This window comes from Levilactobacillus zymae DSM 19395 (assembly GCF_001434115.1).
Taxonomy (GTDB): Bacteria; Bacillota; Bacilli; order Lactobacillales; family Lactobacillaceae; genus Levilactobacillus; species Levilactobacillus zymae.
Window position 1 is genome coordinate 1 of sequence record NZ_AZDW01000016.1, and the last position, 57,671, is coordinate 57,671.

Annotated in this window: 52 protein-coding genes and 1 riboswitch (1 of these 53 running past the window's edge); of the genes, 8 read left to right on the plus strand and 44 right to left on the minus strand. The window is 55.4% G+C overall.

Annotation, left to right across the window (positions count from 1 at the left end; genetic code table 11):
* Positions 1–292 precede the first annotated feature (292 nt).
* From dusB to pth, 11 genes are all read right to left on the minus strand, one after another.
* Positions 293–1,312 (minus strand): tRNA dihydrouridine synthase DusB, encoded by a 1,020-nt coding sequence (gene dusB, locus FD38_RS03520; RefSeq protein WP_057731179.1) that lies wholly within the window; start codon positions 1,310–1,312, stop codon positions 293–295.
* Positions 1,312–2,199 (minus strand): Hsp33 family molecular chaperone HslO, encoded by an 888-nt coding sequence (hslO, locus tag FD38_RS03525; RefSeq protein ID WP_057731181.1) that lies wholly within the window; start codon positions 2,197–2,199, stop codon positions 1,312–1,314. The genes dusB and hslO overlap by 1 nt, the downstream gene beginning before the upstream one ends.
* 116 nt (positions 2,200–2,315) lie before the next feature.
* Positions 2,316–4,451, minus strand: a complete 2,136-nt coding sequence (ftsH, locus tag FD38_RS03530) for an ATP-dependent zinc metalloprotease FtsH (protein ID WP_057731183.1) — start codon at positions 4,449–4,451, stop codon at positions 2,316–2,318.
* Positions 4,452–4,562: 111 nt separating this feature from the next.
* Positions 4,563–5,105, minus strand: coding sequence for a hypoxanthine phosphoribosyltransferase (gene hpt / locus FD38_RS03535; RefSeq protein WP_057731184.1), 543 nt, complete (start codon positions 5,103–5,105; stop codon positions 4,563–4,565).
* The gene (tilS, locus tag FD38_RS03540; RefSeq protein ID WP_057731186.1) at positions 5,098–6,483 is read right to left on the minus strand and encodes a tRNA lysidine(34) synthetase TilS; all 1,386 of its coding nucleotides are present in this window, start codon (positions 6,481–6,483) and stop codon (positions 5,098–5,100) included. The genes hpt and tilS overlap by 8 nt, the downstream gene beginning before the upstream one ends.
* A gap of 86 nt (positions 6,484–6,569) precedes the next feature.
* On the minus strand, positions 6,570–7,130 hold the full coding sequence (locus tag FD38_RS03545; protein ID WP_057731187.1) for a S1 domain-containing RNA-binding protein: 561 nt from the start codon (positions 7,128–7,130) through the stop codon (positions 6,570–6,572).
* 339 nt (positions 7,131–7,469) lie between these two features.
* Positions 7,470–7,886, minus strand: coding sequence for an FtsB family cell division protein (locus FD38_RS03550; RefSeq protein ID WP_057731189.1), 417 nt, complete (start codon positions 7,884–7,886; stop codon positions 7,470–7,472).
* Between the two features lie 458 nt (positions 7,887–8,344).
* The gene (locus FD38_RS03555) at positions 8,345–8,617 is read right to left on the minus strand and encodes an RNA-binding S4 domain-containing protein (RefSeq protein WP_057731190.1); all 273 of its coding nucleotides are present in this window, start codon (positions 8,615–8,617) and stop codon (positions 8,345–8,347) included.
* Position 8,618: 1 nt separating this feature from the next.
* Entirely contained in the window at positions 8,619–10,199 is a 1,581-nt protein-coding gene (locus tag FD38_RS03560) for a polysaccharide biosynthesis protein (protein WP_057731191.1), read from the minus strand.
* A 126-nt stretch (positions 10,200–10,325) separates the two neighbouring features.
* The gene (gene mfd, locus FD38_RS03565; RefSeq protein ID WP_057731192.1) at positions 10,326–13,883 is read right to left on the minus strand and encodes a transcription-repair coupling factor; all 3,558 of its coding nucleotides are present in this window, start codon (positions 13,881–13,883) and stop codon (positions 10,326–10,328) included.
* A 17-nt stretch (positions 13,884–13,900) separates the two neighbouring features.
* Complete coding sequence (gene pth, locus FD38_RS03570) at positions 13,901–14,458, minus strand: aminoacyl-tRNA hydrolase (RefSeq protein ID WP_057731194.1); 558 nt, start codon at positions 14,456–14,458, stop codon at positions 13,901–13,903.
* Positions 14,459–14,756: 298 nt separating this feature from the next.
* On the opposite strand from pth, the gene FD38_RS03575 reads away from it, so the two are divergent.
* From FD38_RS03575 to cbpA, 3 genes are all read left to right on the plus strand, one after another.
* Complete coding sequence (locus FD38_RS03575) at positions 14,757–15,722, plus strand: L-lactate dehydrogenase (RefSeq protein WP_057731196.1); 966 nt, start codon at positions 14,757–14,759, stop codon at positions 15,720–15,722.
* Positions 15,723–16,245: 523 nt separating this feature from the next.
* Positions 16,246–17,634 (plus strand): L,D-transpeptidase family protein, encoded by a 1,389-nt coding sequence (locus FD38_RS03580; RefSeq protein WP_057731197.1) that lies wholly within the window; start codon positions 16,246–16,248, stop codon positions 17,632–17,634.
* Between the two features lie 223 nt (positions 17,635–17,857).
* Positions 17,858–18,499, plus strand: coding sequence for a cyclic di-AMP binding protein CbpA (gene cbpA, locus FD38_RS03585; protein ID WP_057731199.1), 642 nt, complete (start codon positions 17,858–17,860; stop codon positions 18,497–18,499).
* 80 nt (positions 18,500–18,579) lie between these two features.
* On the opposite strand, the gene FD38_RS03590 is transcribed toward cbpA, so the two are convergent.
* The 4 genes from FD38_RS03590 to acpS all read right to left on the minus strand — a co-directional run bounded on the left by FD38_RS03590 (position 18,580) and on the right by acpS (position 20,822).
* Positions 18,580–18,996, minus strand: coding sequence for a type II toxin-antitoxin system PemK/MazF family toxin (locus FD38_RS03590; RefSeq protein WP_057731200.1), 417 nt, complete (start codon positions 18,994–18,996; stop codon positions 18,580–18,582).
* A gap of 26 nt (positions 18,997–19,022) precedes the next feature.
* Positions 19,023–19,250, minus strand: coding sequence for a hypothetical protein (locus FD38_RS03595; RefSeq protein WP_057731202.1), 228 nt, complete (start codon positions 19,248–19,250; stop codon positions 19,023–19,025).
* 82 nt (positions 19,251–19,332) lie between these two features.
* Entirely contained in the window at positions 19,333–20,460 is a 1,128-nt protein-coding gene (alr, locus tag FD38_RS03600) for an alanine racemase (protein ID WP_057731204.1), read from the minus strand.
* Complete coding sequence (gene acpS / locus FD38_RS03605) at positions 20,460–20,822, minus strand: holo-ACP synthase (protein WP_057731205.1); 363 nt, start codon at positions 20,820–20,822, stop codon at positions 20,460–20,462. The genes alr and acpS overlap by 1 nt, the downstream gene beginning before the upstream one ends.
* A gap of 286 nt (positions 20,823–21,108) precedes the next feature.
* Between acpS and FD38_RS03610 the strand changes: the two genes are divergently transcribed.
* On the plus strand, positions 21,109–21,825 hold the full coding sequence (locus tag FD38_RS03610; RefSeq protein WP_057731207.1) for a gamma-glutamyl-gamma-aminobutyrate hydrolase family protein: 717 nt from the start codon (positions 21,109–21,111) through the stop codon (positions 21,823–21,825).
* A gap of 207 nt (positions 21,826–22,032) precedes the next feature.
* Here FD38_RS03610 and FD38_RS03615 read toward each other — a convergent pair whose 3' ends face one another.
* The 7 genes from FD38_RS03615 to lysA form a co-directional block, all read right to left on the minus strand.
* Positions 22,033–23,085 carry an aspartate-semialdehyde dehydrogenase gene (locus FD38_RS03615; protein WP_057731208.1) on the minus strand — a complete coding sequence of 351 codons (1,053 nt, stop codon included), beginning with the start codon at positions 23,083–23,085 and terminating at the stop codon, positions 22,033–22,035.
* A gap of 39 nt (positions 23,086–23,124) precedes the next feature.
* The gene (locus FD38_RS03620; protein ID WP_057731211.1) at positions 23,125–24,321 is read right to left on the minus strand and encodes an aminotransferase class I/II-fold pyridoxal phosphate-dependent enzyme; all 1,197 of its coding nucleotides are present in this window, start codon (positions 24,319–24,321) and stop codon (positions 23,125–23,127) included.
* A 182-nt stretch (positions 24,322–24,503) separates the two neighbouring features.
* On the minus strand, positions 24,504–25,280 hold the full coding sequence (dapB, locus tag FD38_RS03625; protein ID WP_057731215.1) for a 4-hydroxy-tetrahydrodipicolinate reductase: 777 nt from the start codon (positions 25,278–25,280) through the stop codon (positions 24,504–24,506).
* On the minus strand, positions 25,277–26,167 hold the full coding sequence (dapA, locus tag FD38_RS03630; RefSeq protein WP_057731218.1) for a 4-hydroxy-tetrahydrodipicolinate synthase: 891 nt from the start codon (positions 26,165–26,167) through the stop codon (positions 25,277–25,279). The genes dapB and dapA overlap by 4 nt, the downstream gene beginning before the upstream one ends.
* A 12-nt stretch (positions 26,168–26,179) precedes the next feature.
* Complete coding sequence (locus FD38_RS03635; RefSeq protein WP_057731221.1) at positions 26,180–27,328, minus strand: N-acetyldiaminopimelate deacetylase; 1,149 nt, start codon at positions 27,326–27,328, stop codon at positions 26,180–26,182.
* Positions 27,325–28,029: a 2,3,4,5-tetrahydropyridine-2,6-dicarboxylate N-acetyltransferase gene (gene dapD / locus FD38_RS03640; protein ID WP_057731223.1), complete on the minus strand. Its 705-nt coding sequence runs from the start codon at positions 28,027–28,029 to the stop codon at positions 27,325–27,327. Before dapD ends, FD38_RS03635 begins: the two co-directional genes overlap by 4 nt.
* Before the next feature lie 15 nt (positions 28,030–28,044).
* Positions 28,045–29,346, minus strand: a complete 1,302-nt coding sequence (lysA, locus tag FD38_RS03645; RefSeq protein ID WP_057731225.1) for a diaminopimelate decarboxylase — start codon at positions 29,344–29,346, stop codon at positions 28,045–28,047.
* 105 nt (positions 29,347–29,451) lie between these two features.
* Positions 29,452–29,636: riboswitch (Lysine riboswitch) on the minus strand.
* Between the two features lie 175 nt (positions 29,637–29,811).
* Between lysA and FD38_RS03650 the strand changes: the two genes are divergently transcribed.
* Both FD38_RS03650 and dapF read left to right on the plus strand, forming a co-directional pair.
* Positions 29,812–31,188, plus strand: coding sequence for an aspartate kinase (locus FD38_RS03650; protein WP_057731228.1), 1,377 nt, complete (start codon positions 29,812–29,814; stop codon positions 31,186–31,188).
* A complete protein-coding gene (gene dapF / locus FD38_RS03655; RefSeq protein ID WP_057731231.1) occupies positions 31,185–32,186 on the plus strand; it encodes a diaminopimelate epimerase in 1,002 nt (333 codons plus the stop codon). Before FD38_RS03650 ends, dapF begins: the two co-directional genes overlap by 4 nt.
* Positions 32,187–32,315: 129 nt before the next feature.
* On the opposite strand, the gene FD38_RS03660 is transcribed toward dapF, so the two are convergent.
* The 6 genes from FD38_RS03660 to FD38_RS03685 all read right to left on the minus strand — a co-directional run bounded on the left by FD38_RS03660 (position 32,316) and on the right by FD38_RS03685 (position 38,937).
* The gene (locus FD38_RS03660) at positions 32,316–32,912 is read right to left on the minus strand and encodes a hypothetical protein (RefSeq protein WP_057731234.1); all 597 of its coding nucleotides are present in this window, start codon (positions 32,910–32,912) and stop codon (positions 32,316–32,318) included.
* 264 nt (positions 32,913–33,176) lie between these two features.
* On the minus strand, positions 33,177–34,742 hold the full coding sequence (gene cshA, locus FD38_RS03665) for a degradosome RNA helicase CshA (RefSeq protein ID WP_057731236.1): 1,566 nt from the start codon (positions 34,740–34,742) through the stop codon (positions 33,177–33,179).
* A 202-nt stretch (positions 34,743–34,944) separates the two neighbouring features.
* Positions 34,945–36,330, minus strand: a complete 1,386-nt coding sequence (locus FD38_RS03670; protein WP_057731239.1) for a UDP-N-acetylmuramoyl-tripeptide--D-alanyl-D-alanine ligase — start codon at positions 36,328–36,330, stop codon at positions 34,945–34,947.
* A 265-nt stretch (positions 36,331–36,595) separates the two neighbouring features.
* Entirely contained in the window at positions 36,596–37,381 is a 786-nt protein-coding gene (locus FD38_RS03675; RefSeq protein ID WP_057731243.1) for a hypothetical protein, read from the minus strand.
* A gap of 75 nt (positions 37,382–37,456) precedes the next feature.
* Positions 37,457–38,350, minus strand: a complete 894-nt coding sequence (gene htpX, locus FD38_RS03680; protein WP_057731246.1) for a zinc metalloprotease HtpX — start codon at positions 38,348–38,350, stop codon at positions 37,457–37,459.
* 8 nt (positions 38,351–38,358) lie between these two features.
* Complete coding sequence (locus FD38_RS03685) at positions 38,359–38,937, minus strand: LemA family protein (protein WP_057731248.1); 579 nt, start codon at positions 38,935–38,937, stop codon at positions 38,359–38,361.
* Between the two features lie 107 nt (positions 38,938–39,044).
* On the opposite strand from FD38_RS03685, the gene FD38_RS03690 reads away from it, so the two are divergent.
* Entirely contained in the window at positions 39,045–39,503 is a 459-nt protein-coding gene (locus tag FD38_RS03690; RefSeq protein WP_057731251.1) for a low molecular weight protein-tyrosine-phosphatase, read from the plus strand.
* Between the two features lie 400 nt (positions 39,504–39,903).
* Entirely contained in the window at positions 39,904–40,515 is a 612-nt protein-coding gene (locus tag FD38_RS03695) for a LysE/ArgO family amino acid transporter (protein WP_057731253.1), read from the plus strand.
* Positions 40,516–40,603: 88 nt separating this feature from the next.
* Here the strand turns inward: FD38_RS03695 and FD38_RS03700 are convergent, their stop codons facing one another.
* The 16 genes from FD38_RS03700 to FD38_RS03775 all read right to left on the minus strand — a co-directional run.
* On the minus strand, positions 40,604–41,635 hold the full coding sequence (locus tag FD38_RS03700; RefSeq protein ID WP_057731255.1) for a WxLIP family cell surface protein: 1,032 nt from the start codon (positions 41,633–41,635) through the stop codon (positions 40,604–40,606).
* 137 nt (positions 41,636–41,772) lie between these two features.
* Entirely contained in the window at positions 41,773–42,489 is a 717-nt protein-coding gene (locus tag FD38_RS03705) for a WxL domain-containing protein (protein ID WP_057731257.1), read from the minus strand.
* Between the two features lie 67 nt (positions 42,490–42,556).
* The gene (locus FD38_RS03710) at positions 42,557–43,279 is read right to left on the minus strand and encodes a WxL domain-containing protein (RefSeq protein ID WP_057731260.1); all 723 of its coding nucleotides are present in this window, start codon (positions 43,277–43,279) and stop codon (positions 42,557–42,559) included.
* 17 nt (positions 43,280–43,296) lie between these two features.
* Positions 43,297–43,722, minus strand: a complete 426-nt coding sequence (locus tag FD38_RS03715; RefSeq protein WP_147007828.1) for a hypothetical protein — start codon at positions 43,720–43,722, stop codon at positions 43,297–43,299.
* A 478-nt stretch (positions 43,723–44,200) separates the two neighbouring features.
* Positions 44,201–44,908 carry a class A sortase gene (locus FD38_RS03720; RefSeq protein ID WP_057731265.1) on the minus strand — a complete coding sequence of 236 codons (708 nt, stop codon included), beginning with the start codon at positions 44,906–44,908 and terminating at the stop codon, positions 44,201–44,203.
* A 129-nt stretch (positions 44,909–45,037) separates the two neighbouring features.
* A complete protein-coding gene (locus FD38_RS03725; RefSeq protein ID WP_057731267.1) occupies positions 45,038–45,955 on the minus strand; it encodes a dihydroorotate dehydrogenase in 918 nt (305 codons plus the stop codon).
* Positions 45,956–46,350: 395 nt separating this feature from the next.
* Positions 46,351–49,527, minus strand: a complete 3,177-nt coding sequence (gene carB, locus FD38_RS03730) for a carbamoyl-phosphate synthase large subunit (protein WP_057731271.1) — start codon at positions 49,525–49,527, stop codon at positions 46,351–46,353.
* Complete coding sequence (locus FD38_RS03735) at positions 49,527–50,612, minus strand: carbamoyl phosphate synthase small subunit (protein WP_057731274.1); 1,086 nt, start codon at positions 50,610–50,612, stop codon at positions 49,527–49,529. The genes carB and FD38_RS03735 overlap by 1 nt, the downstream gene beginning before the upstream one ends.
* A 1-nt stretch (position 50,613) precedes the next feature.
* Positions 50,614–51,891, minus strand: coding sequence for a dihydroorotase (locus FD38_RS03740; protein WP_057731277.1), 1,278 nt, complete (start codon positions 51,889–51,891; stop codon positions 50,614–50,616).
* Positions 51,888–52,829, minus strand: a complete 942-nt coding sequence (locus FD38_RS03745; RefSeq protein ID WP_147007827.1) for an aspartate carbamoyltransferase catalytic subunit — start codon at positions 52,827–52,829, stop codon at positions 51,888–51,890. The genes FD38_RS03740 and FD38_RS03745 overlap by 4 nt, the downstream gene beginning before the upstream one ends.
* A 163-nt stretch (positions 52,830–52,992) precedes the next feature.
* Complete coding sequence (gene pyrR, locus FD38_RS03750) at positions 52,993–53,535, minus strand: bifunctional pyr operon transcriptional regulator/uracil phosphoribosyltransferase PyrR (RefSeq protein WP_057731281.1); 543 nt, start codon at positions 53,533–53,535, stop codon at positions 52,993–52,995.
* Positions 53,536–53,762: 227 nt separating this feature from the next.
* On the minus strand, positions 53,763–54,578 hold the full coding sequence (locus FD38_RS03755; protein ID WP_057731283.1) for a transporter substrate-binding domain-containing protein: 816 nt from the start codon (positions 54,576–54,578) through the stop codon (positions 53,763–53,765).
* A 25-nt stretch (positions 54,579–54,603) separates the two neighbouring features.
* Entirely contained in the window at positions 54,604–55,356 is a 753-nt protein-coding gene (locus tag FD38_RS03760; RefSeq protein WP_057731286.1) for an amino acid ABC transporter ATP-binding protein, read from the minus strand.
* A gap of 15 nt (positions 55,357–55,371) precedes the next feature.
* Positions 55,372–56,067: an amino acid ABC transporter permease gene (locus FD38_RS03765; RefSeq protein WP_057731290.1), complete on the minus strand. Its 696-nt coding sequence runs from the start codon at positions 56,065–56,067 to the stop codon at positions 55,372–55,374.
* A gap of 13 nt (positions 56,068–56,080) precedes the next feature.
* Positions 56,081–57,232 (minus strand): trans-sulfuration enzyme family protein, encoded by a 1,152-nt coding sequence (locus FD38_RS03770; protein WP_057731293.1) that lies wholly within the window; start codon positions 57,230–57,232, stop codon positions 56,081–56,083.
* Between the two features lie 234 nt (positions 57,233–57,466).
* A protein-coding gene (locus FD38_RS03775; protein WP_057731296.1) for a 5-methyltetrahydropteroyltriglutamate--homocysteine S-methyltransferase crosses the window boundary here: on the minus strand, positions 57,467–57,671 show its final stretch. Its footprint extends 920 nt past the window's final position; the window shows 205 of its 1,125 coding nt (coding positions 921–1,125); its start codon lies beyond the right edge, outside the window; it ends in the stop codon at positions 57,467–57,469.

Below are 57,671 nucleotides of genomic sequence, written 5' to 3' on the forward strand. Positions count from 1 at the left end.
TCTTGTCAACAACTTTTTTCAATCAATTTTGAATATATATTCAAAATTTAAATTCAATTGAGAAACGCTGTTGCTCTCGTTGACAACATAAATCATTGTATCAGTTGGCCTAGCTAACGTCAAGCATAAATTTCAATTTGTATGTCTATCCATAAACTTGATTTTTATGCACTCGGTTGCTTTGCGACAACAGATAATATCATATCAAGCATTCCCCATCCGGTCAAGCACTTTTCCCAAAAAAATTAAAATAAAACGGCGCCCTCCCCTAAATGGAGAAAGCACCGTCCAATCAACGATAACGGGGAACCGGCCGTTGCCGATTCCGCGCAGTCAATTTCGTTAAAAAGTCTTCAAGTAGTGTCTGCATCGTTGCTTCATCAGTCGCGTCCGTCAACGCCACCTTAGTCCGTGCTGCGTGGGGAATCCCCTTCAGATAGTAGGCCACCTGATTTCGAAAATCCCGCGGACCATCTTGGGGCCCCCTAGCGACGCACAGCGCGTGCAAGTGTTCCTGGGCCCACGCAATTTTCTGCTCCGGGGTCGCTTCCGGTAAGAGTTCTCCGGTCTGCAGGTACTGATTTACCCGTTTCAACAACCACGGGTTCCCCATCACGGCCCGGCCAATCATCACGGCATCCGCCCCAACCTCGGTCAACATGCGCTTCGCGTCTTCCGGGGTCCGGACATCCCCATTCCCCATAAACGGAATGGTCAACCGATCGGCCACCTGCGCTAAGAGGTGCCAATCAGCTTGGCCCTGGTACATCTGTTTCCGAGTTCGCCCGTGCATCGCCAGCGCACTGGCCCCCGCTCGTTCGGCAGCCAAGGCATTCTCCACCGCATACAGGTGGCGGTCATCCCAACCCGTGCGCATCTTGACCGTTACCGGCTTATGCACGGCCGCGACCACGGCACTGACCATCTGATAAACCTTGTCGGGGTCCAGGAGCCATTTCGCTCCCGCTTCCGTATTCACGACCTTATTCACGGGACAGCCCATATTGATATCAATAATGTCGGCTGCCGTGTGTTGATCCACAAATTGCGCCGCCTGCACCAACGTTTCCTGGGTGCCGCCAAAAATCTGGATACTCATCGGGTGTTCATGTGGGGCTACGGCCATCATCGCTAACGTCCGTTGGTTATGGTAATGAATCCCCTGCCCCGAGATCATCTCACATTCGACCAGTCCGGCACCAAATTCCTTACAGATCACCCGAAAGGCTACGTTGGTCACGCCTGCCATCGGGGCGACCACGACCCGGTTGGGAATGGTCACGTCCCCAATTTGCCAAGGTGTGTTTAACATTACTTAGCCTGCGCTTTCGCGAGAATATCCCGAAGCTCATCCTCGGAGAATTCGTACTTGTTGCCACAGAAATGGCAAACCGCTTCCGCCCCGTGGTCTTCGTCGATCATTTCTTGGATGGCTTCTGCCGAAACGGAAGCCAAAGCCGCTGCAAACCGGTCCTTCGAGCAATCACACTTAAATTCAACCGGTAACTTCTGCAGGATCTGAATCTCTTCATCCTTAAAGAGCAGGTTCAAGATGTCTTTCGGCTTCTGCCCGTCCAAGAGCAATTCCGAAACCATCGGCATTTCCTTTAACCGTTTTTCCAACCGGGCGATGGCCTCGTCCGTGGCGCCTGGCATGACCTGAATCATGAAGCCACCGGCCACCTTGACCGAATTATCGGGTTCCACGAAGACCGACACCCCCACGGAACTCGGGATTTGTTCGGACTTCGCCAGATAATAGGTAAAGTCTTCGCCTAATTCTCCCGAGATAATGGGGACTTGTCCCGTATACGGTTGGCTCAGGCCTTGGTCTTTGGTGACCGTCAGCATGCCCTGCGTGCCGACCGCCTTCTTCACGTCGATCTTATGCTTGGCGTTCAAGGGTAAACTGGTGTGGGGGTACTGTAAATACCCCTTCACCGTGCCGTTAGCGTTCCCGTCGACCACGATAGCGCCCACGGGCCCGTGCCCGTTGACCTTGACCGTCAGCTTCTCGTCCCCCTTTAAGAGCGACGTGGACAGTAACATGGTCCCAATCAACGTCCGCCCCAACGCGGCCGTGGCGGCACTCCAGGTGTCGTGGCGCCGTTGGGCTTCCGCCACCGTGTCGGTCGCATCGACCGCGTAGGCGCGAAACATCCCGTTGGCCACTAAGCTTTTAACTAAATAATCTGCCATTCTCTGCTTCATTCCTTTCAGCGACTGTTTTCATCATGCCCTACCATACCAAAAAAACCGTTATTTGCAAACAAGAAAGGGACCGGAAATAGCTTCCAGTCCCCTTCAGTGGGCGATTATTCAGGATCATTCGACTGATGGTCGTCCTTCGACGCGTCATCAGTAGCTGAGCTAGCCGCAGAATCCGCTGCAGAAGATGGCTGTGCGTCTTCCTGAGCGTCACTGGCCGCAGACGAGGCTAACTTAGCCTCGGTATTGGCATGACGAGCAGCTTCTCGGCGTTCCAGTTCGCGCTTAGATTCTTCGAACGTGGCCGCCTTTTCGCTAGGAAATTCGTCATTGCTGTCCTTTTCCGGCATCTTCCCGGTGTTAAACAAACTGAGAATTTGCTTTTCGTCCAGCGTTTCGTATTTCAGCAAGGCTTCCGCGATAATCTTGTGTTCAGCTTTATGCTCTTCCAGAATCTTCCGGGCAGTGTCGTGGGCTTCGTTGATGATCCGCCGCACTTCGCTGTCAATCAGATTGGACGTGTGTTCGGAGTAAGCTGGTTGGTTGTAGTAGCCGGCCCCAGCAAATGGTTGGCCGCTGCCACTTTCCAACGCCACCGTTCCGACGGCGTCACTCATCCCGTACTGGGTGACCATGGCCCGCGCAATCTGCGTGGCTTGCTCGAAGTCATTGGAAGCCCCGGACGATTCGGAATGGAAAATCAATTCTTCGGCCGTCCGACCACCCATTAACCCGGCAATCTGTTCCATGGCATCCTTCTTGGACATCAGCATCTGATCTTCCCGTGGCAACATGATGGCGTACCCGCCAGCACGGCCCCGCGGTACAATCGTGACCTTGTGGACCACCCGGGCATCGTTGAGGACTAACCCCACGATGGTGTGCCCGGCTTCGTGGTAAGCCACCGTCTTGCGTTCTTGGGGACTGACCACGCGGTCCTTCTTGGCTGGCCCGGCGATGACCCGGTCTTCGGCTTCATCTAAGTCAGAAGCGTCCACTTGGGTCTTGTTACGCCGTGCCGCCAACAAGGCAGCTTCGTTCAAGAGGTTTTCCAAGTCGGCCCCGACAAAGCCGGGCGTCTGCTTGGCAATTTCCTTTAAATCAACATCGTTGGCTAACGGCTTGTTCTTGGCGTGAACCTTCAGGATGGCTTCCCGACCCTTAACGTCTGGGCGACCAACCAGAATCTTCCGGTCAAACCGACCTGGCCGTAACAGTGCGGGGTCCAACACATCGGACCGGTTCGTAGCGGCCATCACGATGACCCCTTCACTCCCGGTAAACCCGTCCATTTCAACCAGCAATTGGTTCAACGTTTGTTCACGTTCATCGTGGCCACCGCCCATGCCGGCACCCCGTTGACGACCAACCGCATCAATTTCATCGATAAAGATGATCGAAGGTGCGGCCTTTTTGGCCTGTTCAAACAGATCCCGGACACGGCTGGCCCCGACCCCAACGAACATTTCCACGAAATCCGAACCGGAAATCGAGAAGAATGGAACGCCGGCTTCACCAGCCACGGCCTTCGCCAGCAACGTTTTACCAGTTCCTGGCGGGCCCTCTAGTAAGACCCCGGATGGGATCCGGGCGCCTAACGATACAAACTTACGCGGATTCTTCAAGAACTCGACCACTTCGACCAGTTCTTGCTTTTCCTCCTCCTCACCAGCGACATCGGAGAACCGTACTTTGTTCTCTTTACTGTCCGCCGGCTTGGCCTTGGACTTCCCAAAGTTCATGACTCGGCCATTGCCGCCGCCTTGGCCGGCTTGACCCATCATCATGTAGAAGAAGAAGAAGAAAATTACCAATGGTGCTGCATACACTAAGAGGTTGAGCCAGAAACCACTGGATTCTTCCGCTTTGGTATTCATCTTGACATTGTGCTGCTTGGCGGTCTTGTCAATCTCAGAAACCGTCGAGTTATTGGTCAAGACTTGGGTGCTAAAGCCAGTCACAGCGGTGCTTTGTGACCCGCCAAGACTGAAACCGGTATTCGTGGTCCGCTTTTGCGCGTTCCGGTACTCCCCGGTAATCTTGTAGACGCCCCCAGAAGGCTGAATAGAGAAGCTCTTAATCTTATTCGCATTCAGGTCTTTGACGAACTGACTCGATTGGATTTCTTGGGATTGTGAGTTGGTGTTATTACCATTAAACAGATAAACCACACCAATGATCAACAAGAAGATCACAATGTAAAACAGGCTGTTACGGAACAGTCCATTTCGTCGATTATTCATGTCGTGCCTCCTTACTCACAGTTCCCAGTCTAACCACAGACAGGAACGAAATTTAGAGCTTATGCCCTTTAACTAAATAAGATGTTATCACAATTGACTATCGTTGACTAATTATTTATCTGCGTAAACTTCCGGCTTCAAAACACCGACGTATGGGAGGTTGCGATATTTTTCTTCGTAGTCCAAGCCATAGCCGACCACAAACTCACTCGGCACGTTAAAACCAACGTAGTCCGCCTTGGCTTCAACCACTCGGCCACTGGGTTTGTCCATCAACGTGCAGACCTTGATCGACTTGGCGTTGCGGTCCTTCAACAGGTCCTCTAAGTACTTCAACGTCCGGCCCGTATCGATAATGTCTTCAACTAACAAAATGTCGCGCCCACTGACGTCCGTATCCAAATCCTTCAACAGGGTAATGGTTCCGGTTGACGCCGTCCCACCGTGGTAACTCGACACATCAATAAAATCAATTTCAGCGTAAATGTCCATGTCCCGAATGACGTCCGTCATAAACAGGATGGCCCCTTTTAACACACAGATGATCAGTGGGGTCTTCCCCTGGTAATCTTCTGCCAGCTGGGTACCGAGTCGTTTGCAGGCTGCGGCAATGTCTTCCTCACTATATAGGACCTTTTCAATATCGTTATTCATGCTGTTCCCCTTTCGCCAATACAGGCTGTATGCCAATATAATAGTTTGTGGTGTGTTGCCGTGGTGGTAAGACCGACCACTTGACGCCCAGAGCCGCCAACACGGTTCCCTGGGCGGTGACTAAAACGGCCACTTGCGACCGTTGTTGCTGCGGGACTTTTGCGTTGATCAACGCCCGCCGCACCGACTGGTGGTGGTTCCCGGCTAACCGCAGTTGGTCACCGGAGCGCCAGGAGCGAACGGTCAACGGCCAGTCATGCACCGTTAACCCCACCGGATGTAACTGCGGCGCCGAGTTAGGAGTTGAAAAAACGCCCAACAACCAGTTGTCCCCAACCGGTTGCCATTGGTTCAAGTCTACCATAAAACTAAAATCACTCACGGATTTTTTTCCGAATTTTTCGGCTTTTTTCACGTAAAATGTCCGGTACTCTTTGCTGACCTGCCACCCGCCCCCTAAGGATACGGCCCCGGTCGCCCGTTGCCGGTTGGCCAACAGGTGTAACGCCTGGGTCAGATGGGCCGGCCGGGCACTGACCGCGGGGGCCACCCGCTTAATCAGTCGGGTCAACAAGAGTCGTTGTTCCGCGGCTGGTCGCGCCAAGAGCGGGGCAATCTGACCGGTCACCGGTTGCCAACTAGTGACCAGCATTGCCAGCGTCGCATCCAGGGCGCGGTCCGCCACCGTTAGCACCGCCGCCAATTGTTGGCCGTAATCGCCAAGATGGTCGACGACCTGGGGATTTTCGCGCGCCAGGGCGGGCAAAATCTGGTGACGGACCCGGTTGCGACTGGCGACTAATTCTTGATTAGTCGCGTCCTCGTACCAGGGGAGCTGGTGCTGTTGGGCGTACTGCCGCAGTTGGGCCTTGGTGAAGGGCAATAACGGGTGAATCACTTGGCCCGGCGGTAAGGGGCGACTAGCCGCCATCCCCGTGAGTTGGTCGAGTTGCCCGCCCCGAATCAACTTCAGGAGAATGGTCTCGGCCTGCTCGTCGGCCTGATGGGCCGTGGCCACCCAGTCCGCGCCTTGGACCCGCAACTGTTCGGCAAAAAAGGCGTAACGAAATTGCCGGGCCGCGGCTTCCGTCCCGTGAACGGGATGGTCGGCGACTGGCCAATGCTTGACCACCAGGGGTAACCCGTGTTGGGCACACCACCGGGTCAAAAAGGCCTCTTCCTCACGACTCTGCGCCCGTAATTCGTGATTGACGTGCACCACCGTCAATTGGGGACGTTCGGCCGCCGGCAAGTGACTCAGCAGAGCCAACAGGACCATCGAGTCGACCCCCGTTGACACGGCGACTAAGCCGTGCTGCTGGGGACCGCCCCACGCCCGGTCGTGCCACTGCTGTCGAAAGTCCGCTGCCAACGTCATGTTCGTCGTTCCCCCTTAAATCTGGATAAACAAAAGGGCCGCAACGCGTGCGGTCCTTTCTTCATTACTAAACGTTAAAATCGACGTTAGCTCCGCCGACCGCCACGACCGCCGCGCTTCCCTTCGGTATTGCGCTTGATCGTTGCTAACCGGTCCTCACTTTGTTTCAAGAACCCGGACATCATGTCGTCAAAATTCTCTTTATGGTTCGAGTGATGGCCGGCAAAGCGACCGTTAGCTGAGCCATGGTGTGACCGCGACCCGTTATTCTCAAATCGCCGACCGCCATGGCCATGATCACCGTGGTCGCCCCCATTATTATGGAAGTTTCCCCGGTGTTCATTCCCACCACGATGATCGTGTTCGCGGTGGTCGTTATTGTGTGGTCGATGCGCGTGTTCGGATGCGGGGTGATCCTGTGCTTTACGGATCGACAACCCAATCTTCCCATCATTGCCCACGGTTAACACCTTAACCGTGACCTCATCACCTACGGATAACACGTCGTGGATGTCCTTCACGTATCCGTCAGAAATTTCACTAATGTGGACTAACCCGGTCTTGTGGTCACCCAAATCAACAAATGCGCCAAAGTTCGTAATTCCAGAGACCTTTCCGGAAACCTTAGCTCCAACCTCGATTGCCATAAACAAGAAGTTCCTCCTTAAAATAAGTGCTTTCAGTATACCACAACTCAAGCCAATCCCAAACTGCCAAAATCTTGAATTTAACGCGAATTTAGCGGGGTTACGCCCACGTCGCTTTTTCAGAAAACTCGGGACTGTTTCCCCCTTACCAGTTCGTGATTCACGATTATTTTCACCTGGAAATCACTTGACCTGACCACTATCTAGTCTACCATGTTTCGTCAACATTCCTCTATAGAGAATCGACTTCGCCGCAGTTATCCCGGCGGCGCAACTAATCTCAAATGGCTAAAAAATCCGCAAGTCCCAGCCACTAGCTGCCGACTTACGGATTCTGAATCACTTGGCCGTCACATCACTCGCGTGGTCACCGGGCAGACTGTAGATGGTCTCCCCCGTTTTCGAGTAATAGTACTTTGACCGAATTAACTGGCCCAAGTAATCTTTGTTATTTAACTGTTTGACTTCTAATTTCAGCTTGGCATTGGTCTGCTTGGTCTGGGCCAGCTTCTGTTTACTGGTCGTGACCTGCTGATTCACGTGGTGCAAACTGGCGTTGGTCCGCACGAGTTGAATACCGAGGATCAACGCAAACACCGCAAAAACGGCTAAGATTCGGGCCATCCGCCGCACCCGGCGCCGTTTAAGCCCGTGATGCGTGTGCTTGGTCGCGACCTGTTGCCGAGCCAATCGTCGTGTGTACTCGTTTTCTAAGCGTTGCACTTTCGCCGTTTGCGGTTGTTTGCTATCCGCCATATCGTTCACCCCACTGAACTTGACCAAATTAGTTAACTTGAGTATAGCAACTTTCAAATTAACCGTCTAGCGGGTTAAGCATAATGTAAAACATTCGTCATATTCAATCGTCGAGCCACCCGACCATGCGCCGCTGAATCCTCTTCCCGAAGATTTAACGGGTGGGGCGAGATTCTTGTGACTAGTCTGGCTCAAAACTCAATCACCGATCAAATAACTACTTAGTTATCGTCTAACTCGGAAAAACACATTCAAGTTACCGTCATAACGAGTGTAAGCTGGAGGGCCAGTCAGAAATGGGCTCAGGGGTGTCGTTTGTCTTAGCCGGCGTTTTTTTGCCGGGTTAGACAAAGGTCGGTCTTCAAGACCTGGTTTACGGGCTTGAAGCCGTACCCACCCCGTTCCAGCCCGTTTCTGACTGGCCTGGAAGCGTTGAAATTCACTAGGTTGGCCTTTGACTAGTCTTTGCGAAAGTCTTGGGCGTAGTCTTCCTTGACGATGGTGTACATCCGTTCGGCGTCTTCCTTCTTGGTGGTTTCCAGTAAGGCATCGACCTTGACCGTCAACGTTTTGTTCCCGAACTTGATGACTAATTCGTCGTTGGTCGCCACGTTACTCGACGACTTAGCGACCTTACCGTTCACTAAGATTCGGCCCTTGTCCGCGATTTCCTTAGCGACCGAGCGCCGCTTGATGATGCGAGATACCTTTAAGAATTTATCTAAACGCATATTATTTTCCTCCATGTTGGCTAATTTTTTGCCAGAACCGTAATAGTGTCGCCGCGTGGGGCAGCGTCAGCCATTCCCGAACGGTCAGCAACCGACAACTCAACGCGGTCACTAAAAAGAGACCTACGCCGACCCCAATCACCACAATCAGGGCGGCTCCTACGGCTAAACGACTGGTGTACACCGCCGGCCAGGCCCACTGAAATAACCGGACCAGGCCCCGGACGCCGAGGGTCATCACGACCAGACAGGCCAGTAGTTTTCCCAGAAACGACCAGGTCCAAATTCCCGACCGTAACGTGGCCGCCGACCCAAACCAGATAACTAACGCCGTCACGCCCAGACTCAGGACGGTCAACGCGCTGGCTCCCAGTCCCCCGAAGGTTGCGACCGCCCAGTGGTTAGCGACCGCCTTAACGGCCAGCCCACTCAGCAGGGCCACCACGGTCAACCGGTACTGGTCCCGACTCTGAAGCACACTATTATAAGTTTGAATCAATGTCGCGAGGATGATACTCAGCATGTAGACCGCCAGCATCCAGGCCCCCTGCGCGTTACCGAACAACAGCCGGTCGACCCAGGGCATCAGGCTGACCAATCCTGCGGTCGCGGCCGCCGCAATCACCAGTGCGATGCGCATCATGGTGGTGGTCAGCCGTTTGAAATCACGTAACCGGCCGCGGTTCAACGCCGCGGTCAGCGCCGGTAACAGCGACGTGGCAAAGGCCACCGCCACCACTAAGCCCAGTTGGACCAGCGGTTGGGCCCGGTCGTAGACCCCCTTGAGGTCCTTGGCCGCTAAATCGGAAAGCCCACCAGCGACCAGACCGTTCTTGACGGTAAACGAGTCGACCAGTTGCAGAAGGACCATCATGGCCGTCAGTAAGCAGAGCGTGCCGCCTTCTACTAGTAACCGTCGGCCCACGTGGGGCACCGGGGTCACGGGTCCCGTCAGCGGTTCGCGCCAACGTGGCAAGACCACCCAGGCCGCCACGGCCGCGATGGCTCCGCTACTCATGGCCCAGGCGCCCATCCGATAATCGGACCACCCGCGCCGGGTCGCCAGCACCGCCACCGTCAAGATCACGACCACCCGGACGGTCTGTTCGACCACCTGGGAACGCGCCGTGGGCAGCATTTGAAAGCGTCCCTGATGATACCCCCGGTTCACGGACAGGTCGGGCATCAAGAGAAACATCCAGGCCACCATCCGAATCAGTGGCGTTAGCTGGGCATCCCCCATCCCCCGGGCTAACCCGGGCGCTCCCACCTGTAACCCAATAAAGATCACCAGGGCTAACCCCCAGGTCCAATGATAAATCTGGCGCGCGACCCGTTGTTGGCTGGGCAGGTCGGGCGCATCCGCGATGAGTTTGGAAATAAACACGGGCAACCCACTCAACGCAAAGGTCATCCCAATGCCGTAGAGGGGATACACTTGTTGGTACACGTAGAACCCCGTGTTGCCGACTAAGTTCTGGAAGGGTACCCGGTAAACGGCACTCAACACCTTGGCGATAAACGCCGCGATCGACAACACTAGGGCGCCGCGCAGGGTCGTATTTACGTTATGGTGACCCATAGGCCGCCTCCTTCTTCCCCGATAGGGACTAGCGTGACGACCCGCAAGCGACCCGCCACCGAAATTCAAGCCCCCATTGTACCGCACCAGCGCGCCGCTGCCAACTAGCACTCGGGACGTGGTGCCTTATGGCTTATCCTGCTCCGAATCAGCCGGCTGCTCGGCTTTAGGCGCCACGGCTGGCACCACGATGTCGCGGAGTGCGGCGATAAACTGCCGCAATTGCGGCAACCAGTCGTCGACCGTCATCTTCGGTTGGATCACCAGTTTGACGTGCAAGCGGTCCTCGTTGATGGTGACCGTGGCCTTCAGCTTGGTGGCAGCCAACGCCTTGAAGACGTCCTCGCCACCTAACACGTCGGTCCCTTGCTTGGAGATGGTCACGAAGATGTCGCCGTTGACCCGGCGAATCTTGTCGATCAACGCCAAGTCCGCGGCTAATTTCAACTGACCGATCGTCAGGAGCTGACCGACCGCCGCCGGATATTCGCCGAAACGGTCGATCAGGTCGGCCTGAATCTCCGCCACCTCATCGTCACTCTCCAGTTGCCGAATCCGTTTGTACATTTCAATCTTCTGTTGTTCGTCTTCAATGTAATCGCTGGGTAGGTAGGCTTCCACGCCCAATTCCACGGTGGTGTCAGTCTTGGGTTGCGTGTGTTGCCCACGTTTCTTGGCCACGGCGTCACTGAGCATCTGCGTGTAGAGGTCGTACCCCACGGAGTTGATAAACCCGTGTTGTTGCTTCCCCAGCAGATTCCCGGCGCCCCGAATGGAGAGGTCCCGCATGGCGATTTTGAAGCCCGAGCCCAGTTCGGTGAAGTCCTTGATGGCTTCCAGCCGCTTCTCACTGACCTCGGTCAACACCTTATTGGGTTGGTAGGTGAAGTAGGCGTAGGCCACCCGGTTACTCCGGCCGATCCGCCCCCGCAATTGGTACAGTTGCGACAGGCCCATCCGGTCGGCATTTTCCACGAACAGGGTGTTGGCGTTGGGGATATCGATCCCGGTCTCGATAATGGTCGTGGTGACCAGCACGTCGTATTCGCCGCGCAGAAAATCAAACAAGACCCCTTCGAGTTGGGCCTCGGTCATCTGCCCGTGAATGTAGCCGATTTGGGCTTCGGGCACTAAGGCCTGCAACTGACTGACCGTCTTTTCGATGTCGTCCACCCGGTTGTGCAGGTAGAAGACCTGCCCGCCCCGTTGCATTTCGCGCCGAATCCCGTCCTGAATGGCCCCCGCGTTTTGTTCCATCACGTAGGTCTGAATCGGGAACCGGTTAGCCGGTGGCGTTTCGATCACCGACAGGTCCCGGACGCCCAGCATCGACATGTGCAGGGTCCGTGGAATCGGCGTGGCCGTCAGCGTCAAGACGTCGACGTTGGCCTTTAACTGCTTCAAGCGTTCCTTGTGCTTAACACCGAACCGTTGTTCCTCATCGACCAAAACCAACCCCAGGTTCTTGAACTTCACGTCCTTAGACAAGAGGCGGTGGGTCCCCACCACGATGTCTAATTGGCCGTCCTCGAGGTCCTTGATTGACTGGTGGATCTGCTTGGTGGTCCGGAACCGCGAGAACATCTCGACGGTGATCGGGTAGCCCTCAAACCGGTTGACCATGGTGTCGTAGTGTTGTTGGGCCAGAATAGTCGTGGGAACCAGAAAAGCCACCTGTTTGCCGGCTTCGACCGCCTTAAAGGCCGCGCGTAGGGCCACTTCGGTCTTCCCGTAGCCCACGTCACCCACTAACAATCGGTCCATCGGCCGGGGCTTTTCCATGTCGTGCTTCACTTCGTTGATGGAGCGCAACTGATCGGGCGTCTCGGCGTACGGAAAGCTGTTGTCGAAGTCTTCCTGTAAACTATCATCGGCGGGAAAGGCGTACCCCTTCTCGGCCGCCCGTTTGGCGTACAGGTCAACCAATTCGTCGGCGATGTCTTCAATCTTGGCCGCGACCTTGCGCTTGGTCTTGGCCCATTCGGACCCGCCCAGCTTGTTGATGCGCGGTTTCTTGTCCTCGGACGACACGTACTTTTGAATCAGGTTCAGCTGGGTCACCGGAATGAATAACTGCGCGTTGTCTTGGTAATCGATGGTCATGTAGTCCTGGTGGACCCCATCGACCGTTAACGTTTGCATCCCGATGAACTTCCCGATCCCGTGATTGACGTGTACCACGTAGTCGCCGGGTTTCAAATCGGTATAGCTCTTCAACCGCTCGGCATTAGCCATGCTCTGCCGCCGCGGTCGTTTCTTGGTGATCTTCTGGAACATCTCGGCTTCGGTGATCACCACCAGCTTGGCTTCGGGGAGTTCAAATCCCGTCTGCAGGCGTTCCGGCACCAGCTGGGTCAAGCCCGGCTGGAGGTTCTCGCGCTTAGTCAACACGACTTGAATCTCGAAGTCGTCGAGCGTTTTTTCGATCTTCGCGAGCCGTTCCTCGTCTTGGACTAAGAGGACCACCGTTTGTCCCTGCTGATGCCAGCGGTCGATTTCGGTCTTCATCACCGGTAACTGACTGAAGAACTGTTGCATCGCGCGGGTCGTCACGTTGGTGATCTCGGTAAACCGCAAGCTCCCCATCCCCTTCTGGAACAGGGATAACATGATTTGGGCGTGCCGGTCGTCGCGAACGATGGGACGCAATTCGCCGCCAAAGGTCTGCTTGGCAAAAATCTGGTGGTGTGCCAACTTGTCGGTCGCCCAGTTGGCTTCGTCTTCTAGGAGTTGGCGTTCGCCGTCCTGGAGCCGCGCATAGTCGCCAAAGAGCACCGTACCGGCCGCGTCCAGGTAGTCTAAGATCTGGTGATGGGCCGGGAACAGGTAATCGGCAAATTCCAGCAATTGCGGATCGACCGACCCCTTCCGCAGGCCGTCGATCAGGGGTTGCACCTGATTGGTCAACGTCTCGGCGTCTTCAGCCGTTAACGTCGCCGTTTGGGTCGCCAGCTCCTGCGTGAGCTTCACGGCCCCAGCCTGGCGTTCGTCACTGGTCAGGATAAAGTCGGTCGCCGGTAAAATCTCGACCTGGTCGACATTTTCCACGCTTCGCTGGGTCGCCGGGTCGAAGTACCGTAAGGAATCAACTTCGGTATCGAAGAAATCGACACGCACCGGGTAATCCGCAGCCAACGGGTAAATATCGACAATGGACCCGCGGACCGCGAAGTCCCCGGGTGCCGCTACTAATTTTTGATGCGTGTAACCCATTGCAAAGAGCTGCTTTTGCAACTCCTCTAAATCAAAGTCGTCGCCGACCTTCACGTTGAACCGAGCCGCCGCAAAGTTCTGCGGGTCGGGCAAGAAGCGCCGTAACCCGGATAACGCGGTGACCACCACCACGGGCCGGTCGCTCTGCAGGGCGCGCAAGGCGTCGATGCGGTCCGCCCGGTATTCCGGCGAACTGGTCGCCACTTCCGCCGCTAAGAGTTCTTCGACCGGAAATTCATATAGTTCGTCTTCTCCCAGCAAGTTCGCCAAATCATCGACCAACTGCCCCGCGTGATACAGGGTATCCGTCACGTAGATCAGTGAGCGGTGTTGATCATGAAGGAGACTGGCAATGAGGAGCGTTTCGGCCGAGCCGTTTAGCCCGGTCACCAGTTGCCGCTGGCCCGGGGCGATTGCTTGGCGAATGGCCGCGTAAGGTGCCGTTTGGGTCAAAAATCCTTCTAAATTCACTCGAATAACTTCCTATCTTAGTTGTACCGGTTCATCAATTGGGCAAAGTCCATCCCGGCCACCCAGTCTTCCAGCGCGGCGACCGCGTGATCGCTTGCCTGGTTAAAAACTGGTTGCTGATCCGCCGTGAAGCGCCCCAGCACGTAATCCACCACGGTGTGTTGTTGGGGATGCGCGATGCCGACCTTGATCCGGGCAAAGTCCTGGGTCCCCACGTGGGCAATCAGACTCTTGATGCCGTTGTGCCCGCCCGCGGAACCATGATTCCGTAAGCGAATGCGCCCCAACGGCAAGTCCATGTCATCTTGCACGACGATCAGGTCTTCCACGGCTACCTTGTAGTACTGCATTAACGGGTGTACGGCCCGGCCCGATTCGTTCATAAACGTGGTCGGCTTCACAATCATGACCTTTTCGCCGTTGATCATGCCCATGCCGTAACGGGCGTCCATCTTCCGGGTCGTCAGGTCAATCTGGTGGGCCTGCGCCAAGGCGTCGACCACCATGAAACCGGTGTTGTGCCGGGTATTATCGTATTGGGGACCAATGTTTCCCAAACCAACAATCATTTTCATTTTAAAATAATTTCTCCCTTATTAATCATCAATTTCCAACCAGAAACAAAATAGCCGGACGACCACGTGGCCGTTCAGCTGGCTGTTTAGCTTAACGTTCTGAGTTCCTAGTCAACCGTCATCAGTATAGCATAGTCCCCTAGCAACTTCACTCCTAGCGACCAGGCTTAGCCATTGGGCGCCAAAACAATTCAATTTGTGAAATTTGCTCGGCTGGGTCGTGGCCGCTGGTTAAGTTACATGTTATACTTACATTTGGGTATTATAGCGTACCTGGATGTCAAAATTTATTTAGGAGATGAAGAATTTGACTACTAAGAATCATCAAAAAGTTGTTTTAGTCGGTGACGGTGCCGTTGGCTCGTCTTACGCCTACTCAATGATGAACCAAGGTATTGCCGAAGAATTCGTAATTGTGGATGTTATTAAGGAACGCACTGAAGGAGACGCCTTAGACCTTGAAGATGCTCAAGTCTTCACGGCACCTAAGAAAGTCTACTCCGGTGACTACTCCGACGCCAAGGATGCTGACGTGGTTGTCATCACCGCTGGTGCCCCACAAAAGCCAGGCGAAACGCGTTTGGACTTGGTTAACAAGAACTTGAAGATCTTGTCTTCCATCGTTAAGCCAATCGTCGACTCCGGTTTCGATGGTATCTTCGTCGTTGCTGCTAACCCAGTAGACATCTTGACCTACGCTACTTGGAAGTTCTCTGGCTTCCCAAAGGAAAAGGTTATTGGTTCCGGGACTTCTTTGGACACGGCTCGGTTACGGGTTGCGTTGGCTAAGAAGATCGACGTCGACCCTCGCGACGTGAACGCCTACATCATGGGTGAACACGGTGACTCCGAATTCGCCGCTTTCGACGAAGCTTCAGTTGCCGGCAAGCCTTTGAAGACGATTGCTAAGGAAAAGGGCATCTCCGACGACGACTTAGCCAAGATCGAAGACGACACGCGGAACAAAGCTTACGAAATCATCAACCGTAAGGGTGCAACCTTCTATGGTGTTGCGACCTGCTTAATGCGGATCACGCGGGCAATTTTACGCGACGAAAACGCCGTATTGCCTATCGGGGCTGCTCTGAACGGTGAATATGGCTTGAACGATATCTTTATCGGGACGCCAGCCATTGTCAATGCCAGTGGTTTAGCTGGCGTGGTTGAATTACCACTTTCCGCTAAGGAAAAGGACTTAATGGCCAAGTCTGCTGAAACCTTAAAGAAGGTTACGGCTGACGGTTTAGCTAACTTAAACAAGTAATCACTTCAGATTACGGTAAAAAGGTCATCCCGCGGGATGGCCTTTTTTGTGTCACGATTTGTCTTGGTTCCAATTTTTAGCCGTTCTGGCGGTGCCCAGAACTCTCGGGGGTAACGCCCTCATTAGGGGAAAGTGTCCCCCAACAATTCAGGCCGTTAAAGTTTTTAAAAACCGGTAATTTCCCTGTAACGTCAACGATGAAACCCCTCTCAAAAATTGCTTTTCCATTGTCTTTTAAGGCTATTTGAAGTAACCTGATGATATGATATCGGTGATTGAACGAGTTGTCGCGCAAGACCTTAATTGGTCGTCGGGCTGATTGATCAGGGGATTGGCTGATCGGTCCGGTGGTGACGCGTCAGCTCGTTAACTTACCTATTTAGACCCTTGGGTGCACTGATCTCATTAATTTTGTCATCGGAAACGAACTTACGTTCACAAGGGGCTTCACACTATTTAATCCAGGAGGTGAACCGGGTTGCTCTGCGAAGGTTAAACGACCGGAGCAGCTGACCCGAACTTAATGAAAAAGCGAAAAGCAGTCGTTATCGGCATCGTCACCGCCTGCGTGGCGGTCGGTGCAATCTACGTCGGACAAGCACTCCACTATTCGTCAGCCAACGTCTTCTTTAAAGATACCCAAATTGCTGGCGTCAACGTCGGCGGGAGCACGGCCAAACAAGCCGCGACCAAGTTAAAGGCCGCCATGCAAGATCAGCAACTGACCTTAAAGGACGGCAAAAAGACGGTCGCGTCGTTTAATACGCAGCAGGCCGACCTCAAGGTAACGTCGACCAAGGCCCTCCAACAACTGATCAACAAGCAAAACGCTTGGAGTTGGCCGACCCACGTGACGACGGCCACGGCGGACAGTATCAAGCTCAACGCCAGCAACGAGAACCACCAAAGTATTTTAGCGCTGGCTAAGCAAATCACCACCAAAGCCAACCGGACGCGGACGGCCTCCAAGGACGCCTCGTTCACTTACCAAGACGACCAGTTCCAGGTCACCAAGGAGACCAACGGAAATCAGTTGGATACCGCCAAGGTCGCCAGCTCGATTACCGCGGCCATCGAACAGGGCCACACCACGGTCAACGTCGACCGGGACTACATCAAACCCCAGGTCACCACGACCAGTGCTAGTTTCAAGACGGCCAAAGCCAAGGCCGAAGCCATCACCAAACAAACCTACGTTTATAAATTGAGTAACCATAAGATCACCCTGTCCGCGAAGACGCTGGGTAATTGGTTGACCCTGAAGAATGGCCAACTGACCACCAACCAAACGGCCATCAAGCAATACCTGACCAAGCTCAGTCATCAGTATGGCACCATCAACAAGACCCGGACGTTCAAGTCCACGAAGCGGGGCACGGTCAAGGTCAAGGCCGGCCTGTACGGGTGGAGCATCAACGTTAAAAAAGAAACGCCGGCGCTCAGTAAGTTAGTCTTGGCGGGCAAGGGCATGAGTCGCACGCCCGTCATTCAGGGTTCCGGGTACCACAGTAACGGAACGGATATCGGCAACTCCTACGTGGAAGTCGATAAGACCAACCAGCATATGTGGGTCTACAAGAACGGTAAGGTCGTCGTTTCGACCGACGTGGTCACCGGCTTACCAACTACGGCCCACCACACCCCGACCGGTGTTTGGGTCATCTGGAGTAAGCAACGGAATACCACGTTACGGGGCCAAAACGACAACGGTTCCAGCTACGCGTCGAAGGTCAAGTACTGGATGCCAATCGACGATACCGGTGTTGGGATTCACGACTCCTCGTGGCAACCACAGTACGGGGGCACCTGGTACAAGAAACACGGTTCCCACGGTTGTGTCAACACGCCACCTTCTCAAATCGCCTCAGTTTACGCGAACGTCAAGGTCGGCACGCCCGTCATTGTCTTTTAAAATTTAATCATTTTCTCAAAAAACGGTCCGTCGCGCTTCTGCGATTGGCCGTTTTTTGGGGCCGCCACGGGCCGCGGATTGGTTGACCAAGCGGGAAAACGACCGCCAAAACTTAAGGTTGCATTTACCACCTTTATTAAAAATAAACTACCTAATAATCGCCGAATATGGTATCATTAGAAAAGATTATGAGAAGTTTTCTAATTTTAGGAGGTCATCTGCTATGTTGCTTAAATCCCTAGTGAAACCGAAGGAACGCTTAGTGACGGTTCGCGAGGATATTACCCTGGAACAGGCCTTAAAAGTCCTTGAAGATTCCGGGTACCGTTGTGTGCCGATTCTAGATGAAACGGGGCAAATCTTCCGGGGAAACATCTACAAGATGCACATTTACCGCCACAAATCACGGGGCGGCGATATGCAGTTACCAGTGACGTCCCTGTTGAAAAATGCCACTAAATTTATTTCCGTCAACGCTGCTTTCTTCAACGTCTTCTTCTCGATTAAGGACTTACCTTACATCGCGGTGTTAGACGACAAGAACGCCTTTTACGGCATTCTGACCCACACCCGGTTGATGGACATGCTGTCCCAATCCTGGAACGTGAACATCGGTAGTTACGTCTTGACCGTTGTTTCGGCGGGCGAACGCGGCGACCTAGCCGGCATGGCAAAGGTCATCACCAAGTACACCTCGATTGCCAGCGTGATCAGTTTGGACGCCCAGGAAGGCGAACTGGTTCACCGGACCATGTTCACCCTGCCTGCCGAAGTCGACGAAGAAAAGCTCGACCGGATTGTCCACGCACTGGAACGCAAGGAATTCCACGTGCCCGAAATTGAAGATTTACGCCACGAAAATTAAACATTTCCGTGAAAACGGGCGGCTCCCCCGAGGGAACCGCCCGTTTTTTGAGCCACCAACACGCCAAAAAACGCGCAGCATCACTGCACGCGCGTTTGTCGATTACTATGTACTTTTTTAGTTGGTCGTTTCTTCCGGGACCGATCCGCCAGACCGATGCTGGTGGCCAGTGCCGCGTCAACCGCGGCCATGGTCTTAACATCTAAATGTGTCACCTGATCTTTTAATCGTTGCTTATCAATCGTCCGGATTTGTTCAAGCAAAATGACGGAATCCCGCTCAATGCCGGTATTGTCCGCCGAAATGCCGACGTGCGTCGGCATTTTCGGTTTCTCAATCCGGGCGGTGATTGCCGCCACGATTACGGTCGGACTGTAGTGGTTCCCCACGTTGTTTTGAATAATCAACACGGGGCGCATGCCACCCTGTTCCGAACCAACGACCGGTGATAGATCGGCGAAGAATACGTCACCGCGTTTAACTTCAACACGGGCCATGGGCCGCCATCCCCTATCTTATTGTATTAATGTTGCGTCATGCGAAATTGAGTCAACCGGCGCTCCGCTTCTTCCTCGCAGGGCGTAAAAGCCCGCGTCAAATCACGATTAATCAACGCCATTGCCTGGTAACCAATAATCAAGGCCAACTGCTGCGCATCCGCCGCCGGTAGGGGCACTAACGCCTGTTGCCGAACATTCCGAGAGATCTGAACCCGAAACTTGGGGTGAACTGCTTGCTGAGAACGGATCATGGTAACCCTCCTAGTGGTTAATCGACTCTTCTCATACAGTTTACCACGAATCAGTTACCCTTGAAACGACAATCCATATAAATTAATTGAGATAGTGCCGGGGCAAGCGACTGGTGAAGCCACACGCGATTTCGTAATGAATCGTGCCACAGTAGTCCGCCACGTCCTGTAACGTAATTTGCTGCCCGCCATTGGCGCCGACCAGGGTTACCTTGGTGCCCCGCACGTAGTTTTGCGGTAACCGAATCATCAGTTGGTCCATGCAGACCCGCCCGACGATTTCACAGAATTGACCGCCGACCAGCACGTGAAAGCCCTGTAACCGGCGTTCGTAGCCGTCCGCGTAACCAATCGGAACCGTGCCGATCCATTCATCAGTCTGCGCCGTGTAGGTCGCGCCGTAACTCACGGATTCTCCCGCGTGTAACCGCTTGGTGTACACCAGCTCGCTGACTAACTGCATTGCGGGGCGTAACGGGTAAGGCGTTTCCGGAATGGCCGTGCCAGACGGGTTCAGGCCATAACCGGCGACGCCAAACCGGACCATGTTGTCGTTGCAGGCCGCGTGCCACAGACTGGTCGCGGAATTCGACACATGTACGTACCGGGGCCGGAACGGTAAGACCGCCGTTAATTCTTGCCACTTCGCGACCTGTTGTTTGAAGTACGTGTCGTCCGGATCGTCGGCCGTGGAGAAGTGGGTAAAGATCCCTTCAAAGTTAAAGTCGTCGACCTTGACGCCCAGAAAGTTCAGCGCCGCTTTTAAGTCGTCGGTAGTCCGAAACCCGATGCGCCCCATCCCGGTATCTAAGCCCAGGTGGACGTTGAGTGGCCGATTATGGTGCGTGAGTTCCAGGTAACGACTGGCTTCTTGGAGCCACTTCAGATCCGCGACTACGGTCGAGACCCGGGCCTGGGCCATTAAAACGGCATCTTCCGGCCGGGTGACTCCTAAGACCAGAATTGGTTCGTCAAACCCGGCGGCCCGTAATTCCAGGGCCTCGTCTAAAATGGCCACACAAAATCCCGTGGCCCCCGCATCCTTGGCGGCTTGCGCGACCTGCGCGGCACCGTGGCCGTAACCGTTCGCCTTGACCACCATGAACAGTTCACAATCTGACTTTAAGCGTTTAACTTCTGTTTGAATGTTGTGCCGTAGGGCTTGGCGATCAATCACCAAGCGCGTTGGCCGATGTTCCCCTACTGCCATTAGGATTGCCCTCTTTCTAGAATAACCTGTGTCATGACCACGCTCGCGGTGTGGGAAATCGACACGTGAGCCATGCCCCCAAACGGGTGAAACTTGACGACGGGACGGCCCGCGGCGTTATCGCGCACCTCGAGGTCTTGAAACCCGAAGTCGCGCCCGATTCCGGTCCCCAGAGCCTTCCCATAGGACTCCTTGACCGACCAGCGGCCCCCCAGATACTCGATGGCACGCTGACCACTCAATTGCTGATAATCGGCTAGCTCGCCGGGTGTTAAGACCCGCGTTAAGAAATTGGGATACTTGGTCACCACTTCCTTGACCCGCGCTAAATCCGTAATATCAATGCCGGTGCCGTAAATCATGGTATCGCCCCCTAAAACGTCTAAGCCATATTTTAACACAGCAGCGGATTGATGGGTGGGCCGTTTAACTGGTTAGCCTAAAATGTTACCAAATCGCTAGGAATCCCGTGGCTAAGGTGCTGAGCGGCCACATTAACGTGAAAACTTTTCACGTATCCCCGCCATTTTTCGGTTTGATTCCTTGCCGACCCTAGGCGCTTAGCGGGGCAACCCCCAGTTGACAATCCGGGGGCTTCCGCTAGAATTAGCCCTATACTATAACCCAAGCATAAGGGAGTTGGCTTGAATGCATAAACTTATCGGTATCACGGCGGACGTCTTCTTCACCCCCTCGTCCGTCATCAACGAAAACCACGCCGACTTCGTTCCCCGCGATGCGGTCAACGCGGTCCTGGCGACCGGCGGGATTCCCGTTAGTCTGCCCCACTTACCGGCGGACCAAGTGGACGGTCTGCTCAGTCGACTAGACGGCATCATCTTCACCGGCGGCCCGGACATCGACCCGACGCTGTTCGGCGAGGACCCGGTCCCGGCGTTAGGCCTCACCTACCGGCCCCGTGACCTGTTCGAAGTTGCCCTGGCCCAACACGCCGTGGCGCAGCACATCCCCATCTTAGGCATCTGCCGGGGAATGCAAATCATCAACGTGGCCTTAGGCGGGACGCTCTACCAGGACCTCGCCACCCAGTACCCCAGCGACTACCGGATTCAACACCACCAGCACGCGCCGGGGAACCTACCGACCCATCACGTGACGGTGAGTCCCTCGGCCCTCCAACGGGCGGTGGGTGCGCACCCCTTCGTTAATTCGCGGCACCATCAGGCCATCAAGACCCCGGCGCCGGGCGTGCGGGTGGTGGCTCGCGCCAACGACGGCGTGATCGAAGGCATCGAAACGCCCAACGTCAACGTACAGGGCGTCCAGTGGCACCCGGAAAACATGTGGGCGGAAGACCCGCGGCAACGGGCCCTGTTCCAAGCTTTCGTGGACCGGTTGAAATAGTCTTTAAATAATCTGGCATCACTAATAGGGGACCTTCGCAACTTGCGAGGGTCCCCTATTAGTCTGGTCTAAATTTATTTAATGAGGAATACCCAGTTCGGCGATCACACGCCAACCGGGTAGCCCTTTTCTACCGTTTCGTTTGGGTCACCGGTGCCCGTTTTGCCCACACACACCGGTCAAACTCTCTTCACTTTAAGGTCATCCCTAGACTAACTTTTGGGCGACCAAGCGTTCCGCGATTTGGACCGTGTTCCAGGCCGCGCCTTTTAACAGGTTATCGGAGACCGCCCAGAGGTTGAACGCCCCCGGATTTTCCAGGTCGGCGCGAATCCGCCCCACGAAGGTCTCGCGCTTGCCCGTCGCGTTGATGGGCTGCGGGTAAACTTGATGGGCCGGGTCGTCTTGTAAGACCACCCCGGGCGCCGCCTCGATGGCCGCGCGCAGTTCGTCGACCGTGGCGTCTGGATCACCGGTATCGATCCAGATGGATTCCCCGTGACTGATTGGGACGGGGACCCGCACGCAGGTCGCCGTGACCTTGATGTCGGGCGCGTCCATGTCGTCTAACATGATCTTCTTGGTTTCGTGAATCATCTTCCACTCTTCGTGCGAGTAGTAATTATCTTCCAACACGTCGATTTGCGGCAATAAGTTAAAGGCTAACGGGTAGTGCTTGGGTTCCCCCTTGGTCGGGAAGATCTCCGCTTGCATATCCTTGTGATCCAGGTAATCCTGCGCTTCGCTGTACAGTTCGTTCAACGCGGATTGGCCGGCGCCGGAAGCCGCCTGGTAGGTCGACACGATGATCTGCTTGAGCCCCACGGCCTGCCGAATCGGTTCTAGGGCCACCATCATCATGATGGTCGAACAGTTCGGGTTGGCGATGATGCCGTGATGCCGCGGTAACACGTTTTCGTTGACTTCGGGGACCACCAACGGCACGTCCGGTTCCATCCGAAAGGCACTGGTGTTGTCGACACAGACGGCGCCGCGCTTGACGGCTTCGGGCAGAAACTTCTTGGACACGCTACCGCCCGCCGAGGCTAACACGATGTCGACCCCGTCAAACGACTCCGGCTTGGCTTCTTCCACCGTTACCGGCTGACCCTTAAACGTCAGCGTCTTGCCCGCCGACCGTTGGGAGGCCAATAACTTTAACTTGGCGACCGGAATCGTTGAAGCGGCTAACTGTTGAATCATCCGCGTTCCCACGGCACCCGTCGCGCCTAAAATTGCCACTGTATACCCTTCACTCATAAAACTGTCACCCTTTCTCATTGCCGCGCTTCACTTGCTTTAAGCGTGTTGTGTTAACTTCTCCGTAAAGACGGCCAAACGTTCCATGGCCGTTTGAATGTCACTCATTGATGCCGCGTAGGAAATCCGGAAATAGCCTTCGCCGCTCTCGCCGAAACAGTTCCCCGGCGTCACACCCACCTTGCCCTCTTCGGCCAACTTCTCGGCAAATTCAACCGAACTCAACTGAAATTCGGCTGGAATTTTCGAGAAGGTGTAGAAGGCCCCGGCGGGTTTTAAGGTTTGATACCCCAAGTCGTTAAGCTTGGCCACCACAAAGTCGCGTCGTTGTTGGTAAGCTTCGCGCATGGGTTTAGCGTCATCCCGACCAGTGGTCAATGCCGCTAGCGCCGCGTACTGGGCCGGATTCGACACGCTGGTCACGGCAAACCCGTGGACCTTGGTGGCGTTAGCGATAAAGTCGGCTGGGCCCACGAAATACCCCACCCGGTAGCCGGTCATGGCGTGGGACTTGGATAACCCGTTGACCAGGATGCTCTTGCCCGGCAGGAGTTCGGCCATCGAAACGTGCGGCTGACCGTACGTCAATTCAGCGTAAATTTCGTCGGTCATCACGTACATGGACTGGTCGCGGACCACGTTCGCAATCTCTTCTAGCTGTGGTCGGGTGTATTCGAAGCCCGTGGGGTTGCCCGGGAAGTTCAAGACCAGTGCCTTGATGTTCTCGGCCCCTTCACGGTCGATCACGGCCTGTAAATGTTTCCCGGTCAACTGGAACCCGTCGGCCGTGGTGTCGATTTCCACCGGAATCGCCCCGAAGAGCTTGACCACCGCCATGTATAACGAAAACGTTGGCGTGGGGATCAGGACCTTGTCACCGGGGTTTAAAATGGCACCGAACGCCGCGAAGATGGCTTCCGTGGCCCCGACCGTGACCACGACTTCACTTTCGGGGTCGTAGTGGACGCCGAACCGGTCGTCCAGGTAATCACTGATGGCCCGCCGCAGGGGTAAGATCCCCTTTTGTGGCGCGTAATGGGACTTATTAGCTTGAATGCTCTCAATGGCGGCCTGCTTAACGTGTTCGGGCACGTTAAAGTCGGGTTCGCCTAACGTTAACTTGATTAAATCAGGAATCTTCGCGAATTTCTGGGCGAAGTACCGAATCGGGGAAATCCCGATGGGAGCTACGGTTTGGTTCACGATATCCTTGACGTTTGCATCTAATTGGGGCATGCGCCCTCACCTCATTCATTAAATTTTAGCTGGTGTGGTTCGGTGTTGGTTATTGTCGGGCTCACTGACCCAAAACGATAAAGCTAACCAGCATGTTACTAGCATACCCTGAAACCGTTCACTTGTCTGCGTTTTCACAAATTGTTCATTTTTCTGCCGGAGCAGCGCCAGACCTGCTGACCTTAAATCAACTGTTCCAACCCCACGATCAGCTCGTCACGCGTCATGACCGCGTCTAAAGCCAACCGCACGCCGGTCATGAACGAGGCCCGGTCGGTAGTACTTTGCTTGATGGTCAGCGTTTCGCCGGGGCCGCCAAAGATGGCCTCCTCGTCAGCCACGAAACCGGGTAAGCGAATCGCGTGGATCTTGATACCGTGGTAATCACCGCCGCGGGCACCCAACGGGTCTTGTTCTCTGGGGTTCCCTGGTTCGTCGTGACCCTGAGCATCGTAGATCAACTTCGCCGTGTTCAACGCGGTCCCGGATGGGGCGTCGCGCTTATCGTCGTGGTGGTATTCCACCACCTCGGCGTGGTCGAAGTATTTGGCGGCCAGCTGGGCGAACTTCATCATTAAGACGGCCGAAACACCAAAGTTAGCAGCGATGATCCCGCCCACGTGCCGTTGATTGGCTAATTGTTGCAGCTCGGCGATCTGAGCCTCGCTCATCCCGCTGGTCCCGATGACCGGGCGAATCCCGTGCTCAATGGCGAACTGAGTGTTGGCAAACGCTCCGCTAGGCGTGCTGAAATCGAGCCACACGTCGGCGCCAATCGTGATTTGATCGAGCTGGTTAAAGACCTGTACGGTCGGAGCCAGGTCGTACGTGGCGGGCGTCAAATCCGTCACGGACGGGTTATAGACCCCGACCAGTTGGAGTTGCGCATCCGCTTGAATCATGGCCAGGACCTTTTGCCCCATGGCGCCGGTAAAGCCGGACACAATCGCTGAAATCATTCCTGAACCTCCTCTTCGTCACCTAACGCCCGGTACAGCTGGGCCTTTTCGTCCGCCGTCAACGCCTGAATCGGCAACCGACAGCCGCCGACCTGGTAGCCCCGGTCGTTTAAGACGGCCTTGACCGGAGATGGGGACGGGTACATGAACAGGGCCGCCATCTTAGGCGTCAATTGCCGCTGTAGCGCGCCAGCGTGCTGAACGTTGCCGGTCGCTAGACTGTGGTACATCGCGGCCATCTGGTCACCGTAAAGGTGGGAAGCCACGGAAACCACTCCGGTCGCCCCAATCACCTTGGCAAACAAGGCCTGGGCGTCCTCGCCGGTGTACACCAGAAAGTCCTGCGGCGCGTGTTCGACGATATATTCCAAATCACTCAGCGAGCCACACTGCTTGATGCCCGCCACGTTGGCGACCTGGGCCAGTTCCACCACGGTTTCCTTGGTCATGGTGACGCCGGTCCGACCGGGAATGTTGTAAATGATGATGGGAAGCCCCGCCGTAGCCGCGATGGCCTTAAAGTGGGCAATCATCCCCCGTTGATTGGGTTTGTTATAGTACGGTACGACTTCCAAGGCGTAGTCGATACCCGGAATCTGGGCGACCTTTTGGGTAAAGTCGATGGTCGCCTGGGTGTTGTTACTCCCACAACCCGCAATGATCATGGCCCGACCGGCCACGATTTTAGCGAACCGGGTGTAAAGTTCGAGTTTCTCCGCTTCGGTCAACGTAGGGGTCTCTCCCGTAGTCCCCCCAATAACGAACCCGTTAGTCCCCGTGGCCAATAACCGGTTGGTCAGGTGTTCTAGGGCCTCGTAATTGATGGCCGTTGCGTCAGCGTTAAACGGTGTGATGATCGCCGTGATTAAATCTGCTGTTTTCACCATGTCCACTCCTTTTTAAGCTTGCATACGATATTCTAAAAATCCGGTCATGGCCGTCACGCCCGCCATGATGGCCGCTTCGTGCGGTACAAAGTTGGCGGCGTGAAGCGCGCCGGGACTGTCCACGCCCAACCAGAACATGGTCCCCGGAATCTGCGCGAGCAGGTAGCCGAAATCCTCGCCCGTCATGGCCGGTCGCGTCTCCTGAAAGGCCACTTGCGGTGCGTGTTGCATATAGTCGATGAAGCGTTGGGTCAATTCCGGATTGTTTTCGACGGGGTAATACCCGCCCTGATTGAAGTCGACGTCGATGGTCGCGTTGTAACTGGCGGCCACCCCGTTGGCGACCTCCTGGACCCGTTGCCGGATGCGCAACAGCATCTCCTGGGTCAGTCCGCGAATCGTGCCTTCCAACCGGGCCTCCCCGGCGATCACGTTCCGAATCGTACCGGCTGTGACCTTACCAAACGTAATCACACCACAGCGCGTGGGGTCGATGTCCCGCGAGATGATGGTCTGTAACTGGAGGATCAACGCGGCGGCAATCACCACGGCATCGGTCGCCTCGTGGGGAAAGGCCGCGTGGCCACTCTTACCGTGAACGGTCAGGTTGACCTCCGTGGTTCCGGCAAACAACGTGCCGTTGCGACACCCAATCGTCCCGGTAGGCAGGTCGGGGTTGTCGTGCAGCCCGTAAAATTCGTCGACCTGGTACTCGCCGGTCAAGAGCCCCAAATCATAGGCCTGTTTACCCCCGCTTTCGCTTTCTTCGGCGGGTTGGAAGAAAAAGACCAGGTTATCTACCGGCTGATGGTCCGCAAAGTAACTCAGGATACCCAGCGCCACACTCATGTGAATGTCGTGACCGCAGGCGTGCATCACGCCGGGATGGTGGGAACGCACCGCGTGGTCGGCCGGCTCACTGACCGGTAAGGCGTCGATGTCGGTCCGGTAACCGATGGTCCGTTGCGGCCGACTACCGGCGACCCGCACCAGTAAAGCCGTGGGTAACCGCGAATCCTCGTGAACGGTCAGGTAGGTCTGCGGCAAGCCCGCAATAACTTCCTTTAAATAGGCGTGCGTTTTAGTCTCGTGTAGCGCCAGCTCCGGGATCTGGTGGAGGTGGCGGCGAATCTGGATGAGTTGGTCTGCCGTTAAACTCATAGGCGCCGCAGATCCTGTTCGATGTGGGTCTTGTCGACGGTCTGTTGGTCCTTGACCTTTAAGATCCGCGCGGGTACCCCGGCAACGACGGCGTTAGGCGCCACGTCCTTGGTGACCACGGCGCCGGCCCCGACCACGGCGTTATCGCCGACTTCGACGCCTTCCAGGACCACCGCGTTGGCACCCACCGTGACGTTGTTGCCGATGGTGACCGGCTTAGCGGAAGCGGGTTCGACCACGCCGGCAAGCACGGCGTTTGCCCCGATGTGGGAATTCTCACCGACCGTAGCCCGGCCGCCCAAGACGGCCCCCATGTCGATCATGGTCCCCGCCCCGATTTCGGCCCCGATGTTGATCACGGCCCCCATCATGACCACCGCGTTATCGCCAATCGTGACCTGGTCGCGAATGATGGCACCCGGTTCGATGCGGGCGTTGACGTGTTCGATTGGGAGTAACGGGACCGCGGAGTTCTGCGCGGTCACTTCTAGATGGTAATCGGTGGCATCCCGGTCGGCGAGTAGTGGGGCAATGGCTCGGTAATCGCCGTAGAGAATGGCGAAGTCCGCCGTCAGGAAGCTCTGCACGTCTGCCGGAATATCGGCGGTCGTGAAGTGACCCTTCACTGTGACCTTGACCGGCGTGACCTTCTGGGCGTTACCAATGTAGGCAATAATTTCTTCAGCACTTAACTTTTGCATCTCATTCTCTCCTATCTATAGGTACGGTTGATCCAACCGTGTCAAATCGGCGTAACTTTCGCGTTGGACCACGCACTTGGCCTGGCCATTTTCAACGAAAACGACGGCCGGTCGCGGATTACGGTTATAATTCGAGGCCATCGAGTACCCGTAAGCCCCGGTCGCTAGAACCGCCACCAGGTCTCCCGGCACCACGGCGGGTAATTTAGCCTGGTCGATCAGGATGTCGCCGGATTCACAGTACTTGCCCGCCAAATGCACGGGTTCGATCGTTGGCGCGTTCAGGTGATTGGCACAAACCGCTTCGTATTTGGCTTGATAGAGGGCCGGCCGGATGTTGTCGCCCATCCCCCCATCGACCGCCACGTACGGGGTCAGTTCCGGAATATCCTTCCGCGACCCCACGGTGTACAGGTTGTAGCCGGCCGGGCCGACGATCGACCGCCCGGGTTCGATCCACACTTCCGGCAAGTCGAGTTGGCGTTGTGCGACCCGCTTCTTGAGGGCGTTTGCGATGTCATCGATAAACGTTTCGGGGCCTAACGGGTGGTCGTCTTGGGTGTAACGAATCCCAAAGCCCCCGCCCAGGTTCAAGATCTGGGGCACGTAATGGAACTTCGCCCGCCAGTCGGCGGAAATGTCCACCAGCTTGTTGACCAACATCTCGAAGCCTTCGGGGCCAAAAATCTGGGACCCGATGTGGGCGTGAATGCCAATCAGGTGCATCTGTTCAATGTTCAAGACCGCTTGCACGGCTTGGTCGGCCTGCCCGGAATCGACGTCGAACCCGAACTTACTGTCGACCTGCCCGGTCTGGATATACTTGTGGGTGTGGGCCGAGATGCCCGGCGTCAACCGCAACATCACATCGGCGTTCGTGTTCTTTTCCAATAAAATCTCGTGTAAGAGTTGAATCTCATAAAAGTTATCTAGGATGATGACCCCGATATGGTGATCGACCGCCATTTCCAGCTCGGCGCGGGACTTGTTGTTCCCGTGGAAGCTAATCCGGCTGGCCGGTAACCCCGCCTGCAAGGCCGTGTAGAGTTCCCCGCCGGACACCACGTCCGTGTGGATCCCCGTTTGGTTGACCAGTTGGTACATCGCTACCGTGGCGAAGGCCTTGCTGGCATAACTGATTTGGTACCGTAGCCCGTTAGCCACTAAACTATCTCGAAAGGCTTGAATCTGTTGGCGAATCGCCGCCACGTCGTAGACCACCAGTGGCGTCCCAAATTGGTGGGCCAACTCGACGGTGTCCACCCCGCCAATCATTAAATGTCCCGCGGCACTCGCGGTTAAGTCTGGATTCTTCATCTGCTGCTCCTACCTTTCACCTTAGCCCGGGAACGAAAAAAGGGATCTCTTTGTTTGCTCACGTAAACAAAGAGATCCCAGATCTGATCAGAGTCTGTATCTTTTATCGTCGTAAGCGCCCCGTAGCCGACTATTTTTTGCTACGACAGTTCGGATCCTCTTGGTGACCCGTCCCAGCTCACTAGGCCCTGTATGACCTAGCGCTTCGGCAACCGCCCCTTTCTCCCCGGTCGGCGTTCATACAGGAACTCGCGGAGATACTCATGTTGGTTGCAACCTCTATCATTCAATTGTGTTTTAGATTATAACAGTTCTCATAATTCGTCAAGGGGTCTCATCGTTTTTCCAAATGTTTTCTAACTTTACGAATCAAATTTAAAATTCTGCGCTTGATTTAATCCCAAAAACTGATAAAGTCGTCATTAAAAATAGATGAGTCTTTTTTAATTCTTTGAGGTGATGAATGTGAAAGTCGTTAAGTTTGGTGGGAGTTCATTAGCCACCGGCCAACAGGTTAATAAGGTTATTAATATCATTAAGGCCGATCCGGATCGGCGGGTCGTGGTGACCTCCGCTCCCGGTAAACGGTTTGCTGGAGACATCAAGGTCACCGACCTGTTAATCCAATACGCGACCCAGGTCCAACAGGGAAGTGATTACCAGCCAACCGTGACGGCAATCAGTGACCGGTACCAAGAAATCAGTGACTACTTCGAACTCCCCGCCACCACGTTAACGCTGATCCAACAAAAGTTGACCGCGTTAGCCACCACCACGTTCAGCGACGACGACCATTTAATGGCGGCCTTCAAGGCCCACGGCGAGTTGCTCAACGCGATCCTATTGGCGGCCGTCTTGAATCAACAGGGGATTCCGGCTAAGTTCATGGATCCCCGCACCGCCGGCATCCTGGTCACCGGCCAACCCAACGACGCCGACGTCTTGCCCGCTACCTACGCCAACCTGGCCCAGCTGCAACCGCAGGATACCCGCCTGGTCTTTCCGGGCTTCTTCGGCTACACGCCGGACGGTGACATTTATACGTTTGCGCGCGGCGGGTCCGACATCACCGGCGCCATTCTGAGCCGAGGGTTAAGCGCCGACCTCTACGAAAACTTCACCGACGTCGACGCCATCTACGCGGCGAACAATCACGTGGTCGACCACCCCGCCGTCATCCAGAAGATGTCCTACCGGGAAATGCGGGAACTGTCCTACGCCGGTTTCTCCGTCTTCCAGGATGAAGCCATCATTCCCGCCGTGCAGGGGCAGGTCCCGGTCAACGTCAAAAACACCAATAATCCCAGCGCGCCCGGGACGTTAATCGTGCCGTCCCAGTTCGTGTTCAACCCGGCCTCACCTATCACGGGGATCGCCAGTTCGAACCGGTTCTCGGCCCTGTACCTCCACCGTTACCTGCTCAACAAGGAAGTCGGGTTTACCCTGAAACTGCTCGAGATTTTCCGGCGCTATAATATTTCCTACGAACACATGCCGTCCGGGATCGACGACCTGACCATCATCTTCGACCGGTCCAAATTGGACAGTGCCACCATCAAGGCCCTGTGCAACGATGTCCGCCAAACGTTGGCTCCTGATTATCTGGAATGGATCGACGATTACGCCATCATTATGGTGGTCGGCGAAGGCATCGCCCACAACATCGGCACCATCGGCAAGGTCATCGATTCGTTGACCGAACACAACATCGCAATCCACATGATCAACCAGGGGGCCTCACGGATCTCCATCATGCTCGGCGTTCAATCCAAGGACGCCGATAACGCGGTGCGTCGCATCTATCAGACCTTCTTTCAACCTAGCGAGGTGACTAATCAATGAGCACCCTAACCAAAGCCCACGGCTCCGAAAACCAATTCTTCATCCTGGACCAGACCCAACTCGACCAACCGTTGAACGACGGTGAGTTAAGTCAGCTGGCCATTCAAATCTGTAACCCCGCCCACCACGTGCTCGACGGTGCGGACGGCGTGCTGGTAGTCAACACCACCACCCACCCCGACTGTCTGGGCGAAATGCGCATCATCAACGCCGATGGGAGTGAAGCCAAGATGTGCGGTAACGGGCTTCGGACCGTGACGCGCTACTTAGCCGAGAAGTTCCAACAAACCAAGTTTAAAATCGCCACCCCGTTCATGGATTTGGCCGTCGAACAGGCTCCGGCCTTGGCGCCCAAAGTTCCGGCCTACAGCGTGCAAATTGCGCCGATTTCCATGGCCGCAGCCGACCTGCCACTACACTACCACGACCAACCCGTGCTCGATAACCAACTCGTGCCCGAGTTTCTCCCGGAACAGCGCTTTACGGCCATCGCCGTGCCCAACCCGCATTTGATCAGCTTCGTCGACCAGATCAATCAGGCCGACCTCGGCCAACTCGGTCAGGGCTTAAACGCAACTAATCCCTACTTTACGGAGGGCGTCAACGTAAGCTTCGCGGTCATTGAAGGGCCCAACCAGCTCTTCGTGCAGACCTACGAACGCGGCGTGGGCTTCACCAACGCCTGCGGGACGGGAATGTCGGCCACCAGTCTGGCCTTCGCCCGTCAATTTGCTGACCAGTTCGATCCGGCTCACCCGATTACGGTCCGGAATCCGGGCGGCTTAGTTCAGGTCCGCGTGGTGTTAGGCGCTACGGCGGCAACCAGCCAACTCCACCTGATTGGCAACGCGACGTTTACCGCTAAGCTCGACCTCCCCGAAGCCGATTTACACCACGTCAACTTGACGCACCTGACGAGTCGACCGACCGACGAGGAGGCCGCCTACCAGGCCTTCGTCCAAGCGGCCAACGACCACGCTGCGTCGTCTGAAAATTAAAATTATGACCTTCGACTCACCCAACTTACCGTTGGGTGAGTTTTTTGCTTGGGCGTAGAACGTTGACCGTCGCAAAAAAGGGGTTGCCCACTTCGGCAACCCTTTCGATCTGCTATAGTTGATGCTTGACTACTTCACGTTCGCGTAGGCCTTCGCCAAGCCTAACTTATCGGCTTTCGTTAAATTTCCATTCCACCAACCAGTCTCATTCACCAAACTCCTCTTAATAGTAGTGGAGTTGTCAAGACCTAATCCGACCGCAATCGCTTCTGCTGCATTTACGGTCTCCATGGTTTGACCATCAACTACCATATTATCGTTGGGATAAAAAGCTTGTTTGCCGCAGACTTTTCGATTCAACCGTAGCCTTACATGCTTAAAGACGTGTGTTCCATCATCTTTATTCCGCAAAAAATCCCAATCCGCAGTCGCATACTTACCTTTAAATTTTGCGACAGTGGTCAGCGTCATTTTGGCCTTTTTCTTTGAAGTGGCTTTTAATTTAATAGTACCATTGTGGTCGAACTTATGTATGGCCTTTTTCCAAACCTTTTGCCAATGCTTGGATGACGAGTTGATATGATAGGTGACGGTGCGCGAAGCAAAATGGCCCCCGACATTGGGCGTAACCGCACTAGCACTGGCTGACGTGCCGCCACCAAAGGCGAACATGCCGATGACCACGGCACCGCTCACGGCAATTTTCTTAATCAAACTGTTCTTCATGCTGATAATTCCCCTTTTTGTAAGTAATGTGCCAAGTGTAGCATAGTGCCACGACACATTATGGCGTCACCTGCTAAACGGGATAACTTTTTTAAATAAACATGTTTTTGTGGGTCATTTTTATCATGGCTATTATTCCCCCTTAGAAAACCAGCTTATATGGTCTCAACTCCGAGCCCGTCCCGTTCCAGTCAACTGCTAAAAAAATCCCGCATCGGCCTAACGCCAATGCGGGATTCCCTAATCATTCTCTTTTAAATGAAACTAGTCTTTTTTCCGAATCGTGAAGCCGTGCTTGGCCCCTTCGGAACGCCGACCACCATTGCTGCGCCGGTCGCGATTACCGCCCCGGTTCCGATCATTCCGGTCGTTGCGGTCGTTACCGCCCCGCCGGTTACGGTCGTAGTGCCGATGTTCGCCACCGCCACGGTGACCGCCGTTACCACCACGATGGTAACCGCCACCACGGTGATAACCACCACCGCTACCGTGACGCTTGCCACCGCGCTTAGGCAGTGGCCGTTCCGGCGTAATCTTAACGGGTACCTGGCTGTTGTCATCCTTAGTGACTGCGTTTAATAACGCCGCCGCTAAGTCTTCAGCATCGTACTCGTCCAGTAAGCTCTTCGCTGCGTCCGCGTACTTTTCGGTATCCGTCTTGTTGATCAGATCAGAAACGGCTTCCTTAGCCACGCCCAATTGACCGACAAAGGCTTCTTCGGCCGAAGGTGGCTTCAGAGGCAGCATCCGCACTTTGGTCAACTTTTCGATTTCGCGTAAGTAACCCATTTCGTTTGGCGTCACGAAGGTCATGGAGACCCCGTGCTTCCCGGCACGGCCCGTCCGGCCGACCCGGTGAACGTAACTATCTGGATCTTGCGGAATATCGTAGTTGTACACGTGGGTCACGTCGTTGATATCGATCCCCCGGGCAGCCACGTCGGTTGCGACCAGGATATCCAACTTCCCGTGACGGAATTCGTTCATGATTTGGGTCCGGCGCTTTTGCGTCAAGTCCCCGTGAATTCCGGCGGCGTTATACCCGCGGGCTTGTAACCCGTTGGAGATTTCGTCGACCCGGCGCTTAGTCCGCGTGAAGACGATGGTCAAGTCTGGGTCTTGCACGTCGAAGAACCGCGTCATGATGTCAAACTTTTCAAAGTCCCGGGAACGCACGTAGTATTGGTCGATCAGATCCGTAGTCAATTCCTTGGCCTTGATCTTCACGTGCTTCGGGTCTTGCATGAATTGCACACCGACCCGCTTGATTTCGGGTGGCATAGTGGCGGAGAACAGCATGGTTTGCCGTTCTTCTGGTAATTGCTTGATAATGTCTTCAATGTCGTCCAAGAAGCCCATGTTCAGCATTTCGTCGGCTTCATCTAACACCAACATTTGAACGTGGTCCAGCTTCAAGGTCCGCCGCCGGATGTGGTCTAATAACCGACCGGGCGTCCCAACGACGACTTGGGGGTGGTTCTTTAAGCTCTTGATTTGACGCCGGATATCCGCCCCACCGTAAACCACTTGGACGTTGGCCCGTTCGTTACGGCCTAACTTATAGATTTCTTCTTGGGTCTGGATGGCCAGTTCCCGCGTTGGGGAAACCACTAAGGCCTGAACGTTCGGATTGTTTTTATCAATCTTTTCCAGAATGGGGAGTGCGAAGGCCGCCGTCTTACCAGTCCCGGTTTGGGCCTGGCCAATCACATCTTGGCCAGCCAAGACCATCGGGATGGTTTCGGCTTGAATTGGGGTCGCTTCTTCGTAACCTGCTTCAGTAACAGCTCTCAGTAGGTCCTCGGAAAGACCCAGTTCTTTAAACTTCAAGTATAATTTCCTCCTAATAATGAGTACGTCACCCTAGTGCCTTGTTCGTCTTGGAAAAAATCCGTTTCCCGTGAGGCGGCTAACAATTGGCTAGAGCGGAGTAAGTTCGATTCTTAAATTTTACAACTCAACCATCATACAACGCCGGATTAAAATAAGCAACTTCCAAGACTCCTGGAAATTGCTTACATTTAAACTATTTTCATTTTTTTTCAGTCGGGAGCAGTTGGGCCAGCACGTTTTCAAGGTGAATTCCGTGCGATCCCTTTAATAAAATCTGGTCGTCGGCCGTGACCGTCTCCTGTAAGGCCGCCGTGACGCCCGCCAGATCCGCGCTATCGAAGTGCGTGACGGGGAGTTCCGGTGCCTCGGCGGCTAGTGCGGCCTGCAAAGCTTTCATTTGCGGCCCCACCAGGTAGACGTGGGCAAACTTGGTCGGGTCTAAGGCGCTAGCTAACCCGGCGTGAAGCTCGGCGGACTGATCGCCCAGTTCCAACATGTCACCCAAAACCACTAGGCGCCGGCCCTTGACCGGCGTTTGTCCGAAGGCGTGTAGGACCTCGCGGACCGCCGTGGGGTTGGAATTATAGACGTCACTCAGGAGGCTTTCCCCCTGCGCCCCGGTCAACCATTCGGCCCGGTTCTTGGTCAACGGCACCGTTTGCAGCGCCTTTTGCGCGTTCTCCGGCCGAATCCGGTACAGGTCAGCCACCGCCAGGGCCGCCAACGCGTTGTTGACGTTGTAATCCCCGATCATCGGCACCGTGAAGCGGACTTCGGGCCACTTGTTGGTGGTGAAGCTGGTGCTAGTCGGCGTGTCGGTCACCTCGGTAGCGTACAGGTCGTCGGTCTCGTGACGGCCAAAGGTCACCTGTTGTTGATCGAGGTCGGCCACCCGTTGGCGTAACAACGGTTCGTCGCCGTCGTAGACGAAGAAACCATCGTCGCTCAGGCCGTGGGTGATTTCGAATTTAGCATCTGCGATTTTATCACGGGTACCGAAGAATTCGATGTGGGCCTCACCAATCATGGTGATCACGGCCACGTCCGGCGTAACCAGCTTACTCAGAAAGTCCAGCTGACCGGGACGATCCATCCCCATTTCCACCACTAACATCTCGGTGTTGGGTTCCATCGACAGCACCGTCATCGGCACCCCGATTTCGTTGTTGAAGTTGGCGTAGGTCTTGGTCACGTTAAATTGCGTGCTTAACAGCGCCGCAATCATGTCCTTGGTCGTGGTCTTCCCGTTGCTCCCGGTAATGGCAACCACCCGGGGATTGATCTTGGTCAAATAATAACGGGCTAACGTTTGTAAGGCGGTCAGCGAGTTTTCGACTTGAATTACGGGGAAATCGGCCGGGGCCTTGGCTAAATCTTGGGCCCATAAGGTCGCCGCCGCACCGTGATCAATCGCCGATTGGATAAACTGGTGACCGTCTTGTTCTCCGGTCAATGGGATAAAGAGCCCTCCTGGTTGGAGGTGCCGACTATCAAACGCCACGCTAGTCACGTTGACGCTCGCCCACTGTTCGTAATCATTGATTGCCCCGACTGCATGGGCAATTTCCGCAAGTTGCATCTTCATTTTGTCTAACTCCCATTTTCGCGTGGCACTGCCGCCACCCGTCATTAGCTTTCTCGGGCCCAGCCGGTCCGGGATAAAATTCTGATTCTCATTATACCATGAATCCCGAACGGAAAATTGAAAATCCCGAATTGGTTGGGACCGTTCCCCCGACTGCTCCCCACCGGACCGTTACCCGCCCAAGCGGTCTGGCGCCCTTCGCCTACTCAACCAGTGGCCAAAAGAAAAACCCCCGTCACGATTGACCGTGCGGGAGTCCTTTAACCTAGATTAAGTCGGCAACCTCACTAAATTCCTGGTTGTCGTGAATCGTGAGTGCCCATTCGCGGGTAGTTAGATCATACCGGAGACTCGCCACTTCCTTGGAATCGGCGTACACCTCTTCTTGGGTGTGCCAGGTGGCTTGATGTTCGGGATGGTGCACGGCCCGGACCGGAATCATGTAGACCCGGTGCCGTTCCACCAATTGGTCGAAGGCAATCACCGCGCCGTCCATCAACCCTTCCGTGAGTTGTAGCAGGATTTCGTGCGGCACATCGCTGATGGCTAACGGCCGGGCAAAGACCCACCGGTTGTTGTGCATCGACCGCAGGTGCCGCTTGATGCTGACATCCAACACGTGGTTGAAGTTGCCCAGCTGACGGTAATAGATCTTATAAAACCCGTCGCGGAGGGTCAAAAAGGCGTATTCATTTTGTAACTTCGCGTAAAACGGGGTCCGGAGATGAGTCTCCATGTGCCCCAGGTACAATAGTTCCGCAATTTCTGACGGGAGTAAAAAGTCTAAATCATCCGCGTGGACGTAATCGAGCCATTTGACCGCAGCCGTGTGCTTCGCTAGTAAGTAGCGCCGCACCTGGGCCTGGCCAGCGATGGTTTGAAAACGCGTGTGCGGATTCAACGTGACGTCGGTCCCAGCCTCCGCATTAAGCAGGAGTAGCTGATTGGGGACCTCGGGGACCCCGTTTAAAAAATCGGCGGGTGACACCCCGAGCGAGTAAACCATGTTGGTAACGGGTTCTAAACTGAGATAGACAAAATTTCCACGCATGCGCTTTACACTCTTTCTACTAAAATTCCTTTCCCATTGTACACCGAAACACCGCCGTTTCGGTGAGTTTTTTGGTTACATTTTTTCGAGACGGGCGATCCGATCGGCAATTGGCGGATGGGTCGCAAATAAGTCCGTCATTTTCCGTTTGTTTTTAAACGGATCCCCGATGTACATGGCCGCACTGCTGGGGTCGGCCTCCTGCATCGGTTCGCTGTTGTCGATCTTTTCTAACGCCGAGATCAACCCCTGAGGATTCCGCGTCAGCTCCACGCTAGACGCATCGGCCAGGTATTCACGATTCCGTGAGAGGGCCATCTGGGCAATGCTGGCCGCTAACGGCGCCAGGAAGATCAACAGGATCGACACCACCATGGCTAACGCCCCACCAGCGGAATCCCGGTCGTCATCGTCGCGCCGACCGGCCCCGAACCACATCAAATTGCTGGCCAGGTTGACCAGAAAACTGATTGCGGCCGACAGGGCCAACGCGATGGTTTGTAACCGAATGTCGTAGTTCCGAATGTGGGAGATTTCGTGCCCAATCACGCCCTCGAGCTCTTCACGGTTCAAGCGCGTCAACAACCCGGTGGTCACGGCCACGGCCGAATGCTCAGGGTTGTTCCCCGTGGCAAACGCGTTGGGACTAGCATCGTCAATGATGAAGACCCGCGGCATCGGCACTTGACCGACCATCGCCATGTCTTCGATCAGGTGCCAAAGCTGTGGCGCCTGGTCTTCATTTTTGATCTCTTGCGCGTTGTTCAGGCTCATGACCACGTCGGTCGAGTTACTGATCATGATGACCATATACACAGCCGTCACGACCACCGCCCACAGGCAACCGGTCACCCAATTGCCGGCAAACACGTCCCCTAACGCCGCCCCTAAGGCGACCACTAATAGCGTAAAACCGGCCATGACGTAGCCGGTTCGTCGTTTGTTCATGGCAATCTGTTCATACAACATAGAATCGCCTACTTATTATCGTTGCCAAAGTCGTCAAAGTTCACGTTTGGCGCCGCTTTTTCTTCTTCCGGAACCTGTAAGTACGCTTCTTGCTTGAAATGGTGAATGTTCGCCACGATGTTACTTGGGAAGGACTGCACCTTCATGTTCAAGCTGGCTACGGTACTGTTATACAACTGCCGTGAGTAGGCAATCTTGTTTTCCGTGTTGGTCAGTTCTTCCATTAATTTCGAGAACTGCGTGTTGGCCTTCAAGTCTGGATAGTTTTCCGCGACCGCAAACAGGGACCGTAATGTCCCGGATAAGGCGTTGGACACTTCCATCGTTTGTTGCCGGTCGCCGGCAGGAACCGCCGTCAATTGGTTCCGTAATTCGACAACCTTCTTCAACGTTGATTGTTCATAGTTCGCGTATCCCTTGGTCGTGGAAACCAAGTTTGGAATCAAATCGTTACGCCGTTTGAGTTGCACGTCGATTTGACTCCACGATTCTTGTACGTGTGTGCGGATTTGGATGAAGCCGTTGTACAGCATCACATACCAAATCACTAATAAAACCACCACAATAATGGCAATAATCCAAGCCATCGTGACCACTCCTCCAATTAAATTTGTTAGACTTATCATAACAAACGCGGTAGGGCGACACCAGCATCTACCCAGCAATTTTACCAATCCTTTAGGAGGTTCACCATATGCACCATATTTTATTCGTTTGTCTCGGTAACATCTGCCGCTCCCCCATGGCCGAAGCCATCGCCCAGCAGGTCATTGACGACCACGGTTGGCAGGCCCAGTTTTCCGTTGAGTCCGTTGCGACTAGTCCCGAAGAAGAGGGGAATCATCCCCACCCCGGCGCGTTAAAGGCCATGCGCCACCACGGCCTTGACGCCAGTGCCCACCGCTCGCGGCCCATCACCGCGGCGGATTTCGACTGGGCCGACACCATCATCACCATGGATCACGCCAACGTGGCCAATCTCCAACGCATGGCCCCCTCAGCCGCCGATGCCGCTAAGGTCAAGCTGTGCTTAGACATTCTCCCCGGACGGCAGGGACAGGCCATTGACGACCCCTGGTACACCCATAAATTCGAACTGACCTACCAGGAACTTGCCGCGGCGGTACCCGCCTGGTTAGAAGCGTTAAAATAGCATCGCCTCTAGTATAGCCAGTCAACCGCCCAAATCTGTCAAAAAAGCTTCACCTGATTAAACCTAACACTCAAACGTGGTCATTTCGCACAGGAATGGCCACGTTTTTTTGCGTTGGTTGGACAAGAGTTCTAGGCTCTTCTTCGTCTCCGAATATCTGGTGTCGAAACGTGCGCCAAAAGGCAGCTGGTTCCGCTTAACCCCTTAAATCGTTAGCCAATCCAGGACCAGGATTATCCGCCTTACGAATCGTTGTTCATGCTCGCCAGCTAACCGCCTTTCGTCCCACTCTTGTTTTTTTGCGTTGGTTGGGTCGCTAATTCTAATTTGGTTGGGGACACCCCGGATTCCCCTTCCTATAATAAGACCCAACAACTAATTCAAGTGAGGTAATTTAACCATGACTTTTCTATTTCAGGGGCTCACCATGGGGCTCGCCTACGTGGCTCCCATCGGCCTTCAAAACCTATTCGTGATCAACTCCGCGCTGGGGCAACCCAAGCACCGTGCGCTCCTGACCGCGTTTATCGTCATCTTCTTTGACATCGCATTGTCGTTGAGCTGCTTCTTTGGCATCGGCGCGCTGATGCAGCGTTACGCCTGGCTCCAAGCCGTGATTCTGTTGGTCGGCAGCCTGATCGTCCTGTTCATCGGCTTCGGCCTCCTGCGGACACACCCCACCACCCAGGCGCCCCAAGCAGTCGTGACCGCGTTGGGCAAGACCATTGTGACCGCGTTCGTGGTGACCTGGTGCAACCCCCAGGCCATTATCGACGGCACCATGCTCCTGGGAGCCTTCCACGTCTCTATGCCCGCCAGCAGCGCCACACCCTTCATTACCGGGGTCGCGTTAGCCTCCGTGATCTGGTTTGCGGGTATCACCCTGTTGATCTCCCGGTTTAAGACCGTCTTTAACGCGAAGCTGCTCCGCGGCATCAACCTGGTCTGTGGGGGCATCATCATCCTCTACGGCGCCAAATTACTCTGGACGTTTATCCAGTTGGTCCACTAAACCTAAAGCCCCCGCAAACTCGATCGAGTTTGCGGGGGCTTTAGGTTTAGCAACTATTTCAATTTTACTTGAAGCGACTTACCAGCAATTAGTCCTCCTGGTTCCGGTCGCGCCGGTTGCGCCATAAGAGATACAAGATGATGGCCAGCAACAGCACAATCACCGCTCCGCCGGCAACGAACCACCAGAAATAGCTCTTCTGTTGCGGCTGGTTGTATTTATTAGCCAATTGATTTAACTGCTTATCCGTAATGGTAAAGTTCCGAACGAAGTGCCATTTGTACCCGCCCTGGGCCGTGGCATCCAGGGTCAACGTGTAGGTCCCGGCCTTCAGATTTTTATTCCCAAACGGTAAAGCATAGTTGAAGCTACTGTTCGGGGCCATGGCCAGGTTGGATTTTTCGTTTTGTAAAATCACCTTGTCACTACCCTGCGCGGTCACCTTGGCCTTCACCTTCAGGTTACTCATAATGCCCGGTTCCGGGTTTTGGAGCTTGGCGTTGACCTGATTTAAAGAATTACTTTGGCCGGCCTTCACGGACAACAGGGTCATGTTCGGCGCCACGTTGACCGCCGATTCGCGTAACCGGACCCCAATCACGTACGCGAACGAATTGGTGATGTTCACACCCTTTTTCGCCTTTTGATCGGTATTCGTGACCTTCTGCACGTTGATTCCGCCCAGCACCATCCCGTTAAGTTTCTTAGCGGGCATCTTCAACTGGACCGTGACCGTTTTACTCTTCTTACCCGGTACCGTCACGGTTGGCAGGCTCTGCGTCGCAAAAATGTCCTTAATGCCGACCTTCAACGATTGGTCTAGCGTGGGGTGACTCTGGCTATAATCGATGACCCCGTTATCGTTCGTGATGGCTTGGTTCACGCTGACCTTGAACTTCGAAGCGCTCTTGGTCTGGTTGGAAATTACGACCGATAACTTTTGCTGTTGCTTGGGCTTGACCCGTAACGCGAAATACGTGGCCGCAGAATCGTCCTGATTTTTCGGCAACACGGCGTTCACGGTATACCCCACATTCTCGGCGTGCGCCACTTGCTGATAACCACAGATGGCGAGTAACAACGTCCCTAAAACTACCGTCCATTGCCAAAATCGTTTCATGATTCACTACCTCCAACTTGTTTAATTTGTGTACATTATAACAAATGGTGCCCCGGCCGTCCGGTTTGCACCCTTCGCGGCTTACGATACAAAAGAGCGGTAGCATCTCATCGGCCACCGCTCTTTGGGTTAATTTTTCATTGTGGTGTATCCGTTAGTAACCAGGAAAGGGTCCCCTGATAGGTCTGCTGGCGGGTGACCGCCGACGCTAAAACGTTGAGACTCGTGGGCGCCGCCGACTGCGTATTCAGGCGCAGTAGCCACGTCCCCACTCCTTGCGGTTGCGCCGGAACATCCTGAGCCTGTGCGACCAGCGAATAACTGCCGATTGGTAAGGCATTGGCCGCGACCACACTCGGGTAGTTCACCTGACCACTGTTCTCACTAGGCAAAAAGTAGCTGGTCCCTAACGACAGGGTCGCCTGGGTAAGCTTCGTTGCGTCCTGCTGACCCACCAACGGTTCCGGCTTTAGTAACAGACTCCAACCGGTCCCCGTACCCCGCCGATCGCTCACTTGCACGAAGGCCCGGGGATTGGTGGCCGTGGCTTGAATAAACGCGCCGGTCACCTGTTGCTGCTTAAACTTTAGGTTCGACACATAGTCCAACGTCAGCTGGCCCTGTGACCCCGTACCCTCATTTCCCGGGTCGAGGGGGTCCCCCGGAAAGGGATTCCCAGAACCATCGGGATTGACCGGCGCAACTGGTCCGGTCGGCGACCCCGGTTTCAGGGTCACCTGGCCCGTGGACTTTTGCATCGAGGTCGTCGACTCGGCGGCCGCCAACGTTGGGGTCAGAAAACTCCCGACTCCCAGTACTAACGAGGCCACAATCAAGAGTAAGGATCCCTTCATCCTGTAGCCTCCTCGTCGTATTGCCTGCTTTAGTGTCCCGCTGCCTCGTCCCACTTAACCAATACGATTAGTAAGCCGAAGTCTGGCCGTTTTGCGAAGCCCCTAAGCCCGCTGGTGCGTTGGTAATCGTCCACGTCAGGGTCGTACTGTAGTCGCCCGCCACGTTCCGGGGGTTCACTTGTAAGTTAGCACTTTTGTAGTTCATGTTCCAGGTTCCTAAACCACCACCGACAACCGCTGTGGCAACCGGCTGGTTTTCTGAACCTTCTGTATTTAGTTTCGCCTCATCGAAAGTCGGCGCTGCAGATAATTGTGCCGTACTGTCACTAGCTCGCGTTGAGTTCGTATCTTCACTCCCCGCACCAGGCGTTGCGGCCCCAGGCGTCAGGCTGATCGTACTAGCCATCAACGTGGTAGCTCCCGACTTCATTGCGTCGTTGCGCACTTGAACGTTCCAACCCGTGCCAATCCCGGGGTTCACGACCGTTACCGCCTGGTTAGCCGCTTCATTGTTCCCCGACAATTTTCCGTCCAGGTTAAAGGCCGTCTTCCCATCTAACTCTTGGGCACCGAAGTCGATATTCGGCACGTTAGTTAACTTGATTCCGCCGGCGTCCCCGTTACCGTTCCCGTCGGTCGACGTGTCGCTTCCGGCCGTCAGGCTAACTTTAGCAGTCGTCGTTTGCGTCCCAGATTTTACGCCATCGTCAGCGTTAGCCGTTACCGTTGCGAGGCTCATGCCCGCAACCGCTGCCACCGTTGCCAGTAATTGTAAAGTCTTCTTAGTCATTATATACACTCCTCATTCTATGAACGCCGGTTCCTCCGGCTCAGCTTCCATACCCAAAACATTAATCCCAAAATGATCACACCGAGTAACCCGAATCCGGCCCATTGCTGTTCCGATAATTGGGGTAACCGCCCGGTCGTGGGCTTTGTCGCCGTCGCAGCCTGCGCGGCGGTGCCGGTGGTGGGCCGACTACCCGTGACGGTAGCGGCATCCGCACCCGTACCAGCTTGGCCGTTAGTGTTGCCGGTGTTTGATTGACCGGCGTCATCTTCGTTCCCACTAACTACCGCGCTGTCACTACCACTCTGCACGCTTTTAGGCGGTGTTAATTGCACCTCGTATTGTGATCGTTGGCTGTCCGTTGCCGCGAGGACCGGAGAACTCAGTCCCCAGACTCCTATGACGACCCACGTCAATAGGAGACAGATTTTACGAATTCGCATAACAATCCCCATCCTAAGCACGACGGCCTAAAAACCAGTGATTTCTATCAATTCTCTCTTTAACTTAGCCGACCACTTTAGCGCTTTAAAGGGTCTACTAGTTAATCTTTTAATTACTACTTCTTGAAGTCATCGATGATTCATAAGTATAATATCATGCTAATAATCTTTTGTCCACAAATTGCTAGTTGTGCAATAAAATCAACTATGACTTGATAACCCAGACTTCCAAATATGAGTTTCAGCTTATTTTAGCATTCGCTATATCCCTTGATATAGTAAGCTGCACTTCCAATTAGCAGTTTAACTAATCCGATATTGTTATTTTTATATCCAAAATTAATTCTTAATCTTCAATTTCAATATTTTAAGTTACAATGTAAAACAGTTCTACTATAATTCAGCCCCAATTAGGCCTTTAGGCACAAAAACAGCGACCCCCAATCACCTGGTGGTCGCTGTTTTCAATGACTTCAAATTAATACCGGTTGTTAAAGCTCCCCGCAAACCCCTTGCGCACGCTCAACGGGGCCTGCCGGTACGGCATCTGCTTCACGTATTTCCCGCGAATCATCAACCGGTTGGCCCCGGTCGCATCACAGGTGATCAGCGTGACCAGCTTCTGCTTGGTCTGCGCCACCACCTGCACGGCGGTCGCCGGGATAAATTTCCGCACCGTCACGCGATACTCGTAGACCTTCGAGGCGTTGGTCAGATAAATCTTTTGGCCGACCTGCGTCTTAAAGTACAGCGGACTGAATAAGATGGTGTGTGACACCATGTGGTGCCCGGCCAGCGGATAATTCCCCTGACCCATCTTTTGGTCCGCCCGCATGGTTCCCGCGGTCAGGGCCAAGACGTCGTTACTGACCCCCTTGGCGATTGGCAAATGAATATCCGACTGGGGCATATAAATCTGGCCCACCACGTGAATGTCTTTGGAATTCAATCGTGCCTTGGCGACCGTCGAAAAGTCTAACGATTTGACCTTTTTAAAGTCGTACGAGGCTTTTTTCTTTTGATTTTTCCGGACCGAACCGGTCGTTACCTTCGGTTGGTAAGACGACACCATCCAGGTCTTGATCTGTTCGTTGAAAATCAATCCCAGTGAGACCAGGATCAAAATCAAGAACAGCAGGGTCCCCCACCACCGACGGCGAGTCTTTTTTCTTGGCGTATCTGGCATCTTCTAAGCTCCTTCCCCAAGTCCCCTTGATTTTACCGCAGACGACGACCGAAAGTCCACAAGCAGCGTCCTCCCGTTAACGCCAACTGCCGCTCCCATCAAGAATTTCTGACGGGGAGCGGCAGCTTACTAGGCTTGCACTTGTGCAATCAACGTTTGTAAACTCTCAATGCCGTACCGGTCCATCGCGGCGGGCAGGTCGCGCACGATGTCGGTACAGGCCGTGGGGTGCCCATAGGTCGCGGCCCCGACTTCGACCGCGTTAGCCCCCGCCAAGTAAAATTCTAGCACGTCTTCGGGCGTAAAGACTCCGCCCACCCCGATAATCGGCAACGCGGTGTGCTGGCGGACTTGGTGAATCATCCGCACGGCTAGCGGGTGAATTGCCCGTCCCGACAAGCCGCCGGTTCCGTGCGCCAAGATGGGTCGCCGGGTAGTCAGATCGATGCCCATCCCCGTCAGGGTGTTAATCATGGTCAACCCGTCGGCGCCCCCGGCTTCGGCGGCCAGGGCGATTGGGACGATATCCGTCACGTTCGGGGTCAACTTCATGAAGACCGGTTTGGTCACCGCCGTGGTGATGGCCCGGGTCAGGTCCTCGACCGTCTGGGGATTCGTGCCAAACGCCAGGCCACCGTGGGTAACGTTAGGACACGAGATGTTGATTTCCAGTAGTTTCACGTTAGGCACGGCGTCAAGTTGTCGGGCCACACTCACGTATTCCGCGACACTGGCGCCGGCGACACTCCCCACGATGGGTAAGGTCGGGTAGTGGGTGGCTAACCAGGGTAACTTGTCACTCACCACGTTGGCCACCCCGGGATTCTTCAACCCGATGGCGTTCAACCATCCCGCGGCCGTCTCCGCCGTGGTCGGTCGGGGGTTCCCCGCCTTGGGTTGGGCCGTGGTCGACTTGATCACCAACCCGCCCAACGCGTTGAGGTCTAATTTCTGCGCCAATTCTTGACCGTAGGCGGCCGTCCCACTCGCCGGCATGATGGGGTTCTGTAGGGTTACCCCCGCTAAATTCACACTTAATCGTCCCATGGTTTCCTCCTATTATATGTGGCTCTATGTTCATTACCCTCTTAGGGTATCATGGCTTTCCATGCCAAAACATACTCGCCTCGACATGCAATTATCGGATAGCATAATATTTTTCCTGTAGTCGTTTGGAAACTCGAATACGTTTTAACGCTCAAAATCGGGTGATTGAAAAACGCGCCAAGGTTACTATTAACTTCTAGTATGAGCTGGAGGGCCAGGCAGTAATGGGCTCAGGGGTGTCATTTATCTTGGCTGGTGGGTCTTCAGCCAGCTTAGATAAAGGTCGGCCTTTGAGACCTGAACTTTGGGCTCAAAGCCGTGCCCACCCCGTTCCAGCCCGTTACTGCCTGGCCTGGAAGCGCTGATTTTCAACCTTTAACTTACTAAATACACTTTTACAACGCCTGCGTCACAAACGACCGGGATTCCAGTACCTGCAGAATTGCCGCCACGGTATCCAGTGCCGTAAACAGCGGCACCCCGTGGGCAATCGACGTGTTACGAATCACCGCCCCATCGTCGGCCGCATGACCCTCATCCGAAATCGTGTTGATGACCACCTGAATCTGGCCGGCCTCCATTTGTTGCAGCAGGTCATGTTCGCCGGTATCGATCTTGTCAACGACCCGGACCGGCAACTGATTTTGCGTCAGGCAGGCCGCCGTCCCCGGTGTCGCCAAGAGTTGATAGCCCAGATTGTGGAACCGCCGGGCCAACTTCACGGCTTCCGGTTTATCGGCATCGCGCACGGTGATCAGCACGTTGCCGTGACTCGGTACGTGGAGTTTAGCGGCTTCGAACGCCTTGTAGAGCGCCTTGGCCAGCGTCCGGTCACTCCCCATGACCTCCCCGGTCGACTTCATTTCCGGTCCCAACAGGCTATCCACCCGGTTGAGCTTGGAGAACGAGAAGACTGGGGCCTTCACGTGGACCAACGCGCCCGGCTGGACCAGGCCATCGTGGTACCCTTGGTCGCGTAACGATTGTCCCAGAATCACCCGGGTCGCGACCTGGGCCATCGAAATGTCGGTGACCTTGCTTAAGAACGGCACCGTCCGGCTAGCCCGCGGGTTGACTTCGATCACGTAGACCTGGTCGTCGTGAATCACGAATTGAATGTTCATCATACCGATACAGTTCAACGCCTTGGCCAACTGTTCCGTATAGGTCACGATTTGGGCCTGGACCGCCGCCGACAGGGACTGTGGCGGATAGACCGCCATCGAGTCGCCGGAGTGGACCCCGGCGCGTTCGATGTGTTCCATGATGCCCGGGATCAGGACCGTTTCCCCGTCACAAATCGCGTCCACCTCACATTCCTTGCCCACCAGGTACCGGTCAATCAGCACCGGATGGTCGTGGGACACCTGGACCGCGTTATGCATGTAGTGGTCCAGGTCGGCGCGCTGCGTCACGATTTCCATGGCCCGGCCCCCTAACACGTAGCTGGGACGGACTAATACGGGATAGCCGATGCGGTCGGCAATCGCCAGGGCCGTGGCTTCGTCACTCGCCGTGTCCCCCGCCGGTTGGGGAATCCGCAGGTCTTCAATCACCCGGTTGAAGGCGTCCCGGTCTTCGGCCCGGTTAACGTCGGCCACACTGGTCCCCAAGATCTTGACGCCGTGACGTTCCAGCGGAGCCGCCAAGTTGATGGCGGTCTGCCCGCCGAACTGGACGATGACCCCCAACGGTTGTTCGAGGTCGATCACGTTTAAGACGTCTTCGATCGTCAACGGTTCAAAATACAACTTGTCGGAGACGGAAAAGTCGGTCGACACGGTCTCGGGATTACTGTTCATGATGATGGCCTCGTAGCCGGCCTTTTGAATCGCCTTGACCGAATGGACCGTGGCGTAATCGAACTCCACCCCCTGGCCGATGCGAATCGGGCCGGACCCCAGGACCAGAACGGACGGCCGGTCACTGACCGTACTTTCGTTTTCCTGCTCGTAGGTGCCGTAGAAGTACGGCGTGCTCGAGGCAAATTCCCCGGCACAGGTGTCGACCATCTTGTAGACCGGGGTCAGGTGATGGGCCGCTCTGAAGGCCCGGACCTGATCAGCGGTTTCGTGCCAGAGGTCTGCCACCGTCGCGTCGGCAAACCCGTTGCGTTTCGCCGTGGTCAGAACCGCTAAGTCGTCCACGTGAGCGCTCAGATTGTGTTCCAGTTCGATAATGTGGAGGAGTTTATCCAGGAAGAAGACGTTGATCTGCGTCAGCTCGTGCAGACGGTCCAGTGAGTAACCGCGGCGCAGGGCTTCGGCCAGGTAAAACAACCGGTCGTCCTGAGCGTGGACCAGTTTGTCTTCGAGCGTGGCCTGGTCGACCGTGCTCAACGCCGGCTCGGCCAGATGGTGCACGCCGATCTCCAGCGACCGCACGGCCTTCAACGTGGCCTCTTCGATATTCCGGCCAATCGCCATGACTTCCCCGGTCGCCTTCATCTGGGTCCCTAGCCGCCGGTCGGCGTGGGTGAACTTATCAAACGGCCAGCGCGGAATCTTGCAGACCACGTAGTCCAGGGCCGGCTCGAACTGCGCGTAGGTGGTCCCGGTGACCGGGTTCTTGATCTCGTCGAGGTGCAGGCCCACCGCAATTTTGGCGGCCATCTTGGCGATCGGGTACCCGGTGGCCTTCGAGGCTAAGGCCGACGAGCGGCTGACCCGCGGGTTGACCTCAATCACGTAGTACTGAAAACTCTGCGGGTCGAGGGCCAGTTGGACGTTACAGCCCCCTTCAATCTTTAACGCCCGGATGATGCGTAAGGCTGCATCCCGTAACATCTGAACTTCGCGGTCCGCCAGGGTTTGAATCGGGGCGTAAACGATGGAGTCGCCGGTGTGGATCCCCACGGGGTCGAAGTTTTCCATGCCACAGACCACCAACGCGTTATCCGCGGCGTCGCGCATGACTTCGAATTCGATTTCCTTGTAGCCGGCGATGCTCTGTTCGATCAGCACCTGGGTGACCGGCGACAGGGCCAAGCCGTTTTCGGCAATCGTCCGTAATTCGGCGGCGTTGTTGGCGATGCCGCCTCCGGTACCGCCCATGGTAAAGGCTGGCCGGACGATGACCGGATACCCTTCCTGTTGCGCAAAGGCCAGTGCTTCGGCCACCGTGGTCGCGCTACTCGACGCCGGGACCGGCTCGCCCAGCTTCTCCATCAATTCCTTGAACTGTTCGCGGTCCTCGGCCTGGTCGATGGCGCTGAGTTTGGTCCCCAACAACTCAATTTTCAATTCATCGAGGATACCCGACTTCGAGAGTTCCATGGCCATGTTCAAGCCCTGTTGGCCCCCCAACGTCGGTAGGATGGCGTCGGGGTGTTCCTTGCGCAAAATCTGCGAGACGAATTCGAGGGTGATGGGTTCTAGATAGACCTGGTCGGCAATTTCCTTGTCGGTCATGATCGTGGCCGGGTTGGAGTTGACCAGTACCACCTGGTACCCCAGTTCCTTCAACGCCAGGCACGCCTGGGTGCCGGAATAGTCAAATTCCGCGGCCTGACCGATGATAATCGGTCCGGACCCAATCACCATAATTTTATGAATATCCGTGCGTTTTGGCATTACTTGCGCTCCTTTTTCGTCGTCTGGTGGGCGTGCATCAAGTCGATAAAGTCATCAAAAATGTGGGCCGCATCGTGTGGGCCCGGCGCCGCGTCCGGGTGATACTGGACGGAAAAGGCCGGGTAACGGTTGTGGCGTAAGCCTTCGACGGTCCCGTCGTTGATCTCCTCGTGGGTCACGGTCAACGCCGTCTGGGTCAACGACTCGCGCGACACCGCGTAACCGTGGTTCTGCGAGGTAAAGTCGATTTTACCGGTCGTCAGGTCCCGAACGGGATGATTGAATCCGCGGTGGCCAAACTTCATCTTGAAGGTGTCGGCCCCGTTCGCTAAGGCGAAGAGTTGGTGCCCCAGACAAATCCCAAATAGCGGCACCTGGCGTTCAATCTCTCGAATCATCGGTAGCGCGCCGGGCACGTCCTTGGGGTCACCGGGGCCGTTGGTCAGCATCACGCCGTCGGGATTGAGCGCCATGATTTCGCTGGCCGTGGTGTTGTACGGCAACACGGTCAGGTTACAGTGACGCTTGGCCAACTCCCGTAAGATCGAATGTTTCAGTCCGAAGTCGACCACGACCACGTTAAGGCCGGTCGCCGGGTTGGGGTAAGCGTTGGCCGTTGAGCTCTCGGCCACCTCGTGGGTCTGGTCCACCGGTTGCTGGAGTCGTTGATGCACAGCGTCCGTGACCGTATCGACGATGGCTGCGCGCATGGCGCCCTTGGTCCGAATATGTTTGGTGACGGCGCGGGTATCGATACCGGTGATTCCCGGAATCTGGTTGGCCTTAAGGTAGGCGTCTAGCGACTCGTCACAGCGCCAGTTGCTGGGCCGGCGGGCGACCTCGTGGGCCACCACGCCCCGACAGGTCGGATGGATCGACTCGTGGTCGTCGCGGTTGATGCCGTAGTTCCCGATCAACGGGTAGGTAAACATCAAGATTTCCCCGTTATAGGACTGGTCGGTGATGGATTCCTGGTATCCGCTCATCCCCGTGTTGAAGACCAGTTCGCCCATGGTCGTGGCGGGCGCCCCAAAACCGGTCCCGGGATAAACGGTCCCGTCCGCTAAAACTAAGTATCGCTGCATGCTAATTTTCCTTTCTATAGACGACGTTACCGGCAACTACCGTCAAACACGTGGCCCCCACCACGTGCCACCCGATAAACGGGGAATTCCGACCCTTGGAGACCATTCGCTGAGCGTCGATCGTGTAGGGATGCGCCAGGTCAAACAGCGCTAGGTCGGCGGGAGCCCCCACCTTGAGTTCCCCGGCGTTCAGGCCAAACAGTTGGGCTGGTCGGGTGCTCATCAGCTTCACTAACTGGCCTAACGTTAGGATCCGGGGTTGCACCAACTGGGTATACAACAACGCAAAGGCGGTCTCTAACCCGGTGATGCCGAAGGCCGCGGTGGCCATCGATCCCTGCTTTTGTTCGGCGGTGTGCGGTGCGTGGTCGGTGGCAATCATGTCGATGGTCCCGTCCAGCAAGCCCGCTAATAACGCCGCGCGGTCCCGCGGAGAACGTAACGGTGGGTTCATCTTTAACATGGGATCGTCTTGGGTGATGTCCGCATCGGTCAATAACAGGTGGTGCGGCGACACCTCACAGGTCACGTGAATCCCGGCGCGTTTGGCGTCTCTGATCAACCGCACGCTTTGGGCGGTCGACACGTGGCAGACGTGGTAGTGGACGCCACTGGCCTCGGCCAGCATCAGGTCTCTCGCCAACTGAGCGGATTCGGCAACGTTAGGAATTCCCGGTAAGCCCAATTTATCGGCTACCGGACCGGCGTTCATCACGCCGTGGTGGGTCAACGAGTCGTCTTCGACGTGCGCGGCTAACGGTAAGCCCACCCGCGCGGCCCCACACATGGCCTGATACATGGTCTCGGCGGTCTGGACGCCGGACCCGTCGTTACTGACGGCGAAAGCCCCCGCATCCCGGACGCCGGCAAAGTCGACCAGTTGGTCCCCCGCCCGGCCCGTGGTGATGCTGGCGTACTGGGCCACGTGGACGTGCGCGCGTGCGCGGTTGCGGGCCACCATCGCGGCCACCCTAGCCGGCGTATCCGGGACCGGGTCGACGTTAGGCATCGCCCCGATGGTGGTGAAGCCACCGTGCGCCGCGGCCAAGGTCCCGGTCTCGATGGTTTCCTTAGCGGTCAACCCGGGGTCGCGCAAATGCACGTGAACGTCGACTAACCCGGAGCTCAGAAAGTGGTGGTGGGCATCGATGACCTCATCGGCCGAAGCGGTCAGCTGGGGGCCGATGGCGTGAATGCGGCCATCCTGAAGCAATACGTCAGCCGGTTGCAATTGGTCGTGTTGCAAGATCTGGGCGTTGCGAATCAAGGTCGTGGTCATAGGGATCCCTCCAATTTGTTAACGGTCAGTAGGCCGCGATGGGCCAAGAGTTGCGCAATCATGGCCATCCGGACGTACACGCCGTTGGTCATCTGTTGAAAAATGCGCGACTGGGGCGCATCGACCAATTCGCTGGCGAGTTCGACCCCGCGGTTGACCGGGGCCGGGTGCATGATGATGGCGTGCGCCGGCATCTTAGCGGCCCGGGCCAGCGTTAAGCCGTAGCGTTGGTGATAGGCCTGCGTGTCAAAGGCGGCGTTACTGTCCTGGGTCAACCGCTCGTGTTGGACCCGTAAGAACATCAAGACGTCCATCTCCCCGACCAAGTCATCGAGCGGCCGGTAGTCCCCGTACGCCGTAAAGTCATCGGTGATCCAGTGCTTGGGCCCACTGAAGTAGACCGTGGCGCCCAGTTGGGTGAGCAGTTCCATGTTGGACCGGGCCACCCGGGAGTGACTGATGTCGCCGACGATGGCGACCTTTAGCCCGTTAAAGTGGCCGAACTCCTGGTAAATCGTCAACATGTCCAATAACGACTGGGACGGGTGTTGACCACTGCCATCCCCCGCGTTGATCAGGCTCAGGTCCAGGCCGGCCTGAACCAGCGGCCGGTAGTAGGCGTTTTGCGGGTGCCGCATCACCGCTAGGTCCACCCCGATGGCTTGGATGGTCTTTAAGGTGTCCAATAAACTTTCGCCCTTGGTCATCGAACTGGTCTTGGGGTCAAACGCCAGGACCTGGAGTCCCAAGCGCCGTTCGGCCATCTCGAAGCTGGTGTGCGTCCGGGTACTATTTTCAAAGAACAGGTTCATCGCAAACGTCGGTCGGTTTAACTGGACGGTCGCCCCTTCCTGAAACGCTTGGGCTTGCTGTAACAACGTCATCACGTCTTGATTATCGAATTGATCCACACTTACTATGTTGTTTGCTGGTACCACGATTACCGTCTCCCTTTCGTTTTCATCCAAAGAAAAAGTCTAGCCTCCCTGTAATTGCTTACAGAAAGGCTAGACGACGGCTGCTTCAAAAAGGGCCCAGTTCAGTTAGGTCCCGGCCGTTTCGTTCCTCTCTGGAAACAATTAAATGGCTAATTATTCACTTTTACGTGACTTGCGTGAGTTGAATGGCATCCCGGCCGTCACACTCGGTCAGCAGCACGGCCACCTGTTCATTTAACGCCGTGGGAATGTTTTTGCCCACAAAATCTGGTCGGATCGGTAACTCTCGGTGGCCCCGGTCAATCAGAATGGCCAGTGACGTTTTAGCGGGTCGCCCCAACGTCATCAGCTCGTCCAAGGCGGCCCGAACCGTGCGTCCCGTGAACAGGACGTCATCGACCAACACCACGTGCTTGCCGGTAATGGCCACGGGAATGTCGGCGCCGGTCACCCGGGCCGGTCCCGCCACGTCCACCGTGTGCGGTTGGTCGTCGCGGTACAACGTGATATCTAACGTCCCCACGGGCACCGTCACGTTTTCCAACTGTTGGAGCCGTGCGGCGATCCGTTGCGCCAGATAGATGCCGCGGGTCTTGATGCCCACCAGGACCAGGTCACCCACGCCCTTGTTCTGTTCGATAATTTCATAGGTGATCCGGGTCAGTGCGCGTCGCATGGTCAACGCGTCCACAATTTCTCGAGCCATTTCGGTCCGCCTTCTTTCTACACTTAAACGCCCACCCGTGCGGGATAACAAAAAAGTCCCCACACTGCTCCTGCAAAAGAGTGTTAGGGACTTCCTCAAAAAAACACGTTCCCCTTCTCAGTCTCACAGGACTAATTTAAAGGTGCTGGTTTAATTGCAATAAGTGTACGCAACTTTCCCGGAGATGTCAATAGGGGTTGGGGAAAGAAAATTGTTATAACCTTTACTTACTTAGTCGTAATATCGCTACCGAAATACTTCACCGACAACTTCTTCAACGTGCCGTCTTGCCGGAGTTGCTTTAATTCCCGATTGAACTTGGCTTGTAGCTTAGGCGACTTTTGGTTGAACAACGCTGAAATCTTAGCGGGCGCTTGTTCCTGATTGGTCAGCACCCGATACTTCAGGCCCTGGATGTCGTTACTCTTCTTGTAGGTCAGTAGGGCCGATTCGGCGTTGATGGTGGCGTCGGCCCGCCCTTCTTTGACCAGGTCTAACGTAGTCGCAAACTCGCCGGACGGAGAAATCGTGGCGCCTAACTTCTTGGCCACGATGGCGTTATCCGTCCCGGTCCCCTCGGCTAACTTCTTGCCCTTCACGTCGCTCAACTTTTGAATGCTGGTGTTCTTCTTAGCCGTGATCAACACGTACTTCGAGTACACGTACGGCGTCGAGAACAGATACTTTTTCTTACGTTCCGGGGTTTGAGTGATGTTGTTGAGCACCGTGTCGAACTTCCCACTGCCCAGACCGGCGACCAGACTGTCCCACTTGGTCGGCACAAACTGCGCCTTCAAGCCCAGCCGCTTGGCAACGGTCTTGCCCAAATCCACTTCAAACCCGGTCAGCTTGCCGTTCTTGCGGTAGGAATATGGCGGGTAGGTTCCTTCCAGACCAATCGTTAAGGTCCTGCTTTGCTTTAATTCCGACTGGTAGCCCCCGTTGTTGGCGGAACTTTGTTTTGACCCGCAGGCCGTTAGCAACGCTCCCGTCGCCAGCACCGCTAACCCTAACGTTAAAAGCCGTAATCGTTTAATCTTCATCCTCAAATGCCTCATTTCTCTGGGTTTAATCCCCGGCAAGGTCCGAAAAGGTCATTGCCGAGATAAAGTCTAAAATACGTTGATTCTGCGTGCCGAAGAAGTCCTGGTTAGGGCCGTCGAACAGGATGTGCCCGTTTTCCACGAATAAGATCTTATCGGCGACCTGCCGGGCAAACGCTAAGTTGTGGGTCACAATGATCATCGACTGTTTCTCCTTAGCAATCTGCAGCAAGACCTTGAGGACCCCCAGCTCCAGTTCGGGGTCCAGGGCGCTGGTGGGTTCATCCAAAAAGATGTATTCCGGGTGCATCGCTAACGACCGCGCAATGGCGACGCGCTGCGACTGCCCACCGGAAAGTTGACTCGGGTATTCGTCGGCCTTATCCGCCAATCCCACCTTGGCCAAGAGCTGCTGCGCCTCGGTCTGAGCGGTAGCCTTGTCGTGTCGCAAGACGTGGATTGGCCCCTCCGTGATGTTCTTTAACACCGATAAATGGGGAAACAGGTTATAGCCCTGAAACACCATTTCCGTGTGGCGGCGAATCTGTAAAATCGTCGCGTTACTGATGGGCTGCGACCAATCGAGGTCCTTACCGTCGAAGTTGTAGTGACCGCTTTCCGGTCGTTCAAGGAAGTTCAACGACCGCAGCAACGTCGACTTTCCCGACCCGGACGGCCCAAGGATCACCGTGGTTTGGTGTTCCGGAAAGGTGGTGGTCAGGCCGTGTAGGACCTCCTGGTCGCCGAAGCTTTTGGTTAACTGACTGACTTTTAGCATGGTGCCGGTGTCCCCCTATTTCGCCACGATGTACCGTGACGTGACTTTTTCTAAGTAGCCCTGTAACCAGGTCAACAGTGTGCAGAAGACCGCGTAGTACACGGCGACTAACATGTACATCACCAGCGGTTGGTAGTTTTGCGCCGCAATCTGCTGGCTGACCTCAAACATTTCCACGATGGTGATCGACGCCGCCAACGAGGTGTCCTTGACCAGGCTGATGAAGCTGTTAGCCAGCGGTGGCAACGAAATCCGAATCGCTTGTGGCAGAATGATTCGAAACAGCGCCATGGTGCGGGTCATCCCGATGGAATACGCGGCCTCCCACTGGCCCTGATTGATCGACAGGATCGACGCCCGGATGGTTTCGGAACAGTAGGCCCCGGTATTCAACGAGAAGGTCAGAATCCCGGCGACCACCGGATCAAGCTGAATCCCGTGCGGGGACAGGCCCTGAATCTTCAAGTACGGTAGGCCAAAGTACACAATGAATAATTGCACCAATAGTGGCGTGCTCCGAAAGACCCAGACGTAGAACCGAAAGAGGGTCTTAATGATCAGAAAGCCGCCGCGCTTTTGTGACAACCGAATCAACGCGGTCACTAACGCAATCGCTAGACCAATCGCAAAGGCAATCACCGCGATGGGAATCGTGTACTTCAAGCCCGCCTTGATCAGCTGCGGACTAGCGGTTTGAATAATCTGCCACACAGGTCATTCCCCCTTACGCTTGGGCGACTTGGTCGAGGCCCTGCTTCAGGTCGGCAATCAGGTCGTCCGCGTCCTCTAAGCCCACCGACAACCGCACTAATTGGTGGGTGATGCCAGCCTTGAGTTGTTCTGGTTCGGACAATTCGGCGTGGGTCATCTTGTACGGTAACTCGATCAGGCTTTCCACGGCGCCCAGGCTTTCGGCCAGTAAAATCAGGTGCAAGCCTTCGACGAACTTGGTCGAATCCAACCCCGGCCGCAGGTCAAACGACACGATGCCGCCGTACCCGTCCGTCTCGTCCTTAGCAATCTCGTGGTCGGGCGTCCCGACGATCCCCGGGTAGTAGACCTTGGCGATTTCGTCACGGGATTCCAGAAATTCAACGATCTTGCTGGCGTTGCTTAAATGCCGGTCTAACCGCACGCCCAACGTTTGAATCCCCCGGCGCACCAGGTTAGCGTCTTCCGGTGAGAGGACCCCGCCAATGCCGTTTTGGTTGAAGTAGATTTGTTCGGCCAGCGCGTCGGTCTTGGTGACCACGATGCCGGCAATCACGTCGGAGTGGCCGCCCAGGTATTTAGTCGCGGAGTGAATCACCAGGTCGGCCCCCAGGTCTAACGGCCGTTGTAAATAGGGCGTGAGGAAGGTGTTGTCCACGATGGTCAATAAATCGTGGTCGTGGGCAATCTTGGCAATCGCCTTGACGCTGGTGACCTTCAGAAGCGGGTTGGAGAACGTTTCGAAGTAGATGGCCTTGGTGTTGGGCCGAATGGCGGCCCGCACTGCCTGTAGATCTTGCGTGTCGACCTCGGTGAACTCGAGTTGCCAGCGCTTGAAGAAGTCGTTGATCAGCCGGAAGGTCCCCCCGTAGATGGTGTCGCTGACCAGGATGTGGTCGCCGGGTTTGAAAATCGCCAGCACCGCGTGAATCGCCGCCATCCCCGAGGAAAAGGCAAAGCCGTGAGCGCCGTTTTCAAGGGCCGCTACCTGGTTTTCCAGGTAGTCGCGCGTCGGGTTACCGGACCGCGAGTAGTCCCAGGTCGACTTGTCGGCGACGCTGGGAAAGGCGTAAGTCGTCGAGGTGTAGATGGGCACGTTGACGGCCCCGGTTTGGTTGTCGTGTTGGGATTGGCTGTGAATTAATTTGGTATTGAATTTAGTCATTAGAATTCTTCCTCTCTGAATTAAAAAAGTCGCCCCGGACAACTAGCTGTTGTCTCGGGACGACTGCTCGTGGTACCACCCAAGGTTCGTTCCGGTCTCCCGGAACCTCATCAGCTGTTAACGGGCGCTACCCGGTGACGTGCTTTCTCAGGACCATTTTCAACGCCCCATCCCCCTGTCTCAGCACTTCCTAGGGTCTCTGTTTGCATGGGAACGTCTCTCTTCCTGAACGTCTTAAGCTTCTGGCCAAACGGACTTGGCCGTTTGCACCACTAGATTTAATTTTTGCCACTGATCGTCTTCGGTCAGATGGTTGCCCTCTTCGGTCGACGCGAACCCGCATTGCGGGGACAAACACAACCGGTCCAGCGGGTAATACTGACTGGCCGTAGCCAATCGCTGTTTCAACGTGGTCACGGATTCCAGGGCCGGCTTTTTC

What these genes read in the sequence shown, in the direction of transcription:
- FD38_RS03620 (WP_057731211.1), bottom strand. Translation starts at nt 24,321, where the DNA reads ATGCCCCAATTAGATGCAAACGTCAAGGATATCGTGAACCAAACCGTA.
- FD38_RS03720 (WP_057731265.1), bottom strand. Translation starts at nt 44,908, where the DNA reads ATGCCAGATACGCCAAGAAAAAAGACTCGCCGTCGGTGGTGGGGGACC.
- htpX (WP_057731246.1), bottom strand. Translation starts at nt 38,350, where the DNA reads ATGTTGTATGAACAGATTGCCATGAACAAACGACGAACCGGCTACGTC.
- ftsH (WP_057731183.1), bottom strand. Translation starts at nt 4,451, where the DNA reads ATGAATAATCGACGAAATGGACTGTTCCGTAACAGCCTGTTTTACATT.
- FD38_RS03575 (WP_057731196.1), top strand. Translation starts at nt 14,757, where the DNA reads ATGAAGAATTTGACTACTAAGAATCATCAAAAAGTTGTTTTAGTCGGT.
- cbpA (WP_057731199.1), top strand. Translation starts at nt 17,858, where the DNA reads ATGTTGCTTAAATCCCTAGTGAAACCGAAGGAACGCTTAGTGACGGTT.
- pth (WP_057731194.1), bottom strand. Translation starts at nt 14,458, where the DNA reads ATGAAAATGATTGTTGGTTTGGGAAACATTGGTCCCCAATACGATAAT.
- FD38_RS03550 (WP_057731189.1), bottom strand. Translation starts at nt 7,886, where the DNA reads ATGGCGGATAGCAAACAACCGCAAACGGCGAAAGTGCAACGCTTAGAA.
- FD38_RS03590 (WP_057731200.1), bottom strand. Translation starts at nt 18,996, where the DNA reads ATGGCCCGTGTTGAAGTTAAACGCGGTGACGTATTCTTCGCCGATCTA.
- FD38_RS03695 (WP_057731253.1), top strand. Translation starts at nt 39,904, where the DNA reads ATGACTTTTCTATTTCAGGGGCTCACCATGGGGCTCGCCTACGTGGCT.
- FD38_RS03610 (WP_057731207.1), top strand. Translation starts at nt 21,109, where the DNA reads ATGCATAAACTTATCGGTATCACGGCGGACGTCTTCTTCACCCCCTCG.
- FD38_RS03685 (WP_057731248.1), bottom strand. Translation starts at nt 38,937, where the DNA reads ATGGCTTGGATTATTGCCATTATTGTGGTGGTTTTATTAGTGATTTGG.
- FD38_RS03635 (WP_057731221.1), bottom strand. Translation starts at nt 27,328, where the DNA reads ATGAGTTTAACGGCAGACCAACTCATCCAGATTCGCCGCCACCTCCAC.
- dapA (WP_057731218.1), bottom strand. Translation starts at nt 26,167, where the DNA reads ATGGTGAAAACAGCAGATTTAATCACGGCGATCATCACACCGTTTAAC.
- FD38_RS03770 (WP_057731293.1), bottom strand. Translation starts at nt 57,232, where the DNA reads ATGACTAAATTCAATACCAAATTAATTCACAGCCAATCCCAACACGAC.
- FD38_RS03595 (WP_057731202.1), bottom strand. Translation starts at nt 19,250, where the DNA reads ATGATCCGTTCTCAGCAAGCAGTTCACCCCAAGTTTCGGGTTCAGATC.
- dapF (WP_057731231.1), top strand. Translation starts at nt 31,185, where the DNA reads ATGAGCACCCTAACCAAAGCCCACGGCTCCGAAAACCAATTCTTCATC.
- FD38_RS03660 (WP_057731234.1), bottom strand. Translation starts at nt 32,912, where the DNA reads ATGAAGAACAGTTTGATTAAGAAAATTGCCGTGAGCGGTGCCGTGGTC.
- FD38_RS03615 (WP_057731208.1), bottom strand. Translation starts at nt 23,085, where the DNA reads ATGAGTGAAGGGTATACAGTGGCAATTTTAGGCGCGACGGGTGCCGTG.
- alr (WP_057731204.1), bottom strand. Translation starts at nt 20,460, where the DNA reads ATGGCAGTAGGGGAACATCGGCCAACGCGCTTGGTGATTGATCGCCAA.
- lysA (WP_057731225.1), bottom strand. Translation starts at nt 29,346, where the DNA reads ATGAAGAATCCAGACTTAACCGCGAGTGCCGCGGGACATTTAATGATT.
- hpt (WP_057731184.1), bottom strand. Translation starts at nt 5,105, where the DNA reads ATGAATAACGATATTGAAAAGGTCCTATATAGTGAGGAAGACATTGCC.
- FD38_RS03710 (WP_057731260.1), bottom strand. Translation starts at nt 43,279, where the DNA reads ATGACTAAGAAGACTTTACAATTACTGGCAACGGTGGCAGCGGTTGCG.
- FD38_RS03755 (WP_057731283.1), bottom strand. Translation starts at nt 54,578, where the DNA reads ATGAAGATTAAACGATTACGGCTTTTAACGTTAGGGTTAGCGGTGCTG.
- FD38_RS03670 (WP_057731239.1), bottom strand. Translation starts at nt 36,330, where the DNA reads ATGAAGATGCAACTTGCGGAAATTGCCCATGCAGTCGGGGCAATCAAT.
- FD38_RS03715 (WP_147007828.1), bottom strand. Translation starts at nt 43,722, where the DNA reads ATGCGAATTCGTAAAATCTGTCTCCTATTGACGTGGGTCGTCATAGGA.
- pyrR (WP_057731281.1), bottom strand. Translation starts at nt 53,535, where the DNA reads ATGGCTCGAGAAATTGTGGACGCGTTGACCATGCGACGCGCACTGACC.
- FD38_RS03690 (WP_057731251.1), top strand. Translation starts at nt 39,045, where the DNA reads ATGCACCATATTTTATTCGTTTGTCTCGGTAACATCTGCCGCTCCCCC.
- FD38_RS03735 (WP_057731274.1), bottom strand. Translation starts at nt 50,612, where the DNA reads ATGCAGCGATACTTAGTTTTAGCGGACGGGACCGTTTATCCCGGGACC.
- FD38_RS03580 (WP_057731197.1), top strand. Translation starts at nt 16,246, where the DNA reads ATGAAAAAGCGAAAAGCAGTCGTTATCGGCATCGTCACCGCCTGCGTG.
- dapB (WP_057731215.1), bottom strand. Translation starts at nt 25,280, where the DNA reads ATGATTTCAGCGATTGTGTCCGGCTTTACCGGCGCCATGGGGCAAAAG.
- hslO (WP_057731181.1), bottom strand. Translation starts at nt 2,199, where the DNA reads ATGGCAGATTATTTAGTTAAAAGCTTAGTGGCCAACGGGATGTTTCGC.
- FD38_RS03725 (WP_057731267.1), bottom strand. Translation starts at nt 45,955, where the DNA reads ATGGGACGATTAAGTGTGAATTTAGCGGGGGTAACCCTACAGAACCCC.
- FD38_RS03545 (WP_057731187.1), bottom strand. Translation starts at nt 7,130, where the DNA reads ATGGCAATCGAGGTTGGAGCTAAGGTTTCCGGAAAGGTCTCTGGAATT.
- dusB (WP_057731179.1), bottom strand. Translation starts at nt 1,312, where the DNA reads ATGTTAAACACACCTTGGCAAATTGGGGACGTGACCATTCCCAACCGG.
- FD38_RS03675 (WP_057731243.1), bottom strand. Translation starts at nt 37,381, where the DNA reads ATGCGTGGAAATTTTGTCTATCTCAGTTTAGAACCCGTTACCAACATG.
- FD38_RS03740 (WP_057731277.1), bottom strand. Translation starts at nt 51,891, where the DNA reads ATGACCACGACCTTGATTCGCAACGCCCAGATCTTGCAACACGACCAA.
- acpS (WP_057731205.1), bottom strand. Translation starts at nt 20,822, where the DNA reads ATGATTTACGGCACCGGCATTGATATTACGGATTTAGCGCGGGTCAAG.
- FD38_RS03705 (WP_057731257.1), bottom strand. Translation starts at nt 42,489, where the DNA reads ATGAAGGGATCCTTACTCTTGATTGTGGCCTCGTTAGTACTGGGAGTC.
- FD38_RS03560 (WP_057731191.1), bottom strand. Translation starts at nt 10,199, where the DNA reads ATGGGTCACCATAACGTAAATACGACCCTGCGCGGCGCCCTAGTGTTG.
- FD38_RS03760 (WP_057731286.1), bottom strand. Translation starts at nt 55,356, where the DNA reads ATGCTAAAAGTCAGTCAGTTAACCAAAAGCTTCGGCGACCAGGAGGTC.
- FD38_RS03700 (WP_057731255.1), bottom strand. Translation starts at nt 41,635, where the DNA reads ATGAAACGATTTTGGCAATGGACGGTAGTTTTAGGGACGTTGTTACTC.
- carB (WP_057731271.1), bottom strand. Translation starts at nt 49,527, where the DNA reads ATGCCAAAACGCACGGATATTCATAAAATTATGGTGATTGGGTCCGGA.
- dapD (WP_057731223.1), bottom strand. Translation starts at nt 28,029, where the DNA reads ATGCAAAAGTTAAGTGCTGAAGAAATTATTGCCTACATTGGTAACGCC.
- FD38_RS03555 (WP_057731190.1), bottom strand. Translation starts at nt 8,617, where the DNA reads ATGCGTTTAGATAAATTCTTAAAGGTATCTCGCATCATCAAGCGGCGC.
- tilS (WP_057731186.1), bottom strand. Translation starts at nt 6,483, where the DNA reads ATGACGTTGGCAGCGGACTTTCGACAGCAGTGGCACGACCGGGCGTGG.